This is a genomic window from Pseudomonas sp. P5_109 (genome assembly GCF_034009455.1).
Taxonomy (GTDB): domain Bacteria; phylum Pseudomonadota; class Gammaproteobacteria; order Pseudomonadales; family Pseudomonadaceae; genus Aquipseudomonas.
The window spans coordinates 4,748,524-4,803,472 of record NZ_CP125380.1 but is presented as its reverse complement, the minus strand read 5'-3'; the positions used below and the strand labels follow the sequence as shown (position 1 = coordinate 4,803,472).

The window sequence follows — 54,949 nt, the reverse complement described above, 5'->3', positions numbered from 1 at the left end:
TCCAGCTCAAGGGCCTGTACCTCGAAGCCGACTGCCTGCTGGGTGAATTCGGCAACGGCTGGTCGCACCTTGAGCGGGTCCTGCAACTGGCCTGCATCGGCCTGGCCGCCGAGCAGACCGGCGGTGCGCAGCAGGTACTCGACCTCAGCGTGGCCTACATGCAGGAGCGCCAGCAGTTCGGTCGCCCGATTGCCAGTTTCCAGGCCCTCAAACACCGGGCCGCCGACATGATGCTGCAAGTCGAATGCGCGCGTTCGGCCAGTTACTACGCCGCCTGCGTGGCCCAGGAAGTCCTCGACCCGCAGGGTGATCCGCAGGTCGCGGCCGAACTGCCGCTAGCGGCGGCGCTGGCCAAGGCGCAGTGCTCCGAGACCTATTTCTCCTGCGCGTCCGAATCGATCCAGTTGCACGGTGGCGTCGGTTTCACCTGGGAATACGACCCGCACCTCTACTTCAAGCGCGCCCGCGCCAGCGAGAGTTTCCTCGGGCTACCGGCCTGGCATCGCGAGCGCATTGCTTCGGTGATTCTTGGAGAGCAGCCATGAAAATCAGTTTTAGCGAGCAGGACGAACGCTTCCGCCAGGAAGTCGCCGACTGGATGAGTGCCAACCTTTGCGGTGAGTTCGAGGCCCTGCGTTTTCGCGGCGGTCCAGGCGATGAGCACATGTTTCCCGAGGAACGCAAAGCCTGGGAACGCAAACTCGCCGAAGGCGGCTGGACCTGCGTCGGCTGGGCGCCGGAGCATGGCGGGCGTGGCCTGTCGATCACCCAGCAAGTTATTTTCCACGAGGAATATGCCCGCGCTGGCGGCCCCGGTCGCATGGGCCATATCGGCGAAGGCCTGGCCGGGCCGACCATTGCCGCGTTCGGCACGCTCGAACAGCAACAGCGCTTTTTGCCGGGGATCGTCAGCGGTACGTCGTTCTGGTGCCAGGGCTATTCCGAGCCGGGCGCCGGTTCCGACCTGGCCAACGTCAAGACCCGTGCGACGCTGGATGAAGCGACCGGCCAATGGCTGATCAACGGGCAAAAAGTCTGGACTTCCCTGGCCCACGAATCGGATTGGTGCTTTGTCATCGCCCGCACCGAGCCGGGCAGCGTCGGCCATCGTGGCCTGTCGTTCCTGCTGGTGCCGATGGCCCAGGCGGAAATTACCGTACGACCGATCGAGCAACTGACCGGCACCTCGGAATTCAACGAAGTGTTTTTCGACGATGCCCGCACCGACGCCGCCAACATCATCGGCGCGCCGGGCGAAGGCTGGAAGATCGCCATGGCGCTGCTCGGCTTTGAGCGGGGCGTGTCGACTCTTGGCCAGCAGATGCAGTTCCAGAACGAACTCAACGAAATCATCGCCATCGCCAAGACCAATGGCGCCGACCGCGACCCGATCCTGCGCCAGCGCCTGGCCGAAGCCTGGAGCGGGCTGCGGATCATGCGCTACAACTCGCTGCGCATGCTCTCGGGTAGCCAGGACGGTTCGCTGCGCAAAGAGGCGACCATCTACAAATTGTTCTGGTCGACCTGGCACGCCAGCCTCGGCAAGTTGGCAATGGATGTTCTCGGCGCCGAGGCGGAACTGCTCGAAGCCGGGCCTTATCAGTTGACCCGTTTGCAGTCGCTGTACCTGTTCAGCCGCGCCGACACCCTGTACGGCGGCAGCAACGAAATCCAGCGCAACATCATCGCCGAGCGTGCCCTGGGCATGCCCAAAGAGCCGCGTCCGCGCGCCTGAAAGGAGAGAGTTCATGTCTGTACCTCAATATGTTGAAGGTCGCGGCCTGCTGCGTGGCAAGTCGGTGTTGATCACCGCGGCGGCGGGGGCCGGGATCGGTTTTTCCGCTGCTGTGCGTGCTGCCGAGGAAGGTTGCCGCGCGCTGATGATCAGCGATATCCATGAAGGCCGGTTGGCCGAGGCGGTGCTGAAAATCCGCGAAACCACCGGGCTGCAACAAGTCTTCGGCCAGGTCTGCAATGTCGCCGACGAAGCCCAGGTGCAGCAACTGGTTGCCTGCGCCGAGCGCGACCTGCAAGGCGTCGATGTGTTGATCAACAACGCCGGGCTTGGCGGCTCGCGCTTGCTGGTGGACATGGCCGACGAAGAGTGGAATCGGGTCATCGATGTGACGCTCACCGGCACCATGCGCATGACCCGCGCCATGCTGCCGAAAATGATGGAGCGCCGTGCCGGGGTGATCGTCAACAACGCCTCGGTGCTGGGCTGGCGTGCACAGAAGGAACAGGCGCACTACGCCGCCGCCAAGGCCGGGGTCATGGCCCTGACCCGCTGCGCAGCGGTCGAGGCCGCCGACTACGGCATCCGCGTCAATGCGGTCAGCCCGAGCATTGCCCTGCACGATTTCCTGCGCAAATCCGCGCCCCAGGCGGTACTCGATCAACTCGCCGCCAACGAAGCGTTCGGCCGCGCTGCCGAAGTCTGGGAAGTGGCCAACGTGATGATGTTCCTGGCCAGCGACTACAGCTCCTACATGACCGGCGAAGTGTTGTCGGTGTCCAGCCAGAGGGCGTGACCATGCCACGTATTTTCGACACGCCGATGGCCTTGTTCGAGGCCGTTGGCGAATCACTCGGCGCCAGCGACTGGCTGCTGCTGGAGCAGGACCGCATCGACCAATTCGCCGATGCCACTGGCGATCACCAGTGGATTCACGTCGATCCGCTCAAGGCCGCCAGCGGCCCGTTTGGCGCCTGCATTGCCCATGGTTACCTGAGCCTGTCGCTGGTGAACCTGTTTTTGCCGCAGATCGTCGAGGTCCGTGGCCTGGCCATGGGCGTCAATTACGGCTGCGAGCGGGTGCGCTTTCCTTCGGTGGTGCGCGTCGGTTCGCGGGTGCGTGGCAGTGCGCAACTGATCGCGGTCGAGGAGGTGAAGGGCGGCGTGCAGGCGACCATCCGCGTCAGCGTCGAAATCGACGGCGAGGAACGCCCCGGCTGCGTGGTCGACACCATCAGTCGCTATTACCCGGCCTGACCTTCAACAGCATTTTCGAGGATTCCAGCATGAAAGAAGCCGTCATCGTTTCGACCGCCCGTACCCCGATCGGCAAGGCCTTTCGCGGTGCCTTCAACGACACCGAAGCCCCGCAACTGGGCGGCCATGTGGTACGCGAAGCCGTGCGCCGCGCCGGCATCGAGCCAGGTGAAGTGGACGACGTGATCATTGGCGCCGCCGCGCAACAGGGTACGCAGTCCTATAACCTGGGGCGCCTTTGCGCGATTGCCGGCGGCCTGCCGGCATCGGTTGCCGGGATGGCCGTCGAGCGCCAGTGCTCGTCGGGCCTGATGAGTATCGCCATGGCCGCCAAGGGCATCATGTGCGACGAAATCGACATCGCCGTGGCCGGTGGCCTGGAGTCGATTTCCCTGGTGCAGAACAAACACAAGAATCTCTATCGCAACCAGTCGGGTTCGGTGATCGAGCTGGACCCGCACGCCTATATCCCGATGATCGAAACCGCCGAGATCGTCTCCGCGCGCTACGGCATTACCCGCGACGAGCAGGACGAATACAGCTACCAGAGCCAGCTGCGTACCGCACAGGCCCAAAGTGCCGGGCGCTTCGACCGTGAGCTGGCGCCGCTGGCCAGCCGCAAGGCACTGTTCGACAAGGCCACCGGCGAAACCCGTTATGAAACCGTCACCTTGCTGCGCGACGAGTGCAACCGCATCGACACCACCCTCCAAAGCCTGAAGGCGCTGGAGCCGGTATGGCCGGGTGGTCAGTGGAGCGAAAAGGGGCGTTTCATCACCGCCGGCAATGCCTCGCAGTTGTCCGACGGTGCGTCGGCCTCGGTGTTGATGAGCGCGAAAATGGCCGAGAAACGTGGCCTTGAACCGCTGGGGATCTATCGCGGCATGGCGGTCGCCGGCTGCAACTCCGACGAGATGGGCATCGGCCCGATCTACGCCATTCCCAAGCTGCTCAAGCGCCACGGCCTGACCATGGACCACATCGGCCTCTGGGAGTTGAACGAAGCGTTCGCCTGTCAGGTGCTGTACTGCCGCGACACCCTGGGCATTCCGGCCGAGCGCCTGAACGTCAACGGCGGGGCGATTTCCATCGGCCATCCGTTCGGCATGTCCGGGGCGCGCATGGTCGGCCATGCGCTGGTTGAAGGCCAGCGTCGCGGCTTGCGTTACGTGGTGGTGAGCATGTGCATCGGTGGCGGCATGGGCGCGGCAGCCTTGTTCGAGGTGGTCTGAATGATCAGCGCACAACAAATCCAGGCGACCATGGCGCGTTATGTGGAACTGGTGGATGCCGGCGATATCGACGGCATCCTAGCGCTCTACGCCAAAGACGCCACCGTTGAAGACCCGGTCGGCCAGGCGCCATTGCAGGGCATCGACGCCATCGCGCGTTTTTACCGTGAAGGACTGGGGGCGATGAACGTCTCGGCGACCCAGACCGGGCCGGTGCGCGCGACGCTCAACGGTTGCGGCGCGATGCCGTTCCGGGTCGACATGGAGTGGGGCGGGCAACCGTGCTCGCTGCATGTGATCGACGTGATGGAGTTCAATGTCGACGGCCAGATCCGCTCGATGAAAGCCTTCTGGAGTGAGGTCAACGTGACCGCGCGAGGTGCGGCATGAATCTGGAACAGCGTATCGCCCGCCTGGAGGCGCTGGAGGACATCCGCCAGCTCAAGCATCGTTACCTCAACGCCTGCGACCTCAAGCAGGTCGAGGTGATTGCCGACTGCTTTGCCGAAGGTGAAGTGCTGATCGATTACGGGCCGTTGGGGATCTTTCGTGAGCGCGACAGTTTTGTCGCGCTGTACCGCGAACTGGCTTGCCATGAACGGGTGATCGATCTGCATCATGGTGCCAATCCGGAAATCGAGGTGCTGAACGAGGACCAGGCCCAGGGCCGTTGGGCCTTGTGGTATTTCAATCTGGATGGCGAGAACGGGGCGACGCGGCAGCTGGGTGGGTTCTATCAGGACCGTTACCAGCGTGTTGCCGGTCAATGGAAGATCGTCGCCACCCGTTTTACCGCTCACTCGGAAGTGGCGCGTTCCTGACGACCGCCGCAATCCCTGTAGGCGCTGGCTTGCCAGTGATGGCGGCGTGTCAGGCGACATTGAGGCTGGATGTTCCGGCCTCATCGCTGGCAAGCCAGCTCCTACAGGTTTTGTGGTGACCCCGGTATTTGCAACCACCCACAATCCCCTGTGGGAGCGGGCTTGCTCGCGAAGGCGGCGTGTCGGGCAATATTGATGTTGGATGTGCCGGCTTCATCGCTGGCAAGCCAGCTCCTACAGGTTTTGTGGTGACCCCGGTATTTGCAACCACCCACAGGATTATTGGGCGACCCCGGGATTTGTGCTTGGCGGCAATCCCCTGTAGGCGCTGGCTTGCCAGCGATGGCGGTGTGTCAAACGACATCTATGCTGGAGGTGCTCAACGTCATATCCGGATTCTGTGTCCGGCCGGTTTCGTAGTAGGCCTTGAGGTTCTCGGCGATCTGCCGCACGACTTTGTTGAAGGCTTTTCCCAAAAGTAATTCCATCAGCCTGCCACCGCGCAGGCTGTAGCGCATTTGCAGGGTGATGCGGGTCGCATTGCCTTCGGGCTGCAAGGCATAGCTGAACGTGGCTTCGCGAAACGGGAAGGGCGAGCCATTGGTGCCTTTATGTAAAAGCAATTCGAAGCCGGTGCCTTCCTGCCATTGCATCACGCTTTCATCCAAAAACTGGCCACCTTTGCGCAGCACTCGGCGACTGGCGCCAACGCCTTCGTGTGCACCGGGGTGAAAATGGCAACCGGTGAGCCCCGGCACATAGTGCGGGGCCAGGCTCAGGTCGCGCAGTTTGGCCCACGCCACCTGAGGAGACAGCTCAAGTCGTACGCTGTGGCTGGCAATTGCGGACATGTCGGGGCTCCTGTCATGAATGGGATTGGGCTGCATCGAGAAACGCCGGGCGTTCGCCGGCACCGTGCACCGCGATATCCGCGCCGCTGACGTAACGGGCCAGCTTCGAGGCCAGGTACAGGCAGGTGTCGCCAATGTCCTCCGGGGTCGCCAGGCGTTGCAGCGGGATGGTCGCCGCCACCCGGGCAATACCGGCATCGTCACCATAATGCATGGCCGCCTGCTCGGTGAGAATCAGTCCGGCGGTCACGGCGTTGACCCGCACCTTCGGCGCCCATTCCACCGCCAGTGAAGTGGTCAGGTTCAACAGCCCGGCCTTGGCCGCGCCATAGGCTGCGGTGCCGGGGGAAGGGCGGGTGGCGCTGACGCTGCAGATGTTGATGATCGCACCGCCGTCGGCCTGGGCTTGCATCACCTGATTGGCTTGCTGGCACAGGTTCAGGGGCGCGATCAGGTTCAGGCGGATGATCGCTTCGCTGAAGCGCGGCGAGGCCGTGGCGGCATCGGCGTTCGGCGAGCCTCCGGCGTTGTTGACCAGCACGTCGAGGCGGCCGAAGCGCTCGACGATCTGTGCGATCAGGCCTGCGGATTGTTCGACATCGCGCAGGTCACAGGCCACGAACAACGCCTCGCGCCCACCGCTGGCAGGCAAGGTCTGTGGGGCTTCGCGACCGCAGATCACCACCTCGGCGCCGCATTCGAGAAAGCGCTGGCTGATGCCACGCCCGACGCCTTTGCCACCGCCGGTGACCAGTACCACTTTGCCGCGAAAGTCCATAGGATCAAGCATGGGAATTCTCTTTTTTGTCGCTCGGGAATGCCGTTGATGCTAGGTCTGTGGTCCCTGTAATCCAACGTCCGATGAGACTAGAGACTTTGTAGGAGCGAGCTTGCTCGCGATGGACCTGAGAACACCGCGGGGTGTCAGGCATCCAGCGTCATCGTTGACGACCATCGCGAGCAGGCTCGCTCCTACAGGGGTGTAGTCCTGTCGGACGATGTTGTGCGCCCGGCCCCTCGGAATAATCCGGGTACAACAACAGGCCGGGAGGACACCTTATGGGCGCTTCAGCGCAAGGGCACTTCGTTACGCTGCCGGATGGTTTGCAGCTGCACTATAAAGACACCGGTGGCAATGGCGAGCCGGTGATTTTCATCCATGGCAGCGGGCCGGGCGCCAGCGGTCACAGTAACTTCAAGCAGAACTACCCGGAGTTTGCCGAAGCCGGCTATCGAGTCATCGTCCCGGACTTGCCGGGCTACGGCGCTTCGGACAAACCCGACACCCTCTACACCCTGGACTTTTTCGTTGCCGCGCTGAGCGGTCTGCTCGACGCCCTGGACATCCAGCGCTGCGTGCTGGTCGGCAACTCCCTGGGCGGTGCGATCGCGATCAAACTGGCCCTCGACCAACCGCAGCGTGTCAGCCGTCTGGTGCTGATGGCGCCCGGTGGCCTGATGGAGAAAGAACAGTATTACCTGCAGATGGAAGGCATCCAGAAAATGGGCGCGGCCTTCGCCAAGGGTGAGCTGAACGATGCGGCGGGCATGCGTCGCCTGCTGGCCCTGCAACTGTTCGACGAAACCCTGATCAGCGACGAAACGGTCAACGAGCGCGTTGCCGTGGTGCAACAGCAACCGGTGTGTGTGCTGTCGACCATGCAGGTGCCGAACATGACGTCGCGCCTGGCCGAACTGCAGTGCCCGATCCTCGGCTTCTGGGGCATGAACGACAAGTTCTGCCCGTCCTCCGGTGCCCAGACCATGCTTGAAAACTGCACCAGCATCCGTTTCGTGATGCTCAGCGAGTGCGGGCATTGGGTGCAGGTCGAGCACCGTGATCTGTTCAACCGCCAGTGCCTGGCATTTTTTCAGGAGGCCCGCGGATGAGCGTGCAATTGCGCCGTGAGTTCGGCGAAGAGCTTTATCAGGCGCTGCTCAGCGGCTCCACCCTGGCGCCGCTGACCGAGCGCTGGCCGTCGATCAGCATCGAAGACGCCTATCACATTTCCCTGTACGCCATTGAGCGTCGGGTGGCGGCCGGTGACCAGATCGTCGGCAAGAAAATCGGCGTCACCTCGGCGGCGGTCCAGCAGATGCTCAACGTGCATCAGCCGGATTTCGGCTTCATCACGCGGCAGATGTCGTTCGATGACGATGCGCGGATTTCCCTGTCGGCGAACAAGTTGATTCAGCCCCGGGCCGAGGGCGAGATCGCCTTCAAGCTCAAGCATGATCTGGTCGGCCCCGGCATCACCGAGGCCGACGTGCTGGCCGCCACCGAGTACGTGATGCCGTGCTTCGAAATCGTCGATTCGCGGATTCACGACTGGCGCATCCGCATCCAGGACACGGTCGCTGACAACGCCTCCTGCGGTGTATTCGTGTTGGGCGACAGCAAGGTCGATCCCCGTGAGCTGGACCTGCCGAACTTGCGCATGCGCGTGTTCAAGAACGGTGAGCCGCTGAGTGAAGGCCTGGGTTCGGCGGTGCAGGGCAATCCGTTGACGGCGGTGGCCTGGCTGGCCAACACCCTGGGCGCCTTCGGCATTCCGTTCAAAGCCGGGGAAATCATCCTGTCCGGCTCCCTGGTACCGCTGGAACCGGCCCGTGCCGGCGACCTTTTTTCGCTGACTATCGACGGCCTGGGCAGTGCCCGGGTGTCTTTCTGCGCCTGACTTTTGGAGTTTGACCCCATGAGCAAAAAACTCAGAGCGGCCATTATCGGCCCGGGCAACATCGGCACCGATCTGCTGATGAAAATGTGCCGATCGGAATGGATCGAACCGGTGTGGATGGTCGGCGTCGACCCTGAATCCGAAGGCCTGAAGCGTGCCCGCGAAATGGGCATCAAAACCACCGCCGGTGGTGTCGACGGCTTGCTGCCGCACGTGCTCGACGATGACATTCGCATCGCCTTCGATGCCACCTCGGCTTACGTGCATGCGGAAAACAGCCGCAAGCTCAACGAACTGGGGGTGATCATGATCGACCTCACGCCGGCGGCCATCGGCCCGTACTGCGTGCCGCCGGTCAACCTCAAGGAGCACGCCTCGAGCCTGGCGATGAACGTCAACATGGTTACTTGCGGTGGCCAGGCGACCATCCCGATGGTGGCGGCAGTGTCGCGGGTACAACCGGTGGGCTACGGCGAAATCGTCGCGACGGTGTCCTCCGGTTCGGTCGGCCCGGGCACGCGGCAGAACATCGATGAATTCACCCGCACCACGGCTGGAGCGGTGGAGAAGATCGGCGGCGCCCGACGCGGCAAGGCAATCATCGTGATCAACCCGGCCGAGCCGCCGCTGATGATGCGCGACACCATCCACTGCCTGACCGATGACGAACCGAACCAGGACGCAATCCGCACCTCGGTGCTGGAGATGGTCCGCGAAGTCCAGCGTTATGTGCCGGGCTACAAGCTGATCAACGGGCCGGTGTTCGACGGGCGCAAGGTGTCGATCTTCATCGAGGTCGAAGGCCTCGGCGATTTCCTGCCCAAGTCCGCCGGCAACCTCGACATCATGACCGCCGCCGGTTTGCGCACGGCCGAGATGTTCGCCGAAGAAGCCCACAAGGGCACCCTGCAACTGCCCGTCCGTTGAGTGGAGAATCCCGATGAATTTGCAAGGTAAGAGCGTCCGTCTGCACGACATGAGCCTGCGTGACGGCATGCACGCCAAACAGCACCAGATCAGTATCGAACAAATGGTCTCGGTGGCCACCGGCCTCGATGCGGCCGGCGTGCCGCTAATCGAAATCACCCATGGCGATGGCCTCGGCGGGGCGTCGCTTAACTACGGTTTCCCGGCCCACAGCGACGAGGAATATTTCGCTGCGGTGATCCCGCAGATGAAACAGGCCAAGGTCTCGGCCCTGTTGTTGCCGGGGATCGGCACCCTCGATCACCTGAGAATGGCCCATGAGCACGGCGTCTCGACCATTCGCGTGGCCACTCACTGCACCGAGGCGGACGTGTCCGGGCAGCATATCGGCATGTCGGCGAAGATGGGCCTGGACACCGTCGGCTTCCTGATGATGGCGCACATGGTCAGCCCGGAGAAACTGCTGGAGCAGGCACGCCTGATGGAAAGCTACGGCGCCAATTGCATCTACTGCACCGACTCGGCGGGCTACATGCTGCCTGATGAAGTGACGCAAAAGATCGGTGCCCTGCGCGCCGGGTTGAATGCCGGGACTGAAGTCGGTTTCCACGGTCACCACAACATGGGCATGGCCATCGCCAACTCCCTGGCCGCGATCGAGGCCGGTGCTGCGCGCATCGATGGTTCGGTTGCGGGCCTGGGCGCAGGGGCGGGCAACACGCCGCTGGAAGTGTTCGTCGCGGTGCTGGAACGCATGGGTGTCAACAGCGGCGTCGACCTGTACAAGATCATGGACGTGGCCGAAGACCTGGTGGTACCGATGATGGACCAGCCGATCCGCCTGGATCGTGATGCCCTGACGTTGGGTTATGCTGGGGTTTACAGTTCGTTCCTGTTGTTCGCCAAGCGGGCGGAGCAGAAGTACGGTATTGCGGCGCGTGAGCTGCTGGTGGAGTTGGGGCGGCGCGGAACCGTGGGTGGCCAGGAGGACATGATTGAAGACCTGGCGCTGACTCTGTCGCGAGCCAGGGGTGTACTGCCGACCTGATTACTGCGGCAACGAAAAAACCACCGATGATTCGGTGGTTTTTTTATGGCCGGTGGAAACCGTGCTCAAGGCAACAGATTGCGCACCACGGGTGGATAGCAATTGATCGCCGTGCTCGAACAGCTGAAGTAGGCCGTGGTCGGTCGGTAGGCTTCATTCTTGAACAGTTGGCACAGACTGGTGGAAGCACCGGCACAGAGGATGATGAACAGAGCACAAGTAGATTTGCGCATGATGGGTCTCGACACGGTTTTATTGTTGTAGAGACAGGTTATTGCGGTAGTTAGCGAGTGGCTTCGTCCGAATGGACTAGGTGATCGATTTGAAGCTGTCCCGCCCCCTGTAGACGCTGGCTTGCCAGCGATGGCGGAGTGTCAGGCGAAGTAAATGTCGGCTGTACCGGCCTCTTCGCGAGCAAGCCCGCTCCCACAAGGATGTTGGGCGATCCCGGGATTTGTGCCTGGCGGCAGTCCCCTGTAGGAGCTGGCTTGCCAGCGATGGTGGAGTGTCAGGCGATGGAGATGTTGGCTGTGCCGGCCTCTTCGCGAGCAAGCCCGCTCCCACAAGGATGTTGGGCGATCCCGGGATTTGTGGCTGGCGGCAGTCCCCTGTAGGAGCTGGCTTGCCAGCGATGGCGGAGTGTCAGGTGATGGAGATGTTGGCTGTGCCGACCTCTTCGCGAGCAAGCCCGCTCCCACAAGGATGTTGGGCGATCCCGGGATTTGTGGCTGGCGGCAGTCCCCTGTAGGAGCTGGCTTGCCAGCGATGGCGGAGTGTCAGGCGATGGAGATGTTGGCTGTGCCGGCCTCTTCGCGAGCAAGCCCGCTCCCACAAGGATGTTGGGCGATCCCGGGATTTGTGGCTGGCGGCAGTCCCCTGTAGGAGCTGGCTTGCCAGCGATGGCGGAGTGTCAGGTGATGGAGATGTTGGCTGTGCCGACCTCTTCGCGAGCAAGCCCACACGTCAGCCGCGTCGGGAGAGGGCGCCCATGGCCATGAACAGCGCGGCAATGGCCCGGGCTTCATGGAGTTCGCCGCGGGCTACCAGTTCGGGGATTTGTGCCAGGGGTACCCGCAGGCATTCCAGGGGTTCGGGTTCGTCGCCTTGCAGTTGGCAGGGGCTCAGTTGTTCGGCCAACACCACCCGGTAGCGGTGGCACAAGTGCCCCGGTGCCAGGGTCAGCTCGCCCAGTTCGGTGAGGCGTTCGGCGCGCATGCCGACTTCTTCGCTCAGCTCGCGCTGCGCTGCCTGCAAGTAGTCTTCATCGGGCTCCGCGCCGCCCTTGGGCAGGCCGAGGATGGTTTTTTCCACACCGACCGCGTATTCGCGCACCAGCAGCACATGCTCTGGATCAGGCATCGCCACCAGCATCACCGAGCGATAACCGGTGCCGCGCAGGCGTTCGTAGACCCGCTGCTGGCCGTTGCTGAATTGCAGGTGCAGGGCTTCGATCTGAAAGTGGCCGCTTTGCGCCAGCAGTTCAGTCTTGAGGATGGTTGGGCAGTTGCGCATGGGGTAGTCCCCTGTTTGGGATTAACTCACTGTGCGCTGTACAACGGGCGCCGCCATCGTCCGAGCGGACGAGGGCGGCAATGAGGGTTAGCCGAGAGTCGCCACGCTGCGCAGGATCAGGCGCACCAGCATGGTCTGGCGGGTCACGCCGGTCTTGGAGAAGGTCGAACGCAGGTGGGCTCGCGAGGTGTTGCGGCTGATGCCCAGCTCTTCCGAAGCCTCGTCGAGGGTCAGGCCGTTGGCCAGCAACATCGCCAGCTGGGTCTCCGCCGGGGTGAAGTCGAACAGGGCGCGAACGATCTCCTGCGGTGCGGTGGACTGTTGTTCCGGGTCACTGATGAAAATCACCACGGTCGGGCACTGCTTGCCTTCGCTCCAGTCGGTCAATGGCACCGAGCGCACGATGATCCCCAGGTCCGCTTTGCCGGATGGCCGCTGCACGCGCAGGGCTTCGACCACCGACGGGTTGCTGCTCTTTTGCGACAGCAGCGATTGTTTGACCAGTCGACGGAATTCCTGGGTATCGCGCGCCGTACCGACCTGCAGGCCATCGTTGACCAGCTTGATGCCGTCCTTTTCCTGAATCAGCCGGTCGGCGACCTGGTTGGTCTGCAGCACCTTGCCGGACTCGTCGAGGATGATCGTGCCGACCGCCATCTGGTTCACGGCGCCAGCGTACAGGTTGCGCTCGGCTTCGATGCGGTTGAGTTGCATGTGGATCTTGATCGAACGTTCCAGGTGCGGAATGAAATGCGTGAGCATGGCCTTTTCTTCATTGCCGAAAGGCTTGTCATCACGCCCGCGGCTGATGCGAATGCGGCACTGGGCACCGTCGACCGTGTTGATGTCGGCGCCGAGAATGTGGAACACGTCCACCGGTTCGAGGAAGTTCTTGTAGAACTCGGAGTTCTGCCAGTCGTCATTGGAGACGAACTCGGCGAGGGTCACGACCTGGCGGTTGGGCAGGTCGACAAAGGGGTCCAGGCTGAAAAAGTGCTTGTTGTACGACGCGGTCGCCTCGGTCGAGGTGCCGGTGGTATTGACCATCAGACCGTCCACGTGGGCGCTGGGCGGGCGCAGGATGAAGGTCACGTACTTGCTGTTCAGATGTACGTTGAGCTGATTGAGAAAGGTGGCCCAGGGAATGTTTTCCAGCGGACCCTGATAGAGGTTGCCGATCAAATCACTGAACGTATCGAGGCTGAGGCTCTGCTGCATAGGGAAAAACCGTTTTTATTATTAGCGTTGGCGGTGGCCGAGAATAAGCGCCGGTATCGACTCCTTGCAACGCTCGGGCTCAGGGCCTGACAGGCGGCTGCCGGTCAGGCCCGGGGCGGGCGAAAAGCCGCTGACGTCAGACCCGTTCGCTGGCCCGCACGACAAACTTTTTGTGTTCGGCAACGTCGGCCGACAGCGCTTCCACATCGGTATAGAACTGCTCGTACCAACGACGCAACTGGTAGACCGGACCGTCGCCGTCACACAGCAGCGGGTTGTCGACGCGGGTCTTGCTGTGCCAGATGGCCACGTCTTCGTAGAAGGCTGCCTGCGCCTGCGCCACGTAGGCCTTGGCCATCGCCTGGTTCTGCTCTTCGCTGAGCCCCGGGATCTTCTTCACCAGCACGCCATAGCGCAGGGTGAAGCTGTCCAGGTCGATCGGCACGTGGCAGTTGAGCAGGATCGAATTGATCGGCTGGCCGTTCATGGCGCCGTTCATTTCGGTGATCTGATAGGCCGGGCCGAAATAGGTGGCTTCGGTGGTCAACACGCTGTCGCCGGACAGGCGCTCACTGCGGGCGCGCATGATCTGGGTGGCCAGGTGGCCCTGGAAAATATTGATGAATTCTTCGACCGGCGCGCCGTGCACAGTACCGAAGTGCGCCATGTCGGCGATGTTGTCGATCAGTTCGCGGCAGTTGGTGCCAATCTGCAGCTCGGCGACTTCCCACGCCGCCCATTCGTCGCTGTAGCAGGCGTCGATGCGCGGAATGCGTTGTTCCGGCAGCGGCGGGTTGCCTTCAGGGTCGTTCCAGACGAACAGCAGCTGGTTTTCTTCCATGATCGGCCAGCTTTTGATCTTGGCCCGTGGCGGAATGCGCTTGGCATAAGGAATGTCATCGCACACGCCATCGGCGCCCCAGCGCCAGGCGTGGAACGGGCAGCGGATCGAGTTGCCTTCAACGCAACCGGTGCTCAGGTCCGCGCCCATGTGCGGGCAGTAGCCATCAAGAATATGCAGTTCGCCGTCTTCACCCTGGAACGCGACCAGACGGGTGCCGAACACCTCCAGGCGGTGAGCCTTGCCGTCGCGGTATTGCGCGGCCAGGCCCAGGCAATGCCAGCCACGGGCGTAGCGGTCTTCCAGCAGTTTGGCTTCGATGCGGTGCAGGGTACTCATCTTATTATTCTCCCAAGGGATCACGGGTTTGGTGCATGTAACGGATTCTGCCGGCCCTGTAAAAGCGGGCATCGTCTGAATGGACGATGGCTGCTTTTGGTTGGCCCGCTCTACTGGCGACATTGGACCCATGGCAGGAGTAGGCGATGAGTAATGAACAAGGGCCGGTAGCGGTGATTACCGGAGCCGCCAGTGGTATTGGTCGAGGCTTGGCCGAACACGCGGCGACGCTGGGCATGCGCCTGGTGCTGGCGGATCGGGATGCAGCGGGCCTGCAAGCCCTGTGCGACGAATTGAAGGCCCGCGGTGTGCAAGCGATTGCCTGCGTCACCGATGTCGGCGATATGAAGCAGGTCGAGCACTTGCGTGATCGGGCTGTCGAGCACTTTGGCGGGGTCGACCTGCTGTTCAACAACGCCGGGGTGATGCAAACCGGCTTCAGCTGGGAAATCACCGAGGCGCAATGGCAGCGCATACTGAACGTCAACCTCAACGGCGTGATCAACGGCATTCGCAGCTTTGTGCCGCTGCTGCTCAGTCAGGGCCGGGTAGCCCATGTGATCAACACGGCGTCCCTTGCCGGGCTGGTCAGCAGTCCGTTGATGGCACCGTACAACGTGACCAAGCAGGCCGTGGTCGCGCTCTCGGAAACCCTGCATTACGAACTCGCCATGCTGGGTGCACCGGTGTCGGTTTCGGTACTGTGCCCGGGGCCGGTGGCCAGTGAAATCATGGCGTCGAACCAGGAAGTGGGCACCGCCGGATCCGACTTCAGTCAACTGCTCGACAGTACCGTTCGCCAGGGTATGACCCCGGCGGAACTGGCCGCGCAAGTGTTCGCCGCCGTCGCGCAAAAGCGTTTCTGGATCCTGCCCCACAAGAGTTTCAAACCGGCCCTTGAACGCCGTCTGCAAAGCATCCTGGGAGAAACCAATCCGCAGTTTCAAATGACTGACGTAGAGGACGATGCCCATGCCGCTCGATAAGCAGATCGCTGGAGTACTCCAGCAGTTTCGCGACATCCCGGAGCCCGATTTCAGCCAGGTCGATGCCGCCCAGTACCGGCAATTCTCCGACAATCTGCTGCCGGCCATTCCCGGCGATCCGATGAGCGAGGTTCGCGACCTGAAAGTAGCTGGCGCGGACGGTGAACTGGATGCACGGCTGTACCGGCCATCGGAAGAGCCCAACCTGCCGTTGCTGGTGTTTTTCCACGGCGGCGGATTCCTCATGGGCAATCTCGATACCCACGACAATCTTTGCCGCTCGCTGGCCCGGCAGACCGAAGCGGTGGTGGTATCGGTCGCCTACCGACTGGCCCCGGAGCACCCATTCCCGGCAGCGCCACTCGATTGTTATGCGGCCACCTGCTGGTTGGTCGAGCACGCGGCTGAACTGCGCGTCGATGGCAGCCGGCTGGCTGTGGCCGGTGACAGTGCCGGGGGCAATCTGGCGCTGGCGGTCAGTCAGTTGGCGGCACAACGCCAGGGGCCGAAGATCAGCTATCAGTGCCTGTTTTACCCGGTAACCGACGCCGGTTGCGACTCTCAGTCCTTTGAAGACTTTGCCCAGAGCTATCTGCTTTCCGCCGGGATGATGCGCTGGTTCTGGCAGCAATATCTGCAAGACGTCGGGCAGGCGGATGATCCTTTGGCCTCGCCGTTGCGCGCCGAGAGCCTTGTCGGATTGCCACCGACGACCCTGATTACCGCCGAATTCGACCCGTTGCGCGATGAGGGCGAGGCAATGGCCGAGTGCCTGCGCGAGGCCGGCGTGCCAGTGCGGGTACAGCGTTGTGACGGCATGATCCACGGCTTTATCAGCATGGCGGCATTTGTCGAAGGGGCGGCACATGCCTTGTCCGATGCGGCGGCCGACCTGCGCGGGGCACTCAAATGAACGGCCTGGTCTTCAACACGGTGCCGCAACTGATCGAGGCCATTGGCGCCGGCCAGATGGTGGTGATCACCGACGACGAACACAACGGCGAAGGCTCGTTGCTGATGGCCGCCGAACAGGCCGGGGCCGAGGCCGTCACCTTCATGGCGGTGCAGGCGCGCGGGCTCATTTGCCTGGCCCTGACCGAGCAGCGCTGCCGTGCGCTGGGCCTGGACCTGATGGTGCCCAATTCCCGGGCACAACATGGCGTGGGTTTTACCCGCTCGATCGAAGCCGCCACCGGAGTGTCCACGGGCATCTCGGCGGCGGACCGGGCGCGGTCGATCCAGGTGGCGGTCGACCCGGCCAGCGTTCCTACGGACCTGGTGCAACCGGGGCATATCTTCCCGGTGCAGGCCTTGCCCGGTGGCGTGATGCAGCGCGCCGGGCATGTCGAGGCGGCCTGCGACCTGACGCGACTGGCAGGGCTGCAACCGGCGGCAACCCTGGTGGGCATTCTCAACGAAGACGGCGAACTGGCCCGTGGTGCCGAGTTGCATGAGTTCGCCCAGCGGCATGGCCTGCGCATCGGCACCATCGTCGACTTGATTCACTACCGCATCCTCCATGAAGGCACGATCGAGCGCGGCGGCGAATATCCATTGCATACCCGCCACGGCGAGTTCCAGGTGACCACCTATCAGGACACCTACCAGGGCTCGTTGCACATGGCGCTGGTCAAGGGCCGGATCGACAGCACGCAACCGGTGCTGGTGCGGGTGCAAAGCATCGAGACGTTGCGTGACGTTCTGGGGTGTGAACGCGAAGGCGGGCCGCAACAGTGGACCCTGGAGCGTTCGCTGGCCAGTATCGCGGCGGCCGGTAGCGGTGTGCTGGTGCTGCTGGCGCAAAAGGAAACCGCCGAGGGCGTGCTCGAACAACTGCGTCAGCGCAACGCAGGCAAGCACTTGGCGTCACAGTTTCCGCAACGGACCCTGGGCATCGGCGCGCAGATCCTGCGCGACCAGAACGTACGCAAATTGCGCCTGATGAGCTCGCCGGTGCCGTACAAGGCCGTGTCCGGGTTTGATCTGGAAGTGACCGAGTTTGTGCCGTTTCAACCAGCAGACTGAAGGCAACACAAAAACCTGTGGGAGCGAGCTTTTGTGGCGAGGGGGCTTGCCCCCGTTCGGCTGCGTAGCAGTCGTAAAATCGGCGAATGCGTTCTCACTGAAAAAACGCGAACACTGATTTTAGGACCGCTGCGCGCCCCAACGGGGGCAAGCCCCCTCGCCACAGGTCAGTGTGGTCCCAAAGATTCAGCTTAAGGCTTGATGCCTCGCAACATCTTCTTCGCCTGATCCTGCATCGCCTGCGGCGCGGTCATGTTGCCGTCGATCACGGTGATCACCGCGTGGCCTTGCCACAGTTGATAGGCATCGGCCTTTTGCTGGGCTTGGGTCGGTGTCGAAGGAGCGGCCAGGTTGACGTGGACCACGCCGTCGGTGCCGCGCTGCGAGGTGAAGTTCACGCGGTCCCAGTTGCCGATCGGCGCAAAGCTCACGCCTTTGACCTCCTCGGGTTTCAGTGGCGGGTAGTTGAGGTTCAAGCCGCTGACACCCGGCAGGCCGAGCACGTTCAAATCACACTGATGTTTATTTTTGGCGCAGGCCTGTCTGGCTTCGGTGCCGGCCAGGCTCGCCTGCTCGATCACCTTCACCGCAAAGCGTGCCGTGTCGTCCATGGCGCCCAGGGTCTTGCGGTAGCCGGCCTGCTGGTCGCGGATGATCAGGTCCATGTCGATACCCGTGGACACCGCCACCGCCGGAATCCCCTTGAACATCGCCCGTACAGCAGCGTTGAGGGTGCCGGACATCTGCGTCAACGGGCCGACGTTTTCACCAAAATTGCTGCCGGACACCACCAGGTCCGGCGGCGAATCCTTGAGGATCACGTCGAGGCCGACGTTGACCGCATCCACTGGCGTACCGATAGCAGAGGTCTTGCCGGCAGGCGGGGTGTAGCCCTCTGGCGGCCCGACACAAAATTTGCCTGGCGCCAGTTCGGTCACCGCCAGGGCCTGGCCGGGTACGACCACGCTGGCGGCGCTGATGCCGCTGCTGTCGTTCAACGGGCCGACCAGGATGACCTTGTGCCCGGCGGCAGTCAGGGCGCGGTACATCGCGTCGATGCCGGGTGCGCGGCAGCCGTCGTCGTTGGTCAGCAGGATGTTCAAGGCATTGGCATGCACCGACAGGCCAACGCTGGCCATGGCGATGACGCCGGTTAGGAATTTGTTCATCGAGGGAGTCTTCCATGGAAGGAGCGGATTTTACAAAGCATAACGCCCCGACCGAATGAATCGGCCGGGGCGTCATGGTTTTAGCGGGTGCCGAGTTTGCGCAGGTTGCCAGGGGTGAATTCGTCTTCGGTGAAGGCGGTGGCGTTGAGCTTGGCCGGTTTCTGATCGACCAGCATGCGGTCAACCAGGTAGGAGCCGGCGATCAGGTCGTGGTAGATGCCGAGGCGAGCGTGGTAACGCTGTATCTCGTAGGCGTAGATCGAGGTCTGCATGTTGGTGCGCCACAACTGGCCGCGGCTGTCATAGTTGTCGGCCATGGTTGCGGACCAGGTGTCCTCGTCCAGGTACAGCACGCGCTTGGCGTAGACGTGGCGGGCACCTTCCTTGAGGGTGGCCTGCAGGACCCAGACGCGGTGTTTTTCGTAGCGCATGTACTGCGGATCGATGTGGCCAGTGGTGTCCAGGATCTGCTCGGCCGTTACGCTCGGGTCGTCGATCTTGTAGTTGTGGTATGGAATGTAGATCTCTTTCTTGCCGACGATGGTCCAGTTGTAGCGGTCCGGCGCACCGTTGAACAAACGGTCTTCGTCGTACACGCGAAAACCTCCCGCGCCGGTCGGCGAGTCGTAGCCCACGGTCGGTGCGCGACGTACCCGGCGTTGACCCGGGCTGTACTGCCAGGCCTGGCGCGGGGCGGCGGTCGGGTTGATGAACTCGTGACCGACGACGATCTCGCCTTTCTTGCGCACCGGTTCCAGGGTGGTGATCAGGAAGTTGGTGAGTACGCCGTTGGCCGTTTCAAGGGTTTTGTCCGGGCTCGACCAGATCGAGTAGATCTTGTAGTTGACCTCTTCGAGTACCTTTTCCTTGTTGGAGTACACCACGGCCTGGCCGTAGTTGGCCTCTTCCGTGTTGGCGCGTCCCTGCAAGGTGTGGTTGAACATCAGCTCGCTGCCGTTCTTCGGGATCGGGAACGGCGAAGCACCCCAAGCGTTCTTGGTGTCGTTGTTGTCATTGTCGAGTTCGGCAGTGACGGCATTTTTCTTGATCAGGTCTTCCAGCTTCTGATCGAGGCGGAAGTCGCGGTGGCTCGGGTACACCGGGATCTTGAAGGTGTCAGGGTAGCGTTTAAGTAACGCTTTCTGGCCATCGCTCAGGTTGTCGGCGTACTTGTCCATGTTCTTCGAATCGATCACGAACAATGGTTTTTCCGCGGCGTACGGGTCCGGGTACGGTGTGCCGGGACCGGCGTATTTGAGTCCCGGTGGCAGGCCGCGCCATTTGCCGGACCAGGCCGGGATGCTGCCATCGGCGTTGCCGGCTTTTTCGGCGCCCATCGGGGTCAGGTCCTGGCCCAGGCGGGCGGCTTCCTCGGGGCCGACCTTGGCGTAGGCCAGGCCACTGCCGAGCAGGCCGACGGTCAGCGCGGTGCTCAATAATGTTTGGGTGAATCTGGACATGCTGTGCTCCTCCGATTGGGGAATCAGAACCGGTACTTGAAGTTGAGCGCGACGTTGTCGCGGTCGGCCAACGGGCTGTTGTTGGCGTTGCCGAGGTAGGCGTTGTAGCGGGCCTCGACGGTGAAGTTGCCCAGGTAGCGCCATGAGCTGCCGATACTGGCGCGGTCGTCGCCTTCACCCGAGTTGATCGAGCCGACCATCGAGCTGTCGCCGTGGGAGGCCGTGCTGTAGGTGATGGGGACCGACATGTCCCAGCCGCTGAACACGTCGTTGTAATCGAAGCTGGCCTGAACCGTGTAACCCCATGCCTCGCGGTCGTAGACCAGGCTGTCGGTGCCCGGAAGCGAGAAGCCCGGCGCCAGGGTCACTGGCTGCGACTTGTCGTTGCTGACGACGGTGTTGTAGACCACCTCACCGGTCAGGGTGGTGTTGTCGGCGAAGGACGTCGGGCCAACCACGTAGATCATCGACGACTGCGCCTGCACGGTCTTGCCACGCACGGGGCTGGAGAAACCGTTGTCGACCATCACCGGCGTACCGTCGCGGTAGCTGACTTCACCGGCCCAGCTAACGTCGCCCAGCACGGTGGCGAAACTCGCGCCGAACAGGTCGATGTTGTCGAAGTAGCGCACCTGGTAGCGGCCCAGGGTCGACGCAAAGTCCAGCGACGGGGTCTTGTCGTGGTAACGCGAGTAGTAGATGCCGAACTCGGTGTTGTTCAGCGACGCGGCGGCGTAGGTGAAGGCAAGGCCGTACTGGCCGCTGTCGCTCGGCTTGTCGTCCTTGAGGCGGGTGACGAAACCGGAGGCGTCGTTGAAGCCGCCTTCATCGATGAAGTCGGTGGTAGAGAAGTAGCTACCCACGCCGAACAGCTCGGTCTTTTCCCACTTGTACTGGTAGTAGGCCTGGATACCCAGGCTTTCGGTCAGGGCGAACTGGGTGAACAGTTGGCCGACCGGCAGCAGGATTTCCTTGACCTCGACGCCCGGGGTCGTTGCCTTGGTCGCGTCCACCGGGCTCTGGGCCGCGGAAATGCCCGGATAGAACAGGCTCTCACCCCAGCTCACCACCTGGTTACCCAGGCGCGCGTTGAGGGCGTGGCCGCTCAGGTCCCAGGTGCCATAGGCGTAGTAATCGAGCATGCGCAGTTCATTGCGATGCTGGTCGATGGTGTCCTGGGAGAATCGGTCAGGCTGGCTGCAATGGCCACCGGCGAAGCAGTTAGAGGTGCCGGTGGTGTTGTCGTTGTCCTGATCGTAGACGTTGTCGTAGAAGCCGGTCGCCCGGACAAACACGCCGTAGTTGTCTTGCCACTTGATGTTGGCTTCGGTGAGAAAGCCGCTGCGGTTGTTGATCAGGCTGCCTTTGTCGAACGCGTTGTCGCCGTCGTTGCCGTTGGCATTGGCGGTCAGTTTGTGATCGCGAGCCTCGGTCCGCCAGGCGAGGCTGTACGTCAGTGTGGTGTCCCAGTCGATGCTCAAGTCTTCGCTTGGCTGGAAGCTCATGGCGTTAACGTGAGCGCTTAGTCCGCCAGCCAGCATCAATAGAACAAGCTGTGTACGAGGGTGCTGTGTTGGTGGGGCGATTATTGTTTTTATCATGTCGTCCTCATGGCCCAGGTCAGACCTGACCGACCTGCATTTCAGGGGGATTGTTGGTGCTGTGGGCGACTATGGAGTCACGACTTGCGCGCAACATCGTCCAAGCGGACTAAGCGATTTGTACGGGGGAACAGCAAACATCGGATCGCTGTAGGAGCCGGCTTGCTGGCGATAGCGTTGTGTCAGATTTCATAAGTGTTGATTGATGCGCCGCCATCGCCAGCAAGCCGGCTCCTACAGGTTCATGGGGTGGCAGCGGGCCTCTCCTTAGTCTTATCGGACGATGAACACCCGGCGTCTGCGGCGAACAATCCCGAGACCGACTGCACCGGGCGAAGATCCGGCGGTGGCGGTTTCTGCCTGATGGGCGCTGAACAAGGGTGATCGCATGAACGCTGCCGGGATCAAATGGGACGAGTGCTGTGATGTGTTGGTGATTGGCTCGGGAGCAGGGGGCATGACCGCTGCGCTGCGCGCTCACGACCTGGGCCTGAATGCGCTGCTGATCGAGAAAAGCGGCGAATATGGCGGCACCTCGGCGGTGTCCGGCGGCGGGATCTGGATCCCCAACAACCACCGGATCAGCGCCATCGGCGGCAGTGATTCGGCAGCCGAAGCGATCGCCTACATCCGCGCCGTGACCAACGGCGAGATCGACGACGGGCGCATCGAAGCCTACGTCGAGCATGGGCGGGAAATGGTCGAGTACCTGGAGCAACACACCCGGGTGCGCTTCGAGGCACAACCTCGTTACTCCGACTACTACCCGGAAGTCGAAGGCGGCAAACCGGGCTATCGCTCGATGGATCCGCAACCGTTCGATGCCGCCGAACTGGGCGAAGAATTCTTGCGCATGCGCGCACCGTCCCCCGGCACCCTGATGATGGGGCGCATGGCGATGACCATGAAAGAGGCGCAAGTGTTGCTGTGCCGCGGCCCTGGCTGGTTGCGCCTGACCCTGCGGGTGATGTGGCGCTACTGGCGTGATCGCGAAGGGCGGCGCTTGTCCCGCCGCGACCGTTTCCTGACCCTGGGCAATGCCCTGATCGGTGCCTTGCGCTGTTCGTTGCAGGATCGCGGCAAGTCGCTGTGGCTCAACTGTGCGCTGGAAGAATTGCTGCTGGTCGGCGACCGGGTCGGCGGGGCGCGGGTCAATCGCAACGGCCAGGTGCTCAACGTCAAGGCGCGCTACGGCGTGATCGTTGCCGCCGGCGGTTTCGAACGTAACCAGGCGATGCGCGAGCAGTATCTGCCGCAACCGTCCCAGGCGAGCTGGAGCGCCACGCCGCCGAACAATACCGGCGACGGCATTCGCGCCGGCCAGGCCATCGGCGCGCGGACCGCGTTGATGGAGCACAGCTGGTGGGCGCCGACCACTTACGTCAAGGGCGAAGAAAAGCAACGTGCGTTGTTTGTCGAACGAACCCTGCCGGGGTGCGTGATGGTCAACGCGGCGGGTGAGCGTTTCGTCAATGAAGCTGCACCCTATACCGACATCGTTTACGCGATGTACGCCAACAACCGCGAAGGCGCCGCGAGCGTGCCGTGCTGGATGGTGTTCGACGCCGAGTTCCGCCGCAAATACCCGTGCGGCGCCTTGCTGCCGGGTTATGCCCAGCGCGATTGGCAATTGCCCGAACACCTGCGCGACTACTTCCACAAGGCGTCGAGCCTGGAAGAACTGGCGACGAAAATCGGCGTCGACGGTGCCGGGCTGGTCCGCACCGTGCAACGCTTCAACGGCATGGCCGTGCAGGGCGTCGATGAGGATTTCCACAAGGGCGACTCGTTGTTCGACCGCTACTACGGCGACCCGAACGTACAACCCAATCCGTGCCTGGCGCCATTGCTCAAGGGGCCGTTCTACGCGGTGCGCATCGACGCCGGCGACATCGGCACCAAGGGTGGCCTGCTGACCGACGTGCATGCCCGCGTGCTGCACGAGGACGGAGAACCGATCAACGGCCTGTACGCCATCGGCAACAGCGCCGCCTCGATGATGGGCCGTACCTATCCGGGTGCCGGTTCGACCATCGGTCCGGCCATGACCTTCGGTTACCTGGCGGCCAATCACATCAAGCGCCAGAGCGAAACCGCTTCGGCCAAAACCTTGTTCGGGAGTGTCGAATGAATCAGCCACGTCAACAAATCGCTGTCGTTACCGGCGCCAGTCGCGGAGTGGGCCAGGGTATCGCCCTGGCCCTTGGGGCGGCGGGCATGACGGTGTATGTCACTGGCCGTGCCCCGGCGCAAGGCGGGTCGAATTTGTACGGACATGCCTTGAACGGTTCGCTGGAGGACACCGCCGCCGCGATCACCGCCGCCGGTGGGCGCGGTATCGCGGTGGTCTGTGATCACGCCGATGACGCGCAGGTCCAGGCACTGTTTGCGAAGGTCGAAGAGGAATGCGGGCATCTGGATTTGCTGGTGAACAACGCCGCGTTCATCCATGACCAGTTGATCGAACCGGGGCCGTTCTGGGCCAAACCGCTGGAACTGGTGCGCATTCTCGACGTCGGTCTGCGCTCGGCCTACATCGCCAGTTACTACGCGGCCCCGCTGTTGCTGAAAAGTGCCCAGGGGCTGATTTGCTTCACTTCGTCATTCGGCGCCGGCTGCTACATGCACGGCCCGGCGTATGGTGCGCAAAAGGCCGGCGTCGACAAGCTGGCGGCCGACATGGCGATCGATTTCGAAGGGCAGGGCGTGGCGGCGCTGTCGCTGTGGCTTGGCCCGCAACTGACCGAACGCACGAAGATTGCCGGCGAGCAGCATGGCGAGCAGTACCAGGCGTTTCTGGCCCACGCCGAAACCCCGCAATTCAACGGGCGGGTGATCCATGCCTTGCTCAATGATCCGCAGTTGATGGCGTTGTCCGGGCAGACCCTGATCACCGCCGAAATCGCCCCCGGCTATGGCATCAGCGAAGCCGAAGGCCGCCAGCCACCGTCCCATCGCGCCATGCTTGGCGATCCGCGCCAGCAGCATCCGGCGCGGGTGGTCTGACTCAGATTAAGTAAGACAAACACAATACCTGTGGGAGCGGGCTTGCTCGCGAAAGCGGCATGTCAGTCAACAATAATGTTGAGGCTGATGACCCCTTCGCGAGCAAGCCCGCTCCCACAGTTGATCGGTGTCGGACGCGAAAACCGAGGACATCCTCCGACTTGGATTGCGATTAACCGACTGGCTGCAATGCCCACTCGCGCAACACATTCTTGGTCACTTTCCCCGCCGCATTGATCGGCATCTTCTGCAGCACCTGGACCCGGCGTGGCACCTTGTAGTTGGCCATCTGCTCACGGCACCAGGCGAGGAAGCGTGCCTGCTCGATCTCGATGCCTGGCGCGGGCAGCAGGAACGCCATTGCCACCTCACCCATGCGCTCGTCAGGAATGCCGATCACCGCGGCCTGGGCCACGCCCGGATAGGTCAGCAGGCACTGTTCGATCTCCGCCGGATATACGTTGAAGCCGCCGGTGATGAACATATCCTTGAGGCGGTCGGTGATGCGCAGGTAACCCTGTTCATCGAGCATGCCGATGTCGCCGGTGTGCAGCCAGCCGTCGGCGTCGAGTAGTTCCTGGCTGGCTTCGGGGTTATTGAGATAACCCTGCATCAGGTTGTAGCCGCGAATCTGCACTTCGCCGGGGATGTTGGCCGGCTGGCTGCGACCGTTGTTGCCGACACAGCGCACTTCTACGCCAGGCATGGCCCGGCCACTGGTGTTGGCGACCCGTTCCGCCGAGTCGCCGGAGCGGCAGATCGTGGCGAAACCGCAGACTTCCGTCAGGCCGTACGCGGTGACGATGGTGGCGAAGCCCAGTTCGTCGCGCATGCGGTGGATCATCTCCACCGGAATCGCTGCCGCCCCGGTCACCGCCACGCGCAAGGAGCTGAGGTCGAATTGGTTGCGTTGCGGATGGGCCAGCAACGACTGATACAACGTCGGTGGCCCGGGCAACACGGTGATGCGTTCGCGCTGCACGCATTCGAGCACGGCCTGCACGTCGAACACCTGCTGCGGCAGGATGGTGCAGCCGCGCATCAGCGCCGCGAGCCAGCCGGCCTTGTAGCCGAAGGAATGGAAGAACGGATTGACGATCAGGTAGCGATCGCTCTCGCGCAAACCGACGATATCGCTCCAGTCGCGCACGATGCGCAGGTTCTGGCCGTGGCTGGTCATCACGCCTTTGGGTTTGCCGGTGGTGCCGGAAGTAAACAGCACATCGGACAAGGCCTGCGGGCCAACGCTCTGTTCGCGGGTGCGCAGGGCCAGGTGCGGCACGTCGGCCGCCAGGTCCATGAACCGTTCCCACGCCAGGGTGCCCGAATTGGCGCCGCGCAGGCTGACGATGTGGCGCAACTCAGGCAGGTCTTCCGAGGCCAGCATGCCGGGGTAGTCCGCGCCGAGGAACTCGCCGATGGCAAACAGCACGCAGGTGCCGCTTTCGCGCAGGATGTAGCCGGCCTCGCTGCCCTTCATCCGGGTGTTGAGCGGCACCAGGGCCGCGCCGACACTTTGCAGGGCGCCGGCGGCGACGATCCATTCCCACACGTTGGGCGCCCAGATCGCCACGCGGTCCCCGACCTGTACGTCGAGGGCCAGCAATGCGCGGGCAGCCTGGCGGCGCAGTTGGTCGAGTTGTCGGTAGCTGATGACGTGGCCCGCGTCCTCGATGGCCGGGCGGTCGCCGTAGGCCTGGGCAGCGTTGGCGAACAGTTGAGCAATGGTCAGTGCGGTGGCGACAGGCGGCATGGGGCCTCCCCGGTTAGAAGACATGTACGAAAAAGGGAGTAGGCCGGGCAGGGCGCCCGGCCGGATTGCGAATTACTGGGCGGGCGGGGCGAAACGGCGACCGGCGGAGAAACCGCCGTCCACGGCGATCATCTGGCCGCTGACAAAGGACGCTTCGTCGGAGGCCAGGAACAGCGCGACGTTGGCCACTTCTTCCGGTTGCCCGGAGCGGTTGAGCATGTGCTGCGAGGCGAAAAACGCGTGGAACGCATCATTGTCACGGACCATGCTGGTCATCGGCGTTTCGATCAGGCCCGGGCACAGGCCGTTGACGCGAACGTTGGCGTAGCCGTAGTCGATGGCCATCGAGCGGGTCAGCTGGTTGATGCCGCCCTTGGACACGTTATAGGCCACGTTGCCGTCGCAACCTTGCAGGCCGAAGATCGAACCGACGTTGATGATCGAGCCGCCGCGTTGTTCCACCATCGACGCCAGCGCGTACTTGCTGGTGAGCATGCTGCCGGTCAGGTTGATGTCCATCACCCGTTGCCAGTTGGCGGTGGTGGTCTGGGTCACGCTGCCCTGGTCGGCGACGCCGGCGGCGTTGACCAGTACATCGATGCGCCCGAAGCGGCTGATGACTTCTTGCATGACCTGTTGCACCTGCGCTTCGTCGCGCACGTCGAGGGTCATGAACAGGCCGGGAAAGTCCGCCGGTGCACTGCCGATGTCCAGCCCGACCACTTGCGCGCCTTCGGCCGCGAAACGGCGCACGCAGGCCAGACCGATCCCCGAAGCGCCGCCGGTGACCACCGCGACCTTATTCTGCAAACGAGCCATAACTGCACCTCTTTATTGTTGTGGGCTAATGCTGTGGCCGAGTCTAACCGCAGACCGGGCCTGGGTGATCGTCCGTTGAGACTAAGGCCAATATTGGTCGGACAGCGGAAACCTGTGGCGAGGGGGCTTGCCCCCGTTCGGCTGCGAAGCAGTCGTCGCTTCGAGATTTTGGGGCCGCTTCGCAGCCCAACGGGGGCAAGCCCCCTCGCCACAGGTACAGTGTTTGTCCTGAATATCAATCCGGGAATTTCAGGCGTACCTTCGCCCCGGTCGGGCGGCTTTGGCAGGCCAGTGTCCAGCCGTCGGCGAGTTCTTTTGCGCTCAACACATCGTTGCGCGCCAGCTGAACCTCACCTTCCTTGACCACGCACATGCAGGCCCCACAGAAACCTTCTTCACAGGATGACGGCACGTCCAGCCCGGCAGCCTTGCAACTTTGCAGCAGGGTGTCACCCGGCTGGCAGGCAATTTCGTGTTGCTGGCCATCGAGTTCGACGATCAATGCTTCACAGTGGGAACCCATCGCGGCCTCGCGGGCGAGGGCTTCTTCGGCCAGCAGTTCGTCAGGGTCTGGCGGTGAGACGAAACGTTCGACATGGATGTGTTCGGCCGCCTCACCCAGCGCCAGCAAGGTGCGTTCCACGGTGTCCATGAACGGGCCCGGCCCGCAGATGAAGTAGTCGCCGCCGGCCGATCCGCGCAGCAGATGACGGACCTGATGGTCCGTCAGGAACCCCTGCACCGAATCGAGGACGTGCACCACGTGCAGTTGATCAGGATGCGCCTTGATCAACCGGCACAGCTCGTCCTTGAAAATCACCGACGCTTCATCGCGGTTGGCGTAGATCAATTTGATCGGCCGCCGGCTACTGTGCAGCACCGACTTGAGAATGGAGAACACCGGGGTGATGCCCGAGCCGCCACCGAACAAGACCAGGGGCTTTTCGCTGTTTGCCTGCGGGTCCAGGCAGAAAAGCCCGGCCGGTGGCAGCACTTCCAGCCAGTCGCCGACCTGGACTTCGTTCATCCAGTTCGACACCCGGCCACCGTCGACCCGTTTTACCGTGACCTTGGGCAGCGCATCCGCGAGGGGCGAGCTGGCCATGGAGTAGCAGCGGGTCAACAATTTGCCAGCGAAGGGCACGCGAAAACTCAGGAACTGGCCCGGTTTGTAGTGAAAGCGCTCACGCAGGTTTGGCGGTACGTCCAGCACCAGCGAGCGCGCGTCAGCGGTCTCGTCGATCACCGCACACACTTGCAATGAGACGCTTCCCGTCGTCGATTCAGCCGGGGTCAGGTTCTGTTGTTGCGTGCCCATATTCACCTCGACCTCAGAGCCCGCTGATCAGTTGGGCATTGTCGACGCGGATCTCGGCACCGTTGACGAATCGCGACTCGTCGGTGGCGAGGAACAGCACCACGTTGGCAATGTCCCGTGGCGCGGCCATACGGTTCATCGGGTCCTGGTCGAGAGCTTCCTGCGGGATTGGCTGACCACCGGCCAGGGCCTGGGTCATCGGTGTGTTCACGCCATCGGGGTGCACGCTGTTGCAACGGATGCGGTAGCCCTGTTGCTTGCAGTGCAGGGCGATGGAACGGGTCATCGCCGCCACCGCGCCTTTGGAGGCCGAGTAAGCGCAGAACATCGGCATGGCGCCCAACGCCGCGACCGACGACATGTTGATGATCGAGCCGCCACCGGTTTCCTTCATGGCCTGGATCGCGTACTTGCAGCCGAGGAAGTAGCCTTCGCCGTTGATCTTCTGCACCTTCTGCCACAGCTCCAGGGGGGTGTCTTCGATGCTGCCCAGGGCCAGGATCGCGGCGTTGTTGACCAAAACGTCGAGGCGGCCGAAGTGTTCGACGGTGGTTTTGATCACGTGTTGCCAGTCGCTTTCGCTGGCGATGTCGTGGCGGATGAACAGCGCATTGGCGCCGATTTCCGCAGCGGCCTGACGACCGGCCTCTTCATTGAGGTCGGTCAGTACCACCTTGGCGCCTTCGCGGGCCAGCAGCAGGGCGTCTTCGCGACCGATGCCGCTGGCGGCGCCGGTGATGATGCAGACTTTGCCTTCTACACGTTGCATTGTTGTTCTCCTGATCGTGCGGTTTGAAGTGCGAATTGGTCGGCCGCGTGGGCAGCTGCCCGGCGACCTGAGTAAATGCAATCGGCCAGTGACAGGCCGGAGACATACAGGTTGGAGGCGACCCCGACCGCATTGCGGCCGGCGCTGTAGAGACCGTTTATTGGCTGGCCGGCGTGGTCCAGCACCCGACCGCTGTCCTCGCAGACCTTCAGCCCGCCCAGGGTGATGACCGGGCAGGGGAAGAGTTTGCTGTCAAAGGACAGGTTGAGGGCGTACCACGGACCCTGGTCGAGGTTGGCGAGCATCGCGGCGGACTTGCCGAACTCGTCGGCGACCTCACCCCGTGCCGCGCGGGAATAGCGTTCGACACTTTGGCGCAGCAGTTCCGGCGGCAGGTTGCAGCGCTTGGCCAACCCGGCCAGGCTGGCGCTGCGCTTGGCGTTGAACACCAGGTTGAGCAGCACCGGCAGGCGCTGGAAATTCCACACCTTGCCCGGACCGACTTGACTGAGTGCTTCTCGAACCAGCGCCCGATTGAGAATCAGGATGGCGCGGCCTTCCTGTTCCTCGACCATGGCGTGGCCGAGGGTCGCGCCGTAGATTTCTTCGTTGGCGTAACGCTGTCCGCGAGCATTGACGATCAGTCCCCGGGCCCAGGCCAACGGCGGGTTGATGAAACGCCAGGCGCTGACCTTGTCCATCCGCGCCACGTCGCCACCGGCGCTCTGGCCCAGGGCGATACCGCTGCCATTGCACCCGGTGGCACCCAGCGGCAAACCGGCCAGGTACTGCGGCGCGTGTTGGCGCACCAGATCGCGGTTGAAGATAAAACCGCCGCTGCTCAACAGCACCGCCTGTTCGGCGCGAATCAGTTGCCGAATGGCGCTGGTCTGTTCGATGCGCCGCTGACGGGCGCGCAAGCAGTCGGCCAACGCCGGAGCGTACATATGAATGGCAGCGGCCCAGCGTGACAGACGCGCGTGCTTTTTGGCTGCGCGGCTACCCGGCGGCAATTGCCAGGCTTCGACGCCGAGGACCTTGTCGTCGAGGTCGAGGACCAGCCGCCGCACTTCGCACTGGCTACGCAGGCGTGCACCGTGGCGCAAGGCACTGGCCTTGAGCGGGGCGAACAGGCTGGCACCGGACATGCCCGGGCCTTTGGTGCGGTGGCCGCGAGGTGCCGGCTTGGCGCTGGCGGCGTAGGCCGGCACGGCTTCGTTGCCGGAGTAATAGAGGTAGTACTGGTCGCTCGGGTACGAGGTTTTGTGCGGCGGCACACTGGCTTCGAAGGCGGCGCCTTGTCGCTCCAGCCAGGCCAGTTGCTCGCGGCTGCCGTCGCAGAAATTGCGCAATGTCGCGTGGCTGACGGCTTCGCCGACTTCCTGACGCAGGTAGTTGAACATGGCGTCGCTGGTGTCTTCATAGCCAGCCTGACGCTGATACGGCGTACCGCCGCCGGCATACACCACGCCGCCGCTGAGTGCGGTGGCGCCGCCGCCTTCGAAGCGATCCAGGGCGAGTACTGACAGGCCGCGAGTGCTGGCTTCGATGGCGGCACAGGCGCCGGCACCGCCAAACCCGACGATCAGCAAGTCGCAGCGCTCATCCCATGGCAACTGGTCGGCGCTGTTCACTCGCAACGCCGTCAACCGGTTCAGGCTGTCCATGTTCGGGCCTCAGCCAGCAGCAGCGAGAGAAGGTGCTGGTTTGGCGGTGGTGGTGTAGCTGCCGTCGAGGTAGACCAGCGGGGTGATCTCGGCGGTGGTGTGGATTTGCAGGATGCGACCGATGAATACGGTGTGGGTGCCGTAGCTGAAGTGGCCGTCCTGGCGGCAGAGGATCGCCGACTGTGCGTCACCCAGGTAAGGAATGCCGCCTGGGCTGGTCAGCCAGTTGCCACGGTCGAAGCGTGCTTCGCCCTTGATCGCGCCGCTGCACAGGTTGGCCAGGTCTTGTTGTTCGACGCCGAGGATGTTGACGCAGAAGTCGGCGCCGGTCGCGAGTGCGGCGTGGGGCGAGGCGGTCTTGTTGACGCAGATCAGCAGCGATGGCGGTTCGGTGCTCAGGGAGTCGACCGCGGTGGCGGCCATGGCGAAGCGTTCGGAGCCGTTGCTGGTGCTGATAATGGTGACGGACTTGGCCAGGCGGCGCATGGCCTGGAGCATGTCGGCTTTGAGGTTGGCGTCGTTCATCGCACTGGGCCTTTTTGTTGGTTGGGTAGTGCGATGGATTCTTGCTCTGACGTCTATCTGTAACATCGTCCGAGGGGACTAGGCCTTGGCGGCCTCTGGGCCGACCAGGCTGCCGGGTTGATTGAGTACATATCCGTTGCTGCGGTGACGGCGGCTTATGGTTTCGCCCTTACGGCGAGTCCCTTTTGGCAAACGCCCCAAAAGGAACCAAAAGGTCTCGCCCCTGGCGTACGGCCCCTCGCTTAGGCTCGGGGTTCCTTCGCTCCGGCATTCATCCGGGGGCATCGCCCTCCGGTTGGCTTCGCTGGCACCTACATGCGATGAGTTCGACTGCGTCGAACGGCGCTGCGCGCCCATCCCCGGATGAACACCTCCGCTCAGCCTCCCGAGGGGGCGGGTGGATCAAGATCAAGAGCTGCAGGCGAGCTAACGCTCGGCCTGATGAGTGGTGAGGAGCGTGGGTGTACGCCGCTCTGCCTTTGCTCTTTTGTGGGAGCGGGCTTGCTCGCGAAGGCGGCCTGCCGGCCGACCAATTTCTTGCAGACATGCCCGGCCAAACTGTAGGCGCTGGCTTGCCAGCGATGGCGGCCTACCAGCCGCCCAATCTCTTTCAGACGCACTCAATCCTTGTAGGAGCTGGCTTGCCAGCGATGGCGGTGTTTCAGGTGCAGCAGGGTTGGCTGGTGTGGCGTCATCGCCGGCAAGCCAGGCTCCTACAGGGAGCCGTGTACAACCTCACGATCAGGCCGGCCGGTAGGCCGCCTCGGTTTGGCTTTTGCGGTGCGCGCCCCCTCGAGAGGCCGAGTGCAGGTTCTGCGCAGTGGGCAACCCGGCATGGATGCCGGGTTAGCCACCCCCCGGCCATGGATGGCCGATGGCGGCGGGCCCACGGAGCAGGACCGGAGCGAGGGCATGCCGAGCCACAGCGAGGCACCGAACGAAAGGGGCAAAGCGCTTTGGTTACTTTCGCGCTCTTCGAAAGTGACCCGCCGTAAGGGCGGAGCCTTATTTGGCCGTTACCGCAGCAACGGATATGTACACCTACAAAATAATCATCACCTGATGCAAAGCCTTCGCGAGCAAGCCCGCTCACACAGGGATCTTCAGTTGCCACAAGTCCCGAGTAAAACCCAGGGCCCAATGCGCGAGCGAAGACAGCCTGTCACCCAACACATCCCTCTCAGATGCCCCCCTGATACCTGTTCCCCAAAACCACATGGTCCGTTTGAGGGATGTCCCCTGCGTTGCGCATTGTTTGAATGCCAGTGTAGGGGCGCTACACCCGCCCCGCTGCACGCGCGCCCCGGCGGATGGGGTGAACAAAGGAGAACAATAAAAATGCTCAACCAAGACCTGATTCGCCAGCGTCTGAGCCAACGTGCCCGCGAGCTGGTGCCGATCCTGCGTGAACGCGCCCTGAACGCCGCGCAAGCCGGCCAGTTGCCTGAAGAAACCCTGAAGGATTTCCAGGACGCCGGGTTCTTTCGCATCCTGCAACCGTCCCGTTGGGAAGGCTATGAGCTCGAGCCCAAGGATTTTTTCGACGTACAGATGACCCTCGCCGAGGGCTGCATGTCCTCGGCCTGGGTGCTGGGAGTGGTGGCGATCCACAACTGGCAGTTGGCGCTGTTCGACGATCGCGCGGCCCAGGATGTCTGGGGTAGTGATTCCAGTGTGCTGATTTCCTCTTCCTATATGCCAGTGGGTAAGGTCGAGCGGGTCGACGGTGGCTTCAAATTGAGTGGACGCTGGGGTTTTTCTTCCGGCAGCAAGCATTGCGACTGGGCGTTCCTCGGTGCGTTGGTACCGCCGGCAGAGGCGGGCGGGGCGCCGGATTACCGGACGTTCCTGGTGCCGCGCAGTGACTATCAGATTCTCGACAACTGGAACGTCATGGGCCTGGAAGCCACTGGCTCCCACGACATTCTGGTGGAAAACGCCTTCGTTCCCGAGTACCGCACCCATCGCGCGTTCGACGGTTTCATGCAGAACAGTCCGGGCAATGCGGTGAACACAGCACCGTTGTTCCGCCTGCCGTTCGGGCAGATTTTCGTGCGTGCGGTGTCGTCGTCCGCCATCGGTGCCCTGCAAGGCGCGGTGGATCAGTTTGTCGAGCACAACCGCGCCCGGGTCGGGGTCAATGACGGTCGCAAGATGGTCCAGGACCCGGCTGCGCAAACGTCACTGGCCAACGCCATGGTTTGCGTCGACGAGTGCAAGACCGTGCTGCATCGCAACTTCGCCCTGATGCTGGAGCGTGCGCAGAAGGGCGAGCCGTTGAGCATGCCCGAGCGAGTGAAGATGCGTTACGACTCGGCTCTGGTGGCTGACAAGTGCGCCAAGGCCGCTGGCGATCTGATGTTCAACAGCGGCGCCTCGACGATCTTCCGCAGCCATCCGATCAACCGTGCGTTCCGCGACATTCACACCGGTCGCGCCCACGTCGCCAACAGTCCGGCCAAGTACGCCTGGAACCTCGGCGGGGTGAGCATGGGCCAGGACAGCAGCGACTTTTTCCTCTGACCCTTCAGTACAAATCGGCTAGTCCGTTTGCGTGATTCGAGCGCCCCGCCGATGCACGAGCATTGGCGGTAAGGCGAAGGTCTACGGCGCCGACTGCGCATCCAAATAAGCACAAGGATCAACCATGAAATTTTCCCTGATTTACGAAGCCCAGACGGTGGACTCCAGTCGCGAAGGCGACCGCAAGATTTTTGAAGACACCGTCGAGCAGGCTGTACTCGCCGACAAGCTTGGCTTCGACACCTTCTGGTGTGTTGAGCACACGGCGCTGAGCAACTATTCGCACATGTCCGCACCGGAAACCATGCTGGCTTTCGTTGCCGGTAAAACCGAACGCATCGGCATCGGCCACGGCGTGGTCTGCCTGCCACCGGCGATGAACCACCCGGTGAAAGTCGCCGAGCGCATCGCTACCCTCGACCTGCTGTCCAAGGGCCGTGTGCACTTTGGTGTGGGCAAGGGCGGCACCCAGCAGGAAGCCGGCACTTTCGGCTACGACCTGGCGACCTTGCAGCCGCAAATCGACGAGATGATGTACCTGATCCCGAAAATGTTCGTGCAGGACGAGATCGAGCACAACGGCGACTTCGTGCAGATCCCCAAGCGTCCGATCCATCCGAAGCCTTACCAGGATCCGCACCCGCCGATGTACCTGGCATGCACCAACACCGAGTCGCTGAAAAATGCCGGCGGTCGTGGCATGGGCGCCCTGGTACTGGGCTTCGGTGGCCCGGAAGAAATCGCCAAGAAGGTCGAGGTGTATCACACGGCCTACGACAACCGCGATGAGAAGAAGCAAGTGGGCTTCCGTCCTAACCGTCACATCGCCGCGCTGTGCCCGGCCATCGTGCTGGACGACAACGAAGAGGCGCGCCGCATCGGTATCCGTGGTCAGCGTTATTTCATGGAATCCCTGGGCTACTGGTACGGTGGTGGCGAGCGTCCGGACCCGGAGAAGTGGAAGGACGACACCTTCGTCGATGGCAATGGCCAGAGCGTGATCAAGTCGCGCTTCGCTTCCGAAGAAGTCAGTGTCGACTTCTCCGACCCGACCATGGCGATGATGAACCCGAACCACGCCTACGGCACCGTCGAGGATTGCATCGGCTACGTGCAGCGCCTGATCGATGCCGGCGCCGACGAAATCCTGTTCATCTGCCAGATGGGCACCGTGCCGCAGTGGGCACAGCTGGAGACCCTGAAAAACATTGGCGAGAAAGTGATTCCGCACTTCCGCAAATCCAAGTGATTGGTACGCCCCTGTAGGAGCCGGCTTGCTGGCGAAAGCTGCGACTCGGTGTGCCTGACGTGCCGCCATCGCTGGCAAGCCAGTTCCTACAGGGCTGCCAGTGGGACAAGCAAGGCGTTTTTCAGGCCTGGCACGGACGTCAGGCCAACTTTCCAACGGGTCCCCAAGGCCCGTTTTTTTATGCCTGCCGATTTCTCCCCGGTCGATTGACCTGTGCATAGTTGTCACCCCTTGTTTAACTCCGAGAACATCGCGGTCAGCGATAATTCCTACGGGGGATTCCGAGCCTTCTTGAAAACGTCTGCGGCAATTGTTGCAAATATATGCCAGGTATTGTTAGTGGCTGATATCGGTCCTATATTCCATCCGCTGATCGCAGTGATCAATTTCCACGACAACAAAAAAAACAAGCGTCACCTCTAAACTCATCGAGGAATTATTCCATGCGAAAATACAACTCAATGTTTATAGGTTTACTCTTCGCCGGATTACTCAGTCCACTTGCCAGTCATGGAAAGCAGATGGAGGCTAAGTCTGATATTCAAGCATTGGCCTCATCTCCTCAATGGCTGACAACCAAGGTTTATATAGAGGGAGCCCCTGAAGTAGATGTGAAGGAAAAGTATCCGGGTGTTGTCGGGATTTCAATGTGGGATCCCGGTCGCAATCGTTATGAGTTTTTCTATACCGATACCGGGTTATCAAAGTATGACAATGGTGGTGGCGGTTACTTCCTTGTCACCGGTGACAAAACAACACATATCCTGGTGCCTGATCAAGGAGCGGTCAGGACTGTGGTCAGAAGACTGGAAAAACTGGATAACGAAGAGTTCACCTATTCACGAGAGGTGCCTCGCGACATGGTCGATGCCAATGCGCCTGTCCGGATTTATGTGGTCCATGCGCCCTACAAAGGCCCTCTGAAGACCTCGATGTCGCACTAAAAACTTCCTGCAGTATTTTATCAGTTCATTGTTTCGATATACCAAGGCGTCGATTTTATTGATGCTGTCCTGAAATAACATCCGTAGAAAATAAAAAAGGCACAACATGAATATTGAATTCAGACCGCTATTAATGTCTATGTTACTGCTGGCTGGAATGTACTCGGCTGGCGCCAATGCACAGCCGACAACGCCTGCGGTCTCAAAAGAGGCTGTCGCCACGCCAGATAATGCAATCATGCTGACTGTTTTCCTGAAACACGATCAGTCACGGCCATTGGGGGAGTTGAGAGAGCAATTCACCAAGCTGGGGTTTTACAAGGTGTTCCCTCCTGCCGGGGTGGAGGTTGTCAGCTGGAATATAACCATGGGTATTGGACATGTCATCGTTCTGCGCTTGCCTGCCTCGCGTCTCGCAGCGGTAAATCTCGCACTCGAAAACACCGCATGGGGAAGTTACCGGACAGAATTCTTTCCTACCTATGATTACAAGGAAATAGCACTGGCAGAGCAGAAGAAAGTGCGAGAATCCAAATCCAACCAATAACTACAGAGCAGGCGTGCAACGCCATAACGGGTCTCCCAGGCCCGTTTTATATGCCTGCCGGATAGGGTATTGGCCACTGCATACCCCTTGTGGGAGCGAGCTTGCTTGCGATAAACCGGACTACGCCGTGGGGTGTCAGGCTTTCAGCGTTATCGTTGACGACCATCGCGAGCAGGCTCGCTCCTACAGGTTGTTGCGCAAGCTCGCGCCACCGATTGTGCCTGCATTTTGATGGTAGCTGTACGCAGGGCGCCCTTGGGCGCGCCGGCTTCTTGGATTCCCCGGTCTACTAACCGGTGATCGCAATGCCCTGCTGGGCATTTCCAACAGCGTCATGCTTGCCGAAATCACCGCTAACCGCGTGCTCGATCAAATCGAACCACCTGCATAAACCCGCAACACCACTGACCCCTGTGGGAGCGGGCTTGCTCGCGAAGAGGCCGGCACATTCAACATCAATGGCGCCTGACACGCCGCCTTCGCGAGCAAGCCCGCTCCCACAGTTTTTTATGCGCGTACCCCATCAAATCCGCTAGTCCCATTGGACGATGTTGCCCCTCCCCGAACCCGTTTGAATAGCTCCTACATATGGCCCCTACATAAAGTCTCCCCCGGCACCAGCCGAAGGGCGGCATGGCCTGAGAAAAACGAGGAGTGCATCCATGGATATCCGCGGTCTGGGTTACGTCACCCTGTTATCCAGCGACCTGGCGCAATGGCGCCACTACGCAAGCCAGGTGTTGGGCATGATGGTCAGCGGCGACGATGAGCAGCTGTACCTGAAAATGGACGAGCGTCATTACCGCATCCTCGTGCAGAAGAATGCCGAGAACAGCTTCGGTGCTTGCGGCTGGGAAGTCGCCGGCAAAGCAGCCCTGGAACAGGCAGTCAGCGAACTGCAACAGGCCGACGTGCAAGTCACGCGCGGTACAGCCGCCGAAACCGAGCTGCGCAAGGTCCAGGAACTGGTGCATTTCAGCGACCCGGACGGCAATCGTCACGAAATCTTCTGGGGCCCGCTGCAGGACTTCGCCCGTTTCGTTTCGCCGGTAGGGGTCAAAGGTTTCGTCACCAACGACCTCGGCATGGGCCACGTCGTACTGCCAGCCCCGGCCTTCGAGCGCTGCCGCGACTTCTACGAGCAAGTGATGGGCTTCGGCCTGTCGGACCTGATGAAAGTCCGCTTCACCCCGGACCCGGCCGAACCGCAAAAGCGCATTCACTTCCTGCACTGCAACAACGGCCGCCACCACTCGCTGGCGATTTTCGAGTGCCCGATGCCCCATGGTTGCGTGCACATGATGGTCGAGGTCAACGCGCTGGACGAAGTCGGTCGTGCGCTGGATCGCGTCCACGCCAACGGCGTGAAGATGTCGGCCACCCTCGGCCAGCACACCAATGACCAGATGATTTCTTTCTATATCAAGACCCCGTCCGGGTTTGACCTGGAGTACGGCTGCGATGGCCTGGTGGTCGACTGGGACCGCCACACGCCGTTCGAAAGCACCGTGGTCAGCCACTGGGGCCACGACTTCAGTGTCGGTCGCCAATGAGGAACAAGACGATGGACAAGCAAATGACCACCGCCGAGATTGTCGGCCAACTGCGTGACGGCATGACCATCGGTATCGGTGGCTGGGGCCCGCGCCGCAAGCCGATGGCGCTGGTACGCGAGATCCTGCGCTCGGACCTCAAGGAGCTGACTGTTGTTGCATACGGGGGGGCGGACGTCGGCATGCTTTGCGCAGCCGGGAAGATCAAGAAGCTGGTGTTCGCCTTCGTATCCCTGGACTTCATTCCACTGGAGCCGTACTTCCGCAAGGCACGCCAGGAAGCGGCACTGGAAGTGATGGAAATCGATGAAGGGATGCTGCTGCTCGGCCTGCGCGCTGCGGCGATGAATGTACCGTTCATTCCGACGGCCGTGGGCCTGGGCACCGATGTGCTGCGCCACAACCGCCAGATCAAGTTGATCGCCTCGCCCTATGCCGATGGCAAGGACTGGGTTGCCATGCCGGCGCTCAAGCTCGACGCGGCGCTGGTCCACGTTGATCGTGCCGATAAACGTGGCGTGTGCCAGATCAGCGGTCCGGATCACTACATGGACGACCTGTTCGTGCGGGCCGCGACCCACAGCTACGTGACCTGCGATGAGCTGGTCGACAGCGAGTATTTCCATCGGGACGCCGCCCATGCGCATCAGGTGTTCTGGGAACGCAACCTGACCACCGCCGTGGCCCACGTGCCGGGCGGGGCGCATCCGTCTTCCTGTACGCCGCTGTACGGTTTCGACGTCGCTCACTTCAAGGCCTACAACGCCACGGTGCAGGCGGCCGATGGCTGGGAAGGCTACGTGCGCGACTACGTCGACTGCACCCACGAACAATATCTGGAAAAGGTCGGCGGCCTGGCTGCGATCCGTGAACTGCCGTTGCCGATTTTCTAAGGAACCTTCCGATGAGCACTACTACTTACAGCCTCGCCGAACTGATGATCTGCGCGGCCGCCGAAGCCTGGCGTGAAGACGGCGAGGTTCTGGCCAGCGGCATCGGCGTGATCCCGCGCCTGGCCGCTTCGCTGGCCATGCTGACCAGCAACCCGCAGCTGCTGATGACCGACTCCGAAGCCTACATGGTTGCCGAACCGGTGCCGTTGGGCGCGCGAAAAGGCTATGAACCCAAGCGCGACAGCTGGATGGGTTTCTCGCGGATTTTCGACAACGTCTGGGGCGGCAAGCGCCATGCACTGGTCGGCCCGACCCAGATCGACCGTTACGGTCAGGCGAACATTTCCTGCATCGGCGACTACGCCAAGCCCAAGGCACAGATGCTCGGTGTGCGCGGTTTCCCCGGCAACTCGATCAGCCACGCCAACTCGTTTTGCGTGCCGAGCCATAACCGTCGGGTGTTCGTCGAAGGCGAGGTCGATATGGTCGCCTCGGTCGGCTACAACCCGGCGCGTCTGGCGCGGGGCTGGTCGCTGGACGACATCGACATCCGCCTGATCATCACCGACCTCTGCGTCCTGGATTTCCAGGGTCCGCAGCGGCAGATGCGCATCCGTTCGCTGCACCCCGGCGTGACGGCAGCGCAAGTCCAGGACAACACCGGTTTCGAATTGCACGTGCCGGACGACTGCCCGACCACGGCGGCCCCGACTGTCGAGCAATTGCAACTGATCCAGCGTCTGGACCCGCACAACCTGCGCGCCCTGCAACTCAAAGACAACCCGCCAGGCCAACGCTGAGCAACGCGTTGCGGAGAAAAGTGATGGCTGAACATAACGATAACAATCAGGCCGAGGTGGTGCTGTACGAGGTGCGTGGCGCGGTGGCCCTGGTCACCATGAACCGCCCCGAGTTCCACAACGCGCAGAACTCGCAGATGACCTATGCGCTGGACGCGGCGTTTCGCCGGGCCTGCGATGACGATGAAGTGAAGGTCATTGTGTTGCGTGGCGCCGGCAAGCACTTCTCCGCCGGGCACGACATCGGCACCCCGGGCCGCGACGTCGACAAGACCTTCGACCGCGCCAGCCTGTGGTACGACCATGTGAACAAACCGGGCGGCGAGTTTCTCTATGCCCGCGAGCAGGAAGTCTATCTGGGCATGTGCCGCCGCTGGCGCGAGATGCCCAAGCCGACCATCGCCATGGTCCAGGGCGCGTGCATTGCCGGTGGCTTGATGTTGGCCTGGGTCTGCGACCTGATCGTCGCCAGCGAGGATGCCTACTTCGCCGATCCGGTGGTGCGCATGGGCATTCCCGGGGTTGAGTACTTTGCCCACGTGCATGAGCTCAATCCGCGCATCGCCAAGGAGTTCCTCTTCCTCGGCGAACGCATGCCGGCACCCCGTGCCTATCAGATGGGCATGCTCAATCGGGTGGTGGCTCGCGACGAGCTGGAACAACAGACCCTCGACATCGCCGGGCGCATCGCACAAATGCCGCGCCTGGGCCTGCAACTGAGCAAGCAAGCGGTGAACAACGCCGAGGACCTGATGGGCAAGCGCGCGACCATGGACATGGTGTTCGGCCTGCATCACTTCGCCCATGCCCACAACGAACTGGTGTCCGGCGACCGCCTCGGCGGCTACGACGCCAAGGCCATGGCCAGTTCCCAGCGCAAAACGGGCGAGGCGTGAGCATGGCGATCTCGTTGAATACCCGTTTGACTGAACTGCTCGGTTGCCGCTATCCGATCATCCAGACCGCCATGGGCTGGGTCGCCGACCCGAAACTGGTGGCGGCCACGGGCAATGCTGGCGGTTTCGGTTTTCTCGCCGGGGCGACCATCGAGCCGCAACAGATGGAAGCGGCGATCATCGAAACCCGGCGCCTGACCGATCAGCCGTTCGGGGTGAATTTCCATATGTACCAGGCCAATGCCGGCGAGATCGTCGAGTTGGTGTTGCGTCATAAAGTCCGCGCGGTCAGCTACAGCCGTTCGCCGGGCAAGCAAATGATCAGCCGCCTGAAGGATGCCGGCGTGGTGTGCATTCCCACGGTCGGCGCGCTCAAGCATGCGCAGAAAGCCGTGGAAATGGGCGCCGATGCGGTGACCGTACAGGGTGGCGAGGGCGGTGGGCATACCGGTTCCGTGCCGACGTCGATGCTGCTGGATCAGGTGGTCAATGCCGTGTCGGTGCCCGTGGTGGCGGCCGGCGGTTTCAAGGATGGCAAGGGCTTGGTCTCGGCCCTGGCCTACGGCGCCGAAGGCATCGCCATGGGCACGCGTTTCCTGATGTGCGCCGACAGCCCGGTGCCCCAGGCGACCCTGGCCCGCTACCTGGCGGTCAAGGACCCGGCAGCGATCATCATCAGCCGCGCCATCGACGGCATGCCGCAACGGATGATCCGCAACGAATTGCTCAACCAGCTGGAAAACAGCGGCGGCCTCAAGCGCCTGTTGCTGGCGTTGCAGAGTGGCCTGGCTTACCGCCGCCACACCGGCATGAGCCTGACGCAACTGCTGAGCAGCGCGCTGAAGATGCGCGGTAGCGGTGAGCTGACCGCCGCGCAAAGCATCATGGCTGCCAACGCGCCGATGGTGATCCAGAAAGCCATGGTCGACGGGCAACCGGCCGCGGGCGTGTTGCCCGCCGGGCAGATCGCTGCATCCATCGACAGCTTGCCCAGCTGCGCCCAATTGATTGAACAGATCGTCCGCGACGCCGAAGCGCGCCTGGGCGAGCTGTGTCGCCGTGTGTCGTAAGGGGAAAGACATGAAACCATTTAGCGTGAGTATCGATAACGGCATCGCCGAACTGGTGTTCGACCGGCCACCGGTCAACGCCTTCAACAACCAGGGCTGGGCCGATATCGCCAGCGAGATCGAAAACCTGGGCCGCGACAGCGACGTGCGGGTGATCGTGATTCGTGCAGAAGGCCGCGGCTTCTGCGCCGGGGTCGATATCAAGGAACTGGCCGTCGACGGCAGCCTGATCGTCGCCGTGAACAAGGGTAACTACGACAGCTTCAAGGCCATCCACCGCAACCCGAAACCGGTGATCGTCGCCGTGCACGGCTTCGTACTGGGCGGCGGCATCGGCATCTGTGGCGCCGCCGACATCATCGTCGCTTCCGAATGCGCGACCTTCGGCGTGCCTGAAGTGGATCGCGGGGCCATGGGTGGTGGCGCGCATTTGCAGCGCCTGTTCCCGGTGCAGAAAGTCCGCCACATGTACTTCACCGGCGAGGCCATCGACGCCGCCGAGGCTTATCGGCTGGGCGCGGTGGAACGGGTGGTCAAGCGCGAAGACTTGCGCGAAGCCGCGTTGCAGATCGCCCGCACCATCGCCGCCAAGAGCCCGGGCATGATCAGCCTGGCCAAGGAAGCGCTGACCGGCATCGAAGACGGCAATCTCGAAGACAAATACCGCTGGGAACAAGGCTTCACCCTCGAAGCCTACCGCTCACTGGACTCTCAGGAAGCACGCGACTCGTTCGTCGAGAAACGCGATGCCCGATTCAACGGCTGAAGGCATATCCATGGACCTGACCTATACCCCGGCCCAGCAGGCCTTTCGTGCCGAGGCACGGACCTGGCTGGCGGCCAATGTACCGAGTGAACCGCTGCAATCGTTCGACACCGAACAGGGCTTTGCCGAGCACCGCGCCTGGGAAGCCAGGCTCAATGAAGGCCGTTGGGGCATGGTCACTTGGCCGACCGAACTCGGCGGGCGCGGCTGCGACCTGATCGAATGGCTGATTTTCGAAGAGGAATACTACCGTTCCGGGGCGCCGGCACGGGTCAACCAGAACGGCATTTTCCTGCTCGGCCCGACCCTGATGGAATACGGCAGCGAAGAACAGAAAGCGCGTTTCCTGCCACGCATGGCCACCGGCGAAGACATCTGGGCCCAGGCCTGGTCCGAGCCGGGTGCCGGTTCCGACATGGCGGCGATCCGCTCCAAGGCTGAACGGGTGGGCGACCACTACGTGATCAATGGCCAGAAGACCTGGTCGACCCGCGCTGTGTGGGCCGATTGGGCGTTCGGTATTTTCCGTACCGACGCGCAGTCCCAGCGTCATCACGGCCTGACCTTCATCCTGCTGCCGCTGGACACGCCGGGCATCACCGTGCGGCCGATCCCGCAGCTCAATGGCTTGCCGGGCTTTGCCGAGATCTTCTTCGACGACGTCAAGGTGCCGGTGGAAAACGCCCTCGGTGGCGAAGGCATGGGCTGGCACGTGGCGATGTCCACCGCCGGTTTCGAGCGCGGTTTGTTGCTGCGTTCACCGGCGCGCTTCCAGGAAACCGCCAAGCGCCTGGTGCAGTTGTACCTGGCCAACCGCGAGCAGGCCGACCGCGACCCGGCCATAGGCGAAGCGGTGATGCGCGCCTGGCTCGATGCCGAGGCCTACACCCTGAGCACCTACATGACCGCCTCGCAACTGGTGCAGGGCGGCAAGATCGGGCCGGAATCGTCGACCAACAAGATCTTCTGGTCCGAACTCGACCAGCGCATGCACGACACCGCCATGAGCATTCTCGGCCTGCGCGGCGAACTATTGCCTGAAGCTCCGGCTGCCGGTGACGTCGGTCATTGGCTGGAAGGTTTCCTGTTTGCCCAGGCCGGGCCGATCTACGCCGGCACCAACGAGATCCAGCGCAACATCATTGCCGAACGCATGCTCGGCATGCCGCGAGCCTGAGGAATAGACCATGGACTTTAGTTTCAGCCGCGACCAACTGCTGTTTCAGGACAACGTCCGCAGCTTCCTGATCAACGAAGTCACCCCGGAACGCATTCGCGAACTGTGGCAGAGCGACAGCGGGCGCAGTGAGCGACTCTGGGCGCAGCTGGTGGAACTGGGCCTGACCGCGCTGACCGTGCCCGAGGCGCAGGACGGCATGGGCATGAACGAACTGGACTTCGTATTGATCGCCCAGGAATGCGGGTATGCCGGGCTGCCCGAACCGTTGGTGGACACCATGCTGGTCGGCGTGCCGTTGCTTGCCGCCCTGGATGAGCAACACGCGCCGCTCAAACAAAAATGGCTGTCGCGAGTGGCCGAGGGGCGTGCACGCCTGGCCGTTTCGGAGCCGGGTAATCCGCTGGTCAGCGATGCCCATGTTGCCGATCTGCTGTTGCTGGCCCATGGCGACGAGGTGCATGCGCTGGAGCGTGATGCCGTGCGCCTGACCCGCAACGAGTCGGTCGACCCGAGCCGTCAACTGTTCCAGGTCGAGTGGACGCCAACACCCGCTACTTGCGTGGCCAGCGGCGAACAAGGACGGCGTTTGTGGGCAGCCGCCTTCAACCGTGGCGCCCTCGCCAGTGCCGCGCAACTATTGGGGCTGGCCAAGCGCATGGTTGACCTGGCGGTGGACTACACCTTCGAGCGCAAACAGTTCGGCAAGCCGGTCGGCTCGTTCCAGGCCGTCAAGCATTTGATGGCCAACGTCGCGGTGCAGATCGAGTTCGCCAAGGGGCCGTTGTATCGCGCCGCCTATGCCGTCGTCGAGCAGCAAGCGGGGCAGGACGTGCTGGTGTCCCACGCCAAGCTGGCAACGGCGGAAGCGGCGATGCTCGCGGCGAAGAACACCATCCAGGCCCACGGCGCCATGGGTTACACCTGGGAAGTCGACTTGCATCTGTTCATGAAGCGCGCCTGGGCGCTGGACAAGGTCTGGGGTGATCGCGGATTGCACAAAGGGCGGGTTCGTACCGCGTTGTTTGACGGCAAGCCAGCACTGGGTGCGGGCAGTACGTTCTAACCAGTCAGTAAGGGTGACGACATTCCACAAGTTTTCGGCGCCTGATTTTAATTTTTTCACCGAGGTACACCATGCCTGAAGCCTATATCGTCGATGCCCTGCGCACGCCCACCGGGCGGCGCAAGGGTGGTCTGAGCCAGATCCACGCCGCCGACCTGGGCGCCCATGTTTTGCGCGCGTTGGTCGAACGTAACGACATTCCCGACGAGGAATACGACGATGTGATCTTCGGTTGCGTCGACACCATCGGCCCACTGGCCGGTGATATCGCTCGCACCAGCTGGCTGGCGGCCGGTCTGTCGCAATCGGTGCCGGGTACCACCATCGACCGTCAGTGCGGTTCGTCCCAGCAAGCGGTGCACTTCGCCGCCCAGGCGGTGATGAGTGGCACCCAGGACGTGGTCATCGCCGGTGGCGTGCAGACCATGACGCAGATCCCGATTTCCTCGGCGATGATCGCTGCCGAGCCGTTGGGCTTCACCGATCCGTTCAGTGGCTCCGAAGGCTGGGTGCGGCGCTATGGCGCGCAACCACCGACGCAGTTCCGTTCGGCGCAGATGATCGCGGAAAAATGGGACCTGTCCCGGGCACAGCTTGAAGCCTATTCCCTGGAGTCCCATCGACGTGCCTTGCAGGCCATCGAACAGGGCCGCTTCAACCGCGAGATCGTGCCGCTCGCCGGCGTACTGCATGACGAAACGCCGCGCCAGACCAGCCTGGAAAAAATGGCCGAGCTGGAATTCCTGTTCGGCTGCGATCGGGTGACGGCGGCGGTGTCGAGCCAGACCTGCGACGCGGCCAGCGCGATGCTGATCGTCTCGGAGGCGGCGCTCAAGCGCTACGGCCTGACGCCACGGGCACGCATCCACCACCTGAGCGTACGCGCCGAGGACCCGATCTGGATGCTCACCGCGCCGATCCCGGCCACCGCCTACGCACTCAAGCGCGCCGGCATGAAGCTCGAAGACATTGACCGGGTGGAGATTAACGAGGCCTTCGCTTCGGTGGCCATGGCCTGGTTGAAAGAGACCGGTTATCCCCATGAACAGACCAACGTCAACGGCGGCGCGATTGCCCTCGGCCATCCGCTGGGCGCCACCGGCACCCGCTTGATGTGCACCTTGTTGCATGAACTGGAACGCAGCGGCGGACGCTTCGGCATGCAGACCATGTGCGAAGGCGGTGGGCAGGCCAACGTGACGATCATCGAACGCTTGTAAACCAGGATGCACACCGATCCTGTAGGAGCCGGCTTGCTGGCGATGGGATCACCGCGGTGTACCAGGCGCACCGCAGTGACCCTATCGCCAGCAAGCCGGCTCCTACAGCGATTTGTGCTGTGATGAATTTTAAGGAATAACCCTATGAAAATCTGTGAAAACCGCGTCGTGATCATCACCGGTGCCGGCGCAGGCCTGGGCCGTGCCTACGCACTGGCCTTCGCCGCTGAAGGCGCGAAGGTGGTGGTCAACGACATCAACCGCGAAGCGGCGCTCGCCGTGGTGGGTGAAATCCTCGGGCAGGGCGGCAGCGCCGTGGCCAACAGCGACGACATCACCCGCTACGACTCGGCGGAGCTGATCGTGCGCCAGGCCATCGAAACCTTCGGCGACCTGAACGTGGTGGTCAACAACGCCGGCATCTGCCGCGACCGCATGTTCGCCAGCCTCAGCGAGTCCGACTGGGACGCCGTGGTGGCCGTGCACCTGAAGGGCCACTTCTGCATTTCCAGCCACGCCGTGAAGTACTGGCGCGAGCAGGCCAAGGGCGGCGCCAAGGTCGATGCGCGGATCATCAACACCAGCTCCGGTGCCGGTTTGCAGGGCTCCATCGGCCAGTCCAACTACGCGGCGGCCAAGGGCGGCATTGCTTCGCTGACGCTGGTGCAGGCCGCTGAACTGCGCCGCTACGGCATCACCGCCAACGCCCTGGCACCGGCCGCGCGCACTGGGATGACCGAGCAGGTGTTCGCCGACACCATGAAAAAACCGGAAGAGGGCTTCGATTACTTCGCTCCGGAAAACGTCGCACCGCTGGTGGTGTGGCTGGGCTCCGAGGCGTCCGCTGACGTCACGGGGCAGATGTTCGAAGTCGAGGGCGGCAAGTTGTCGATCGCCGATGGCTGGCGCCGTGGTCCGCAACTGGATCGCCAGGGCCGCTGGGCGGTCGACGAGATGGGCGAGGCCGTCGCACAGTTGGTGGCTCAGGCCATTCCGGCGGCCAAAGTGTACGGCAGCTGAAAAAGACCGGTCTCGGGAGGGGCGTGCATGGCTATAATCGGCCCCTGATACCGATTGGTTAACTCAATGCGGACCTTTGTAGGAGCGAGCCTGCTCGCGATGAACTCAAATGCAACGCGTCAATTCAGACTGGGCGCGTTATCGTTAACGTCCATCGCGAGCAGGCTCGCTCCTACAAAAGCGCTCACATATTCATCGTTGACCGACATGACCCACGTTCCCTCCAGACGAGACCTGCCATGACCATTTCCCTGTACGACGCTTCCGTGCCTGTTTTCCAGCAAATGCTCAACGCCCTGAGCGATGTGCTGAAAAAGGCCGAGGCTCACGCCACCGAAAAAAACATCGACCCTAACGCTTTCCTGCAAGCGCGCCTGTTCCCGGACATGTTCCCGCTGGTGCGTCAGGTGCAGATCGCCGTTGATTTCAGCAAGGGCGTTAGCGGTCGCCTGGCCGAAGTCGAATTGCCGAAGTACGACGACACGGAAACCACCTTCGCCGATCTTCAAGCATTGATCGCCAAGGCCCTGGCCTTCATCGGCAGCATCAAGCCTGAGCAGATCAACGGCAAGGAAGGCATCGAGATCGTCACCCGCCCGGGCACGCCTAAAGAAAAACGCTTCACTGGCCAGTCCTACCTGCTGACCTACGGCCTGCCGCAGTTCTTCTTCCACGTCACCACCACTTACGCACTGCTGCGCCACAACGGCGTGGAAGTGGGCAAGCGCGACTACATGGGCGCGTTCTAAACCGTCCAGGTACAAAAAAGCCCCCGGAGCCTTTGGCTGCGGGGGCTTTTTCATGTGTACGCGGTTTGCTGTGGGAGCGGGCTTGCTCGCGAAAGCGGTGTGTCAGCCAACGCTAATGTTGAAACTGACGGCCCCTTCGCGAGCAAGCCCGCTCCCACATGGGGTGGCGGCGTTACGCCAGACGCTGGGCTTTCTGCTCTTCACCCAGGCAAGCCGCCGCGGTGAACAGCACGTCGGTGGAGGAATTCAACGCTGTCTCCGCCGAATCCTGCAACACACCAATGATGAAACCGACCGCCACCACCTGCATGGCGATTTCGCTCGGGATGCCGAACAGGCTGCACGCCAGTGGAATCAGCAACAGCGAACCACCCGCCACGCCCGAAGCACCGCAGGCGCAGATTGCTGCGACGACGCTGAGCAGGATCGCGGTCGGAATGTCCACGGCGATGCCCAGGGTGTGCACGGCCGCCAGGGACAGCACGGTGATGGTGATCGCAGCGCCGGCCATGTTGATGGTCGCGCCCAACGGGATCGATACCGAGTAGGTGTCTTCGTGCAGGCCCAGGCGCTTGCTCAACTCCAGGTTGACCGGGATGTTCGCCGCCGAGCTACGGGTGAAGAACGCCGTGATGCCGCTCTCGCGCAGGCAGGTCAGCACCAGCGGGTACGGGTTGCGGCGCAGTTTCCAGAACACGATGAGCGGGTTCATCACCAGCGCGACAAACAACATGCAGCCGAGCAGCACGGCCAGCAAGTGCGCGTAGCCGATCAAGGCGCCGAAGCCGGAGGTGGCGAGCGTCGAGGCCACCAGGCCGAAGATGCCCAGCGGGGCGAAGCTGATCACCAGGCGCACGATCACCGTCACGCCGTTGGACAGGTCGCCCAGCACTTCACGGGTCGTGTCGCCGGCATGGCGAATGGCGATGCCCATGCCGATGGCCCAGGCCAGAATGCCGATGAAGTTGGCGTTCATCAGGGCGCTGACCGGGTTATCGACCACGCTCAGCAACAGGCTTTGCAACACTTCGCCAATTCCGCCCGGCGCCGTGACCGCGACGTCCTGGGTCGACAGCACCAGGCTCGACGGGAACATCATGCTGGCAACCACCGCGACCACGGCGGCGGCGAAAGTGCCCAGCAGATACAGGAACAGAATCGGCCGGATGTGGGTTTCCTGACCGTGCTTGTGGTTGGCAATCGACGCCATGACCAGCACGAACACCAGAATCGGCGCGACCGCTTTCAGCGCCGAGACAAACACTTTGCCGATGAACGCGGTGGACTTCGCCACGTCAGGGGCAAACAGGGCCAGGGCAATACCGGCGATCAGGCCGATCACGATTTGCGTGACCAGGCTCAAGCGTTTAAGGCGTTGCAATAGAGAAGGGGATGAAGCTGTCATAAAACGGCATCTCTGATTTTTTAGGTGCAGGGTTTCGCAGGTGCGCAGCAACAAACAGGGCAGGCCGCAGGCAGGAAACCGAGAAGGAAACACGGGGCTAATGCCAGCGCTGATTCCTGTGGCGAGGGAGCTTGCTCGCGCTGGACTGCGCAGCAGGCCCATTTGTTGGGGCCGCTTCGCTGCCCAGCGCGAGCAAGCTCCCTCGCCACGGGTTCAGTGTCTCGGTTTAACCGATCGGCATTAACCACAGGGTGTACGTTTTTCAGGGCGCGGACTTTATCACAGCCCAGCGTGGGCACGATCTTTCAGACCTGTGACGAACTGCCACCATGGTATTCAACGAGATAGGCAGGTTCGTGCAACCGCGTGCGGAAACACTCTGTTAAGATTCGCCATCCTCATTTTCATGTCTGCCAGTGGGCCTTCGGGCTATCGCTGGTGTCGTCGTTTTTTCTGGAGTTCTGCATGCTGTTGCCCATTCTTCTGTTGTCTGCCGCCGGTTTCACGGTGCTGACCACGGAATTCATCATCGTCGGCCTGTTACCGGCCATCGCCCGGGACCTGGACGTCAGCATCCCGCAGGCCGGTTTGCTGGTGACGTTGTTCGCTTTCACCGTGGCCGCGTTCGGGCCGTTCCTGACGGCATACTTCGCCCGCTTCGAACGGCGCAAGCTGTTCATCTCGGTGCTGATCATGTTTGGCCTGGCCAACACGCTGGCGGCACTGGCGCCGAACATCTGGGTGATGGCCTTTGCCCGGTTGATCCCGGCGCTGGGGCTGCCGGTGTTCTGGGCACTGGCCAGCGAGACGGCGGTGGACATCGTCGGGCCGGATTACGCCGGGCGCGCCATCGCCAAGATCGGCTTCGGCATTGTCTGCGCCACGGTGTTCGGCATTCCGGTGGGCACGCTGATTTCCGATGCGTTCGGCTGGCGCAGCGCCTTCGCGATTCTGGCAGTCATCGCCTTTGCCAAGGCGTTGCTGCTGTTTATCTACCTGCCGAAAACCAATCTGCATCAGCATCAGGTGAGCTTCCGGTCGCAGTTCAAGATCCTGCGCAGTCCGCTGATGCTGGGGCATGTGCTGCTGTCGGTGATTGTGTTCAGCGGCATGTTCACCGCCTACACCTATCTGGCGGACATTCTTGAGCGCCTGGCCGGTTTCAACGGTACGGTGGTCGGCTGGTGTCTCATGGGCTTCGGCGCGGTCGGGCTGATCGGCAACTCCCTGGGCGGCCGGGCGGTGGATCGTCATCCGCTGATGGCGTCGATGATGTTCTGCGCGTTCATGATTGCCGGCCTGGTGGCACTGGTGCCGAACATTCATTCGCCGCTCGGCCTGGCGGCGGCCATGGGCATTTGGGGCGTAACCCAGGCAGCGTTGTTCCTGGTCAGCCATGTGCGCCTGATGAAAGCCGCGCCCGAGGCGCCGGCGTTCGCCGCGTCGCTGAACATCGCCGGGGCCAACCTCGGTATCGGCCTGGGCGCGATGATCGGTGGCCGGGTGATCGACAGCGTCGGCCTGCAAGGCCTTGGTTTTGCGGCGGCCGCTTTCATTCTGGCTTCGATCCTGCTGGCCATCGCGCTGATGACCTTCAAGCCGCGTGAAGAGGTTACAGCGCTGTAAACAGCTCGCGTCGGGCACCTTCGGTAATGGCAACAATGCCGGGGTGCTTGACCTTGCGCTCCACTGAAATGGCATAGAACGACTCGCTCACCGCGTCGGTCTGGCCAATCACCTCTACGCCACATTGGCGTTTCACTTCATCGGCGATCACGCTCGGACCGATGAAAATCCCGCTGCCGGATTGGCCAAAGGCCTGCATCAGGGCGCTGTCGTCGAACTCACCGACAATCTGCGGCTGGATCTGCTGCTCGGCGAACCAGCGCTGCAAGCGACTGCGCACCACGGTTTCCGGGCCGGGAATCAGCAGCGGCGCACCGTGCAGATTGCGCGGGAAGTCGTGTCCATAACGTGCCGCCAGCTCCGGGGTGGCGAAGAAGCTGATCCCGCACTCACCGAGTTTCTGGCTGTAGCCCTTGATGTCCAGGTGCGACGGCATCGGGCTGTCGGATATCACCAGGTCCAGGCGCTGGATCGCCAGGTCGGCCAACAAACGCTCAAGCTTGTCTTCGCGGCACGTGATGCGCAGCGGTTCGCTCAGCTCCATGGTCGGTGCGATCAGGCGATAGACGATGGATTTGGGCACCACGTCGGCCACACCGACACGAAACAGAATCTGCTGCTCATTGGGTTGTGCCCGCAGCATCAGTTCCAGTTCGCCCCCCAGCTGAAACATTTGCTCGGCGTAGGGCAGGGCCTGGCGTCCGGCCTCGGTCAGTTCGAGTTGCCGTCCGACGCGCCGAAACAATTCGATGCCAAAGGTCTGTTCCAGCAATGAAATCTGCCCGCTGATGGTTTGTGGCGTGAGATTGAGCTGCTCGCAGGCACGCACGATGCTGCCGGTCTTGGCCACCACCCAGAAGTAATGCAATTGCCGATAGTTGAGCATGGCGATCTACAGTTCGTAAAAACCGAAGTATAACCGCTAAAAATACGAATTTTCCTGAAGTATTCAGTTCCATAGAATGCATCGCTATCAACGGGCCATCGTTTCGGTCCCGTTCGTTCTATCGAGGAATGCATCATGAAGCTGAAAACCACGGCACTGCTAATCACGTCTTTACTGGTACTGGCCGGTTGCGACCAGGCCGAGAAAAGCGCGCAGCAGTTGATGGGCAAGGCTGCCGAAAGCGCCAAACAGGCGATTGACGATACTCACAAGGCCGCCGAACAGGCGCTCAGCGATGCCACCGGCAGTGGCAAAAAAGAATCATCGGAAAAAGATGCGGAAAAATCCGAATCTTCTTCCCAGGAAATCTAAACCGCATTACAACGAGTCAGGACTGACCCATGGACTACCTTTTACAACTTGCCGCCAGCCCCACCGCCTGGGTCGCCCTCGCCACCCTGATCGTGATGGAAATCGTGCTCGGCATCGACAACCTGATCTTCATCTCGATCCTGACCAACAAGCTGCCTTTGCACAATCGACAGCGGGCACGGCGCATTGGTATCGGCATGGCGTTGATCCTGCGCCTGGGCTTGCTGAGCACCATCGCGTTCATCGTACAGTTGACTGCGCCGGTGATCGAGATTCTCGGCCACGCGTTCTCCTGGAAAGACATGATCCTGATCGCCGGTGGCCTGTTCCTGTTGTGGAAGGCGACCACCGAGATCCATCACAGCATGGACCCGGCACCGGAAGATCCGAAGACGGCGACCTCGACCGTGACCCTGGGCTTCGCTGCCGCGATCGGTCAGATCCTGATGCTGGACATGGTGTTCTCCATCGACAGCATCATTACCGCTGTCGGCATGACCGAGCATTTGCCGATCATGGTCATTGCGGTGGTGGTGTCGGTACTGGTGATGTTGTTGGCGGCTGATCCGTTGGCCAAGTTCATCAACGACAACCCGACGGTGGTGATGCTGGCCCTGGGCTTCCTGATCATGATCGGCATGACGCTGATTGCCGAAGGTTTCGGCGCCCACGTACCGAAAGGCTACGTCTATGCGGCCATGGCATTCTCGGCTTCGATCGAAGTGTTGAACATGATGTCCCGCCGGGCCCGGCAGAAGCAGGTAAACGCTGACGCTTGACGCTGGATAAATACGAAACGGCCGCCTGAACCCAGGCGGCCGTTTTCGTTTGTGTGAGGCAAAAAACTGATCAGTGAGCGTTGGCGTGTGGGCTGCGCGTCTCTTCTGGCGCAGTGGCTGGCGGGGCAGGGTGATGGTGGCGACGAGTAATGCGCAGCACGCCCCACAGCATGGCGGCGGCTACCGCCAGCCATCCGCCAATCAACATCACAATGATCATGGTCAGGCTCATCTGTGCCTCCTCTTTGCCCTGCTGCGGGCACACGCTTCGCTGTCGTCTCTTTAGGGAACAGTCTAGCCGTTGCTGTATTTCAGGCTATTGACCGAAAGTCGACAGACACTAACCAGTTTGCTCTATCGACAGCGCTCGACTGCCGTTTAAAGCTATACCGTAGCGGCGCGGCGCCCTATGATCGACGACCAAGCCGGGAATGGGATTGCCCGGCGTCTGAACCTGAACAAGAGAGCGATGATGGTGCGGGTATTTTCTCGAATTTTGTCGACCATGCTGATCGCCGGTTGCGTGGCAAGCCTGGCGGGCTGTGCCGGCAGCGTTGCGCCCGAGATCAAGCGTTTGCCGGAGCGTGTCGAACTCAGCGGCCGGTTCTATCGGGGCGATGCCTATCAAAGCGGGCCCCAGGTACTGGCCAGCATGCTGTCCCAGCAGGGCATCGTGATCACCCCGGGTTTGCTCGACAAGCCCTTGCATCTGCCGGGGGGCGAAGCTCAGTTGCAACAGAACATGCAGAACCTGGCCCGCGAGTACGGGATGGTCGTTTATCCCCTCGACAGCAACCTTGCGGCCTTGTTGACGCAAGTCGCCGCCGGTTATCCGGTAATGGTGCGTTTTACTGAAGGCTCGGCGATGTGGGCCGAACCGCGTTACGCCATTCTGGCCGGCTACAATCGCCAGAAACAGACGGTCCTGTTGCGCGCCGGGATGAATCGCCGCGAACTGATGAGCTTCAGTTCCTTCGAGTCCGCGTTCAAGGACGCCGGTGGTTGGGCCGTGCTGATTCAGAATCCGACGCAAATCCCGGCTCAGGTCGATCAGCAGCGTTGGCTCAAGGCCGCCAACGATGTGGCTCAGGCCGGCCAGGAACAAGCGGCCGCGAAGGCGAAAAAAGCCTTGGCCGCACACTAAGTCCGTTGGTCACCCGGCGGGCACCATCGCTCGCCGCCGGCCTCTGATCTTTAACGGCCCGGACCATTCTTCGGGCCGAGATCAGGAGGCGCCCATGGCTCATTCCACCACGCCCGTCGGTCCGCACTCGTCTGAACATTCTTCCGGCGATGAGCTGGGTTTCGATCCCGATTCCCCGGACCTTGCCGATCCACAGGTCGACCCGATCGGACCCGCCAAGGCGCCGAGGGATGTGAAGCCGGGTGACAACCCCAAGGCTCCGGCCAAGCCCTACGATCCACTGGGTGATCTGAAACCTTAGGTCCAATGGAGGTGCGTATGTCCACTGATTCCAGTTTCGACGATAAACGTCCGGAAACTGTCCCATCTACGCCGCAAGAGGACATTGACCCGGTGCTGGATCCGGACAGCCCGCTGCGCGATCCACTGGCGCGGCCGACAGTGGTGCCAATCGAGCATCCGCAGGGCTGGCGAGACCCTAGCAAAGGGGATGGCATTCCGGATGACGACCAGATGCCGCTGCCTAACGACTGATTCTGCGATGGAAAAAAGCCCCGAATGTTCGGGGCTTTTTTCGGGCCTTTCACTGGTTTGGAGGCCCCCTCATTGTCAACTCGGACGCGGTCTCTTGTAGGAGCTGGCTTGCCAGCGATGGTCGTGAACGATAACGCGTATGAACTGGATAAACGCGGTGCACTTGAGTCCAT

Annotated in this window: 55 protein-coding genes (1 of these 55 cut by a window edge); 37 read left to right on the top strand and 18 right to left on the bottom strand. The window is 62.2% G+C overall.

The features are described from left to right. The 7 genes in view from QMK54_RS21380 to QMK54_RS21350 are tightly spaced (at most 29 nt apart) and all read left to right on the top strand, a layout consistent with a single transcriptional unit that may run on beyond the window. A protein-coding gene (locus QMK54_RS21380) for an acyl-CoA dehydrogenase family protein (protein ID WP_223594410.1) crosses the window boundary here: on the top strand, nucleotides 1–545 show its final stretch. 628 nt of this gene lie to the left of the window's left edge; only the last 545 of its 1,173 coding nucleotides appear in the window; its start codon lies off the left edge, out of view; its stop codon occupies nucleotides 543–545. Next, the gene (locus tag QMK54_RS21375; RefSeq protein WP_223594409.1) at nucleotides 542–1,735 is read left to right on the top strand and encodes an acyl-CoA dehydrogenase family protein; all 1,194 of its coding nucleotides are present in this window, start codon (nucleotides 542–544) and stop codon (nucleotides 1,733–1,735) included. Before QMK54_RS21380 ends, QMK54_RS21375 begins: the two co-directional genes overlap by 4 nt. A 13-nt stretch (nucleotides 1,736–1,748) precedes the next feature. Further along, the gene (locus QMK54_RS21370; RefSeq protein WP_110660505.1) at nucleotides 1,749–2,531 is read left to right on the top strand and encodes an SDR family oxidoreductase; all 783 of its coding nucleotides are present in this window, start codon (nucleotides 1,749–1,751) and stop codon (nucleotides 2,529–2,531) included. Nucleotides 2,532–2,533: 2 nt separating this feature from the next. Continuing rightward, nucleotides 2,534–2,992, top strand: coding sequence for a MaoC family dehydratase (locus QMK54_RS21365; RefSeq protein ID WP_110660506.1), 459 nt, complete (start codon nucleotides 2,534–2,536; stop codon nucleotides 2,990–2,992). A gap of 29 nt (nucleotides 2,993–3,021) precedes the next feature. Then, entirely contained in the window at nucleotides 3,022–4,224 is a 1,203-nt protein-coding gene (locus QMK54_RS21360) for an acetyl-CoA C-acyltransferase (RefSeq protein WP_110660507.1), read from the top strand. Continuing rightward, nucleotides 4,225–4,614, top strand: coding sequence for a steroid Delta-isomerase (locus tag QMK54_RS21355; RefSeq protein WP_110660508.1), 390 nt, complete (start codon nucleotides 4,225–4,227; stop codon nucleotides 4,612–4,614). Continuing rightward, complete coding sequence (locus QMK54_RS21350; RefSeq protein WP_223594408.1) at nucleotides 4,611–5,045, top strand: nuclear transport factor 2 family protein; 435 nt, start codon at nucleotides 4,611–4,613, stop codon at nucleotides 5,043–5,045. The genes QMK54_RS21355 and QMK54_RS21350 overlap by 4 nt, the downstream gene beginning before the upstream one ends. A gap of 353 nt (nucleotides 5,046–5,398) precedes the next feature. Here the strand turns inward: QMK54_RS21350 and QMK54_RS21345 are convergent, their stop codons facing one another. Then, nucleotides 5,399–5,896 carry an SRPBCC family protein gene (locus QMK54_RS21345; protein ID WP_223594406.1) on the bottom strand — a complete coding sequence of 166 codons (498 nt, stop codon included), beginning with the start codon at nucleotides 5,894–5,896 and terminating at the stop codon, nucleotides 5,399–5,401. A 13-nt stretch (nucleotides 5,897–5,909) separates the two neighbouring features. Beyond that, nucleotides 5,910–6,686, bottom strand: coding sequence for an SDR family oxidoreductase (locus QMK54_RS21340; RefSeq protein WP_223594404.1), 777 nt, complete (start codon nucleotides 6,684–6,686; stop codon nucleotides 5,910–5,912). A 269-nt stretch (nucleotides 6,687–6,955) separates the two neighbouring features. Between QMK54_RS21340 and QMK54_RS21330 the strand changes: the two genes are divergently transcribed. Genes QMK54_RS21330 through dmpG form a run of 4 tightly spaced genes read left to right on the top strand, consistent with a single transcriptional unit; the run spans nucleotide 6,956 to nucleotide 10,549 of the window. Next, nucleotides 6,956–7,786, top strand: coding sequence for an alpha/beta fold hydrolase (locus QMK54_RS21330; RefSeq protein WP_110662568.1), 831 nt, complete (start codon nucleotides 6,956–6,958; stop codon nucleotides 7,784–7,786). Then, nucleotides 7,783–8,574 carry a fumarylacetoacetate hydrolase family protein gene (locus QMK54_RS21325; RefSeq protein ID WP_223594403.1) on the top strand — a complete coding sequence of 264 codons (792 nt, stop codon included), beginning with the start codon at nucleotides 7,783–7,785 and terminating at the stop codon, nucleotides 8,572–8,574. The genes QMK54_RS21330 and QMK54_RS21325 overlap by 4 nt, the downstream gene beginning before the upstream one ends. 18 nt (nucleotides 8,575–8,592) lie before the next feature. After that, nucleotides 8,593–9,501, top strand: a complete 909-nt coding sequence (locus QMK54_RS21320) for an acetaldehyde dehydrogenase (acetylating) (RefSeq protein WP_223594397.1) — start codon at nucleotides 8,593–8,595, stop codon at nucleotides 9,499–9,501. A 13-nt stretch (nucleotides 9,502–9,514) separates the two neighbouring features. Then, a complete protein-coding gene (dmpG, locus tag QMK54_RS21315; RefSeq protein ID WP_223594393.1) occupies nucleotides 9,515–10,549 on the top strand; it encodes a 4-hydroxy-2-oxovalerate aldolase in 1,035 nt (344 codons plus the stop codon). A 65-nt stretch (nucleotides 10,550–10,614) separates the two neighbouring features. Here dmpG and QMK54_RS21310 read toward each other — a convergent pair whose 3' ends face one another. The 4 genes from QMK54_RS21310 to QMK54_RS21295 all read right to left on the bottom strand — a co-directional run bounded on the left by QMK54_RS21310 (nucleotide 10,615) and on the right by QMK54_RS21295 (nucleotide 14,459). After that, nucleotides 10,615–10,782, bottom strand: coding sequence for a hypothetical protein (locus QMK54_RS21310; RefSeq protein WP_177336459.1), 168 nt, complete (start codon nucleotides 10,780–10,782; stop codon nucleotides 10,615–10,617). A gap of 730 nt (nucleotides 10,783–11,512) precedes the next feature. Continuing rightward, complete coding sequence (gene nudE, locus QMK54_RS21305) at nucleotides 11,513–12,061, bottom strand: ADP compounds hydrolase NudE (protein WP_320401291.1); 549 nt, start codon at nucleotides 12,059–12,061, stop codon at nucleotides 11,513–11,515. Nucleotides 12,062–12,148: 87 nt separating this feature from the next. Next, nucleotides 12,149–13,279, bottom strand: a complete 1,131-nt coding sequence (locus tag QMK54_RS21300) for a helix-turn-helix transcriptional regulator (protein WP_007986294.1) — start codon at nucleotides 13,277–13,279, stop codon at nucleotides 12,149–12,151. 136 nt (nucleotides 13,280–13,415) lie between these two features. Beyond that, nucleotides 13,416–14,459 carry a Rieske 2Fe-2S domain-containing protein gene (locus QMK54_RS21295; RefSeq protein ID WP_110661781.1) on the bottom strand — a complete coding sequence of 348 codons (1,044 nt, stop codon included), beginning with the start codon at nucleotides 14,457–14,459 and terminating at the stop codon, nucleotides 13,416–13,418. Between the two features lie 146 nt (nucleotides 14,460–14,605). Here QMK54_RS21295 and QMK54_RS21290 point away from each other — a divergent pair, with 146 nt between their 5' ends. The 3 genes from QMK54_RS21290 to QMK54_RS21280 are packed head-to-tail and all read left to right on the top strand — an operon-like array spanning nucleotide 14,606 to nucleotide 17,470. Next, a complete protein-coding gene (locus QMK54_RS21290) occupies nucleotides 14,606–15,445 on the top strand; it encodes an SDR family NAD(P)-dependent oxidoreductase (protein ID WP_320401290.1) in 840 nt (279 codons plus the stop codon). Beyond that, nucleotides 15,432–16,358, top strand: coding sequence for an alpha/beta hydrolase (locus QMK54_RS21285; protein WP_320401289.1), 927 nt, complete (start codon nucleotides 15,432–15,434; stop codon nucleotides 16,356–16,358). Before QMK54_RS21290 ends, QMK54_RS21285 begins: the two co-directional genes overlap by 14 nt. Continuing rightward, on the top strand, nucleotides 16,355–17,470 hold the full coding sequence (locus QMK54_RS21280) for a 3,4-dihydroxy-2-butanone-4-phosphate synthase (protein ID WP_320401288.1): 1,116 nt from the start codon (nucleotides 16,355–16,357) through the stop codon (nucleotides 17,468–17,470). The genes QMK54_RS21285 and QMK54_RS21280 overlap by 4 nt, the downstream gene beginning before the upstream one ends. 191 nt (nucleotides 17,471–17,661) lie before the next feature. Here QMK54_RS21280 and surE read toward each other — a convergent pair whose 3' ends face one another. The 3 genes from surE to QMK54_RS21265 form a co-directional block, all read right to left on the bottom strand. Continuing rightward, complete coding sequence (gene surE / locus QMK54_RS21275) at nucleotides 17,662–18,639, bottom strand: 5'/3'-nucleotidase SurE (RefSeq protein ID WP_320401287.1); 978 nt, start codon at nucleotides 18,637–18,639, stop codon at nucleotides 17,662–17,664. Between the two features lie 80 nt (nucleotides 18,640–18,719). Further along, nucleotides 18,720–20,099, bottom strand: a complete 1,380-nt coding sequence (locus QMK54_RS21270) for a DUF1329 domain-containing protein (RefSeq protein WP_320401286.1) — start codon at nucleotides 20,097–20,099, stop codon at nucleotides 18,720–18,722. Between the two features lie 23 nt (nucleotides 20,100–20,122). Then, nucleotides 20,123–21,640: a DUF1302 domain-containing protein gene (locus QMK54_RS21265; RefSeq protein ID WP_317851685.1), complete on the bottom strand. Its 1,518-nt coding sequence runs from the start codon at nucleotides 21,638–21,640 to the stop codon at nucleotides 20,123–20,125. 448 nt (nucleotides 21,641–22,088) lie between these two features. On the opposite strand from QMK54_RS21265, the gene QMK54_RS21260 reads away from it, so the two are divergent. Together QMK54_RS21260 and QMK54_RS21255 are read left to right on the top strand one after the other, a co-directional pair. Further along, on the top strand, nucleotides 22,089–23,831 hold the full coding sequence (locus tag QMK54_RS21260; RefSeq protein ID WP_320401285.1) for an FAD-binding protein: 1,743 nt from the start codon (nucleotides 22,089–22,091) through the stop codon (nucleotides 23,829–23,831). Next, nucleotides 23,828–24,706, top strand: coding sequence for an SDR family NAD(P)-dependent oxidoreductase (locus QMK54_RS21255; protein WP_110661166.1), 879 nt, complete (start codon nucleotides 23,828–23,830; stop codon nucleotides 24,704–24,706). The genes QMK54_RS21260 and QMK54_RS21255 overlap by 4 nt, the downstream gene beginning before the upstream one ends. A gap of 172 nt (nucleotides 24,707–24,878) precedes the next feature. Here the strand turns inward: QMK54_RS21255 and QMK54_RS21250 are convergent, their stop codons facing one another. From QMK54_RS21250 to QMK54_RS21225, 6 genes are all read right to left on the bottom strand, one after another. Continuing rightward, nucleotides 24,879–26,459: a FadD3 family acyl-CoA ligase gene (locus QMK54_RS21250; protein ID WP_320401284.1), complete on the bottom strand. Its 1,581-nt coding sequence runs from the start codon at nucleotides 26,457–26,459 to the stop codon at nucleotides 24,879–24,881. Nucleotides 26,460–26,531: 72 nt separating this feature from the next. Then, nucleotides 26,532–27,278 (bottom strand): SDR family NAD(P)-dependent oxidoreductase, encoded by a 747-nt coding sequence (locus QMK54_RS21245; protein WP_110661736.1) that lies wholly within the window; start codon nucleotides 27,276–27,278, stop codon nucleotides 26,532–26,534. A gap of 235 nt (nucleotides 27,279–27,513) precedes the next feature. After that, entirely contained in the window at nucleotides 27,514–28,596 is a 1,083-nt protein-coding gene (locus QMK54_RS21240) for a ferredoxin--NADP reductase (RefSeq protein WP_110661735.1), read from the bottom strand. 13 nt (nucleotides 28,597–28,609) lie between these two features. Further along, nucleotides 28,610–29,365, bottom strand: a complete 756-nt coding sequence (locus QMK54_RS21235; RefSeq protein WP_320401283.1) for a glucose 1-dehydrogenase — start codon at nucleotides 29,363–29,365, stop codon at nucleotides 28,610–28,612. Further along, nucleotides 29,353–31,032: an FAD-binding protein gene (locus QMK54_RS21230; RefSeq protein ID WP_320401282.1), complete on the bottom strand. Its 1,680-nt coding sequence runs from the start codon at nucleotides 31,030–31,032 to the stop codon at nucleotides 29,353–29,355. The genes QMK54_RS21235 and QMK54_RS21230 overlap by 13 nt, the downstream gene beginning before the upstream one ends. A gap of 9 nt (nucleotides 31,033–31,041) precedes the next feature. Continuing rightward, nucleotides 31,042–31,557 carry a flavin reductase family protein gene (locus QMK54_RS21225; RefSeq protein WP_110663281.1) on the bottom strand — a complete coding sequence of 172 codons (516 nt, stop codon included), beginning with the start codon at nucleotides 31,555–31,557 and terminating at the stop codon, nucleotides 31,042–31,044. A gap of 1,338 nt (nucleotides 31,558–32,895) precedes the next feature. Here QMK54_RS21225 and QMK54_RS21220 point away from each other — a divergent pair. From QMK54_RS21220 to QMK54_RS21150, 15 genes are all read left to right on the top strand, one after another. After that, nucleotides 32,896–34,080, top strand: a complete 1,185-nt coding sequence (locus QMK54_RS21220) for a flavin-dependent monooxygenase (protein WP_110661850.1) — start codon at nucleotides 32,896–32,898, stop codon at nucleotides 34,078–34,080. 124 nt (nucleotides 34,081–34,204) lie between these two features. After that, nucleotides 34,205–35,329 (top strand): LLM class flavin-dependent oxidoreductase, encoded by a 1,125-nt coding sequence (locus tag QMK54_RS21215; protein ID WP_110661851.1) that lies wholly within the window; start codon nucleotides 34,205–34,207, stop codon nucleotides 35,327–35,329. A 443-nt stretch (nucleotides 35,330–35,772) separates the two neighbouring features. Next, entirely contained in the window at nucleotides 35,773–36,273 is a 501-nt protein-coding gene (locus tag QMK54_RS21210; RefSeq protein WP_110661852.1) for a DUF4822 domain-containing protein, read from the top strand. A gap of 106 nt (nucleotides 36,274–36,379) precedes the next feature. Then, nucleotides 36,380–36,820 carry a hypothetical protein gene (locus QMK54_RS21205; protein ID WP_413787343.1) on the top strand — a complete coding sequence of 147 codons (441 nt, stop codon included), beginning with the start codon at nucleotides 36,380–36,382 and terminating at the stop codon, nucleotides 36,818–36,820. 662 nt (nucleotides 36,821–37,482) lie between these two features. Continuing rightward, nucleotides 37,483–38,373, top strand: coding sequence for a VOC family protein (locus tag QMK54_RS21200; protein ID WP_223589020.1), 891 nt, complete (start codon nucleotides 37,483–37,485; stop codon nucleotides 38,371–38,373). A gap of 11 nt (nucleotides 38,374–38,384) precedes the next feature. Next, nucleotides 38,385–39,266: a CoA transferase subunit A gene (locus QMK54_RS21195; RefSeq protein WP_223589023.1), complete on the top strand. Its 882-nt coding sequence runs from the start codon at nucleotides 38,385–38,387 to the stop codon at nucleotides 39,264–39,266. Nucleotides 39,267–39,277: 11 nt separating this feature from the next. Continuing rightward, nucleotides 39,278–40,066 carry a ketoacid CoA transferase gene (locus tag QMK54_RS21190; protein WP_320401281.1) on the top strand — a complete coding sequence of 263 codons (789 nt, stop codon included), beginning with the start codon at nucleotides 39,278–39,280 and terminating at the stop codon, nucleotides 40,064–40,066. A gap of 23 nt (nucleotides 40,067–40,089) precedes the next feature. Continuing rightward, the gene (locus QMK54_RS21185) at nucleotides 40,090–40,962 is read left to right on the top strand and encodes an enoyl-CoA hydratase (RefSeq protein WP_046043072.1); all 873 of its coding nucleotides are present in this window, start codon (nucleotides 40,090–40,092) and stop codon (nucleotides 40,960–40,962) included. Between the two features lie 2 nt (nucleotides 40,963–40,964). Then, nucleotides 40,965–42,032: an NAD(P)H-dependent flavin oxidoreductase gene (locus QMK54_RS21180; protein ID WP_223589027.1), complete on the top strand. Its 1,068-nt coding sequence runs from the start codon at nucleotides 40,965–40,967 to the stop codon at nucleotides 42,030–42,032. 10 nt (nucleotides 42,033–42,042) lie between these two features. Further along, a complete protein-coding gene (locus tag QMK54_RS21175) occupies nucleotides 42,043–42,798 on the top strand; it encodes an enoyl-CoA hydratase family protein (protein ID WP_320401280.1) in 756 nt (251 codons plus the stop codon). Nucleotides 42,799–42,808: 10 nt separating this feature from the next. Then, on the top strand, nucleotides 42,809–43,975 hold the full coding sequence (locus QMK54_RS21170) for an acyl-CoA dehydrogenase family protein (protein WP_223589132.1): 1,167 nt from the start codon (nucleotides 42,809–42,811) through the stop codon (nucleotides 43,973–43,975). 10 nt (nucleotides 43,976–43,985) lie between these two features. Further along, complete coding sequence (locus QMK54_RS21165) at nucleotides 43,986–45,041, top strand: acyl-CoA dehydrogenase family protein (protein WP_320401279.1); 1,056 nt, start codon at nucleotides 43,986–43,988, stop codon at nucleotides 45,039–45,041. A 71-nt stretch (nucleotides 45,042–45,112) separates the two neighbouring features. After that, nucleotides 45,113–46,261, top strand: a complete 1,149-nt coding sequence (locus QMK54_RS21160; protein ID WP_320401278.1) for an acetyl-CoA C-acetyltransferase — start codon at nucleotides 45,113–45,115, stop codon at nucleotides 46,259–46,261. A gap of 144 nt (nucleotides 46,262–46,405) precedes the next feature. Then, entirely contained in the window at nucleotides 46,406–47,281 is an 876-nt protein-coding gene (locus QMK54_RS21155; protein WP_223589035.1) for an SDR family oxidoreductase, read from the top strand. A 239-nt stretch (nucleotides 47,282–47,520) separates the two neighbouring features. Continuing rightward, nucleotides 47,521–48,030 carry a DUF1993 family protein gene (locus QMK54_RS21150; RefSeq protein ID WP_110659938.1) on the top strand — a complete coding sequence of 170 codons (510 nt, stop codon included), beginning with the start codon at nucleotides 47,521–47,523 and terminating at the stop codon, nucleotides 48,028–48,030. A gap of 172 nt (nucleotides 48,031–48,202) precedes the next feature. On the opposite strand, the gene sstT is transcribed toward QMK54_RS21150, so the two are convergent. Next, entirely contained in the window at nucleotides 48,203–49,435 is a 1,233-nt protein-coding gene (sstT, locus tag QMK54_RS21145; protein ID WP_223589038.1) for a serine/threonine transporter SstT, read from the bottom strand. A 465-nt stretch (nucleotides 49,436–49,900) separates the two neighbouring features. Here sstT and QMK54_RS21140 point away from each other — a divergent pair, with 465 nt between their 5' ends. Next, entirely contained in the window at nucleotides 49,901–51,061 is a 1,161-nt protein-coding gene (locus tag QMK54_RS21140; protein ID WP_223589040.1) for an MFS transporter, read from the top strand. Here the strand turns inward: QMK54_RS21140 and nhaR are convergent. After that, nucleotides 51,048–51,947 carry a transcriptional activator NhaR gene (gene nhaR, locus QMK54_RS21135; protein ID WP_223589042.1) on the bottom strand — a complete coding sequence of 300 codons (900 nt, stop codon included), beginning with the start codon at nucleotides 51,945–51,947 and terminating at the stop codon, nucleotides 51,048–51,050. The two genes, QMK54_RS21140 and nhaR, sit on opposite strands and share 14 nt — an antisense overlap. A gap of 135 nt (nucleotides 51,948–52,082) precedes the next feature. On the opposite strand from nhaR, the gene QMK54_RS21130 reads away from it, so the two are divergent. Both QMK54_RS21130 and QMK54_RS21125 read left to right on the top strand, forming a co-directional pair. Then, nucleotides 52,083–52,319 carry a hypothetical protein gene (locus tag QMK54_RS21130; protein ID WP_320401277.1) on the top strand — a complete coding sequence of 79 codons (237 nt, stop codon included), beginning with the start codon at nucleotides 52,083–52,085 and terminating at the stop codon, nucleotides 52,317–52,319. A gap of 29 nt (nucleotides 52,320–52,348) precedes the next feature. Continuing rightward, a complete protein-coding gene (locus QMK54_RS21125; RefSeq protein ID WP_110659932.1) occupies nucleotides 52,349–53,098 on the top strand; it encodes a TerC family protein in 750 nt (249 codons plus the stop codon). 70 nt (nucleotides 53,099–53,168) lie between these two features. Here the strand turns inward: QMK54_RS21125 and QMK54_RS21120 are convergent, their stop codons facing one another. Further along, nucleotides 53,169–53,330 carry a hypothetical protein gene (locus tag QMK54_RS21120; protein WP_181432046.1) on the bottom strand — a complete coding sequence of 54 codons (162 nt, stop codon included), beginning with the start codon at nucleotides 53,328–53,330 and terminating at the stop codon, nucleotides 53,169–53,171. A 177-nt stretch (nucleotides 53,331–53,507) separates the two neighbouring features. Between QMK54_RS21120 and QMK54_RS21115 the strand changes: the two genes are divergently transcribed. The 3 genes from QMK54_RS21115 (at nucleotide 53,508) to QMK54_RS21105 (ending at nucleotide 54,776) form a co-directional block, all read left to right on the top strand. Beyond that, nucleotides 53,508–54,242 carry a peptidase C39 family protein gene (locus QMK54_RS21115; RefSeq protein WP_110659931.1) on the top strand — a complete coding sequence of 245 codons (735 nt, stop codon included), beginning with the start codon at nucleotides 53,508–53,510 and terminating at the stop codon, nucleotides 54,240–54,242. A gap of 94 nt (nucleotides 54,243–54,336) precedes the next feature. Next, on the top strand, nucleotides 54,337–54,543 hold the full coding sequence (locus QMK54_RS21110; protein ID WP_015094297.1) for a DUF6021 family protein: 207 nt from the start codon (nucleotides 54,337–54,339) through the stop codon (nucleotides 54,541–54,543). Nucleotides 54,544–54,560: 17 nt separating this feature from the next. Then, entirely contained in the window at nucleotides 54,561–54,776 is a 216-nt protein-coding gene (locus tag QMK54_RS21105; RefSeq protein WP_110659930.1) for a hypothetical protein, read from the top strand. Nucleotides 54,777–54,949 lie beyond the last annotated feature (173 nt).

What these genes read in the sequence shown, in the direction of transcription:
- QMK54_RS21285 (WP_320401289.1), top strand. Translation starts at nt 15,432, where the DNA reads ATGCCGCTCGATAAGCAGATCGCTGGAGTACTCCAGCAGTTTCGCGAC.
- nudE (WP_320401291.1), bottom strand. Translation starts at nt 12,061, where the DNA reads ATGCGCAACTGCCCAACCATCCTCAAGACTGAACTGCTGGCGCAAAGC.
- QMK54_RS21155 (WP_223589035.1), top strand. Translation starts at nt 46,406, where the DNA reads ATGAAAATCTGTGAAAACCGCGTCGTGATCATCACCGGTGCCGGCGCA.
- QMK54_RS21160 (WP_320401278.1), top strand. Translation starts at nt 45,113, where the DNA reads ATGCCTGAAGCCTATATCGTCGATGCCCTGCGCACGCCCACCGGGCGG.
- surE (WP_320401287.1), bottom strand. Translation starts at nt 18,639, where the DNA reads ATGAACAAATTCCTAACCGGCGTCATCGCCATGGCCAGCGTTGGCCTG.
- QMK54_RS21180 (WP_223589027.1), top strand. Translation starts at nt 40,965, where the DNA reads ATGGCGATCTCGTTGAATACCCGTTTGACTGAACTGCTCGGTTGCCGC.
- QMK54_RS21270 (WP_320401286.1), bottom strand. Translation starts at nt 20,099, where the DNA reads ATGTCCAGATTCACCCAAACATTATTGAGCACCGCGCTGACCGTCGGC.
- QMK54_RS21150 (WP_110659938.1), top strand. Translation starts at nt 47,521, where the DNA reads ATGACCATTTCCCTGTACGACGCTTCCGTGCCTGTTTTCCAGCAAATG.
- QMK54_RS21350 (WP_223594408.1), top strand. Translation starts at nt 4,611, where the DNA reads ATGAATCTGGAACAGCGTATCGCCCGCCTGGAGGCGCTGGAGGACATC.
- QMK54_RS21205 (WP_413787343.1), top strand. Translation starts at nt 36,380, where the DNA reads ATGAATATTGAATTCAGACCGCTATTAATGTCTATGTTACTGCTGGCT.
- QMK54_RS21165 (WP_320401279.1), top strand. Translation starts at nt 43,986, where the DNA reads ATGGACTTTAGTTTCAGCCGCGACCAACTGCTGTTTCAGGACAACGTC.
- QMK54_RS21195 (WP_223589023.1), top strand. Translation starts at nt 38,385, where the DNA reads ATGGACAAGCAAATGACCACCGCCGAGATTGTCGGCCAACTGCGTGAC.
- QMK54_RS21260 (WP_320401285.1), top strand. Translation starts at nt 22,089, where the DNA reads ATGAACGCTGCCGGGATCAAATGGGACGAGTGCTGTGATGTGTTGGTG.
- QMK54_RS21170 (WP_223589132.1), top strand. Translation starts at nt 42,809, where the DNA reads ATGGACCTGACCTATACCCCGGCCCAGCAGGCCTTTCGTGCCGAGGCA.
- QMK54_RS21225 (WP_110663281.1), bottom strand. Translation starts at nt 31,557, where the DNA reads ATGAACGACGCCAACCTCAAAGCCGACATGCTCCAGGCCATGCGCCGC.
- QMK54_RS21215 (WP_110661851.1), top strand. Translation starts at nt 34,205, where the DNA reads ATGAAATTTTCCCTGATTTACGAAGCCCAGACGGTGGACTCCAGTCGC.
- QMK54_RS21140 (WP_223589040.1), top strand. Translation starts at nt 49,901, where the DNA reads ATGCTGTTGCCCATTCTTCTGTTGTCTGCCGCCGGTTTCACGGTGCTG.
- QMK54_RS21125 (WP_110659932.1), top strand. Translation starts at nt 52,349, where the DNA reads ATGGACTACCTTTTACAACTTGCCGCCAGCCCCACCGCCTGGGTCGCC.
- QMK54_RS21290 (WP_320401290.1), top strand. Translation starts at nt 14,606, where the DNA reads ATGAGTAATGAACAAGGGCCGGTAGCGGTGATTACCGGAGCCGCCAGT.
- QMK54_RS21235 (WP_320401283.1), bottom strand. Translation starts at nt 29,365, where the DNA reads ATGCAACGTGTAGAAGGCAAAGTCTGCATCATCACCGGCGCCGCCAGC.
- QMK54_RS21300 (WP_007986294.1), bottom strand. Translation starts at nt 13,279, where the DNA reads ATGCAGCAGAGCCTCAGCCTCGATACGTTCAGTGATTTGATCGGCAAC.
- QMK54_RS21190 (WP_320401281.1), top strand. Translation starts at nt 39,278, where the DNA reads ATGAGCACTACTACTTACAGCCTCGCCGAACTGATGATCTGCGCGGCC.
- QMK54_RS21110 (WP_015094297.1), top strand. Translation starts at nt 54,337, where the DNA reads ATGGCTCATTCCACCACGCCCGTCGGTCCGCACTCGTCTGAACATTCT.
- QMK54_RS21230 (WP_320401282.1), bottom strand. Translation starts at nt 31,032, where the DNA reads ATGGACAGCCTGAACCGGTTGACGGCGTTGCGAGTGAACAGCGCCGAC.
- QMK54_RS21280 (WP_320401288.1), top strand. Translation starts at nt 16,355, where the DNA reads ATGAACGGCCTGGTCTTCAACACGGTGCCGCAACTGATCGAGGCCATT.
- QMK54_RS21105 (WP_110659930.1), top strand. Translation starts at nt 54,561, where the DNA reads ATGTCCACTGATTCCAGTTTCGACGATAAACGTCCGGAAACTGTCCCA.
- QMK54_RS21320 (WP_223594397.1), top strand. Translation starts at nt 8,593, where the DNA reads ATGAGCAAAAAACTCAGAGCGGCCATTATCGGCCCGGGCAACATCGGC.
- QMK54_RS21250 (WP_320401284.1), bottom strand. Translation starts at nt 26,459, where the DNA reads ATGCCGCCTGTCGCCACCGCACTGACCATTGCTCAACTGTTCGCCAAC.
- QMK54_RS21360 (WP_110660507.1), top strand. Translation starts at nt 3,022, where the DNA reads ATGAAAGAAGCCGTCATCGTTTCGACCGCCCGTACCCCGATCGGCAAG.
- QMK54_RS21345 (WP_223594406.1), bottom strand. Translation starts at nt 5,896, where the DNA reads ATGTCCGCAATTGCCAGCCACAGCGTACGACTTGAGCTGTCTCCTCAG.
- QMK54_RS21175 (WP_320401280.1), top strand. Translation starts at nt 42,043, where the DNA reads ATGAAACCATTTAGCGTGAGTATCGATAACGGCATCGCCGAACTGGTG.
- QMK54_RS21365 (WP_110660506.1), top strand. Translation starts at nt 2,534, where the DNA reads ATGCCACGTATTTTCGACACGCCGATGGCCTTGTTCGAGGCCGTTGGC.
- QMK54_RS21265 (WP_317851685.1), bottom strand. Translation starts at nt 21,640, where the DNA reads ATGCTGGCTGGCGGACTAAGCGCTCACGTTAACGCCATGAGCTTCCAG.
- QMK54_RS21355 (WP_110660508.1), top strand. Translation starts at nt 4,225, where the DNA reads ATGATCAGCGCACAACAAATCCAGGCGACCATGGCGCGTTATGTGGAA.
- QMK54_RS21370 (WP_110660505.1), top strand. Translation starts at nt 1,749, where the DNA reads ATGTCTGTACCTCAATATGTTGAAGGTCGCGGCCTGCTGCGTGGCAAG.
- QMK54_RS21200 (WP_223589020.1), top strand. Translation starts at nt 37,483, where the DNA reads ATGGATATCCGCGGTCTGGGTTACGTCACCCTGTTATCCAGCGACCTG.
- QMK54_RS21115 (WP_110659931.1), top strand. Translation starts at nt 53,508, where the DNA reads ATGATCGACGACCAAGCCGGGAATGGGATTGCCCGGCGTCTGAACCTG.
- QMK54_RS21120 (WP_181432046.1), bottom strand. Translation starts at nt 53,330, where the DNA reads ATGAGCCTGACCATGATCATTGTGATGTTGATTGGCGGATGGCTGGCG.
- nhaR (WP_223589042.1), bottom strand. Translation starts at nt 51,947, where the DNA reads ATGCTCAACTATCGGCAATTGCATTACTTCTGGGTGGTGGCCAAGACC.
- QMK54_RS21310 (WP_177336459.1), bottom strand. Translation starts at nt 10,782, where the DNA reads ATGCGCAAATCTACTTGTGCTCTGTTCATCATCCTCTGTGCCGGTGCT.
- QMK54_RS21340 (WP_223594404.1), bottom strand. Translation starts at nt 6,686, where the DNA reads ATGCTTGATCCTATGGACTTTCGCGGCAAAGTGGTACTGGTCACCGGC.
- sstT (WP_223589038.1), bottom strand. Translation starts at nt 49,435, where the DNA reads ATGACAGCTTCATCCCCTTCTCTATTGCAACGCCTTAAACGCTTGAGC.
- dmpG (WP_223594393.1), top strand. Translation starts at nt 9,515, where the DNA reads ATGAATTTGCAAGGTAAGAGCGTCCGTCTGCACGACATGAGCCTGCGT.
- QMK54_RS21185 (WP_046043072.1), top strand. Translation starts at nt 40,090, where the DNA reads ATGGCTGAACATAACGATAACAATCAGGCCGAGGTGGTGCTGTACGAG.
- QMK54_RS21295 (WP_110661781.1), bottom strand. Translation starts at nt 14,459, where the DNA reads ATGAGTACCCTGCACCGCATCGAAGCCAAACTGCTGGAAGACCGCTAC.
- QMK54_RS21255 (WP_110661166.1), top strand. Translation starts at nt 23,828, where the DNA reads ATGAATCAGCCACGTCAACAAATCGCTGTCGTTACCGGCGCCAGTCGC.
- QMK54_RS21220 (WP_110661850.1), top strand. Translation starts at nt 32,896, where the DNA reads ATGCTCAACCAAGACCTGATTCGCCAGCGTCTGAGCCAACGTGCCCGC.
- QMK54_RS21325 (WP_223594403.1), top strand. Translation starts at nt 7,783, where the DNA reads ATGAGCGTGCAATTGCGCCGTGAGTTCGGCGAAGAGCTTTATCAGGCG.
- QMK54_RS21375 (WP_223594409.1), top strand. Translation starts at nt 542, where the DNA reads ATGAAAATCAGTTTTAGCGAGCAGGACGAACGCTTCCGCCAGGAAGTC.
- QMK54_RS21130 (WP_320401277.1), top strand. Translation starts at nt 52,083, where the DNA reads ATGAAGCTGAAAACCACGGCACTGCTAATCACGTCTTTACTGGTACTG.
- QMK54_RS21330 (WP_110662568.1), top strand. Translation starts at nt 6,956, where the DNA reads ATGGGCGCTTCAGCGCAAGGGCACTTCGTTACGCTGCCGGATGGTTTG.
- QMK54_RS21210 (WP_110661852.1), top strand. Translation starts at nt 35,773, where the DNA reads ATGCGAAAATACAACTCAATGTTTATAGGTTTACTCTTCGCCGGATTA.
- QMK54_RS21245 (WP_110661736.1), bottom strand. Translation starts at nt 27,278, where the DNA reads ATGGCTCGTTTGCAGAATAAGGTCGCGGTGGTCACCGGCGGCGCTTCG.
- QMK54_RS21240 (WP_110661735.1), bottom strand. Translation starts at nt 28,596, where the DNA reads ATGGGCACGCAACAACAGAACCTGACCCCGGCTGAATCGACGACGGGA.